Genomic DNA, 57,100 nt, shown 5'->3' with positions numbered 1-57,100 from the left:
CCGCGTCGTCCCAGCGGCCGTAGAAGAAGGGGGCGAACACGGGGTCGAAGTCGCCCGCGCCCGCCAGCCAGGCCTCGAACGCCGGGAACGCCTCAGCGAACCACGGCTCGCCCTTCCGCAGCCGCGCCGCGGTCAGCCGGTCCTCCGCCGACACCGGCTTGCCCAGTGCCCAGGGGATGGCGGTGATCAGAGCCAGCCGGGTCACCCGATCGGGGTACCGGGCGGCGTACAGCATCGCAAGACTGCCGCCCGCCGAGTGCGCGATCATGTCCATCCTCTCCAGCCCCAGGTGGACACGCAGCGCCTCCACGTCGTCGGTCAGCCGGTCGCAGCGGTACGACGCCGGGTCTGCCGGAACCTCGGAGTCCCCCGTGCCGCGCAGGTCGAGCAGGATCAACCGACGGTGAGCGTCGAGCCCGCCCAGGCCGCCCAGGTAGGCGGAGGCCCGCATGGGTCCCCCGGGCAGCACCACGAGCGGGTCGCCCGCGCCCCGGACGTGATAGGTGAGCCCGGTCCCGTCGGGCGCGGTGAAAGTCGGCATGGTCCGATTCTCGCGGTCGAGCGCTCGAAGCCGCCACGGGGTTCTCGCGGCGGGCGAGGGACCGGTGAGCCGTTCCGCGTGACGGCGTCGGCGGAGAAAGTGGGCCGGACCTCTTGCCTGAGGCCGGTCGGCCTGGATTACTGATCCCGTGCACCTCGACCGAATGATCGGTCGCCAGGATTGTCATGGTTGGTGAGGGAGTAGTCCCCATGGCGGATGCGACGGAACTGCTGGACCCGGGGGAACGGCTCGACGCGGAGGCGTTGCGGGCGTTGCAGTTGGAGCGGTTGCGCGCGTCGCTGCGGCATGCGTACGATCACGTGCCCTTCTACCGGGAGTCCTTCGACAAGGCCGGGATACGGCCCGACGACTGCCGGTCACTCGCCGACCTGGCCCGCTTTCCCTTCACCACCAAGGCGGACCTGCGGGAGAACTACCCGTACGGCATGTTCGCCGTACCGCAGGACCGCATCCGCCGTATCCACGCGTCCAGCGGCACCACCGGGCGCCCCACGGTGGTCGGCTACACGGATGCCGACCTCTCCCTGTGGGCCGACCTGGTGGCCCGTGCGATCAGGGCGGCGGGCGGACGGCCCGGGGACAAGGTGCATGTGGCGTACGGATATGGGCTGTTCACCGGGGGCCTGGGCGCCCACTACGGTGCCGAACGCCTCGGCTGTACGGTCATCCCCGCGTCGGGCGGAATGACGGCCCGCCAGGTCCAGCTGATCCAGGACCTCGAGCCCGGGATCATCATGGTGACGCCGTCGTACATGCTGACGATCCTCGACGAGTTCGAGCGGCAGGGCATCGATCCGCGCGCCACCTCCCTGCGCGTGGGCGTCTTCGGCGCCGAGCCCTGGACCGAGGGGATGCGCCAGGAGATCGAGGAACGGTTCGCGATCGACGCCGTCGACATATACGGCCTGTCGGAGGTGATCGGCCCGGGTGTCGCGCAGGAGTGCGTGGAGACGAAGGACGGCCTGCACATCTGGGAGGACCACTTCTTCCCGGAGGTCGTCGACCCGGTCACCGGCGAGGTGCTGCCGGACGGCGAGAAGGGCGAGCTGGTCTTCACCTCGCTCACCAAGGAGGCCATGCCTGTCGTCCGCTACCGGACGCGCGACCTGACGAGGCTGCTGCCGGGCACGGCACGCGTGTTCCGGCGGATGGAGAAGGTCACCGGCCGCAGCGACGACATGGTGATCCTGCGCGGGGTGAACCTCTTCCCCACCCAGATCGAGGAGATCGTGCTCCGCACGCCGGGCGTCGCCCCCCACTTCCAGCTCCGGCTCACCCGTGAGGGCCGCCTCGACGCCCTGACCGTACGCGCGGAGGCCCGGCCCGACGCCGCCCCGGGGGTGCGGGACGCGGCCGCCCGGACGATCGAGGCGGCCGTGAAGGACGGCATCGGTGTGTCGGTGACGGCGGAGATCGTCGAACCGGAGTCGCTGGAACGGTCGGTGGGCAAGATCCGGCGCATCGTGGACCTGCGGCCGCGCCAGGAGCGTGCCGGGCATCGCGACGGGGCGAACCTTGGCTGACGCGGCACCAGGTCCTGTGTGATGCGGTGATCGATCTTGCCGGACCCGGATCCGTTCGGAGAGTGGGCCCGGCAAGACGAACGTGACGCGCAGCGAACTGAGCTGGGGCCAGTGGAAGTTGATCGCGTCGTACCTGTCGGTAGGCGAGTACGGCCCGTACACCGACGGCCGCGGGATCAGTTCGAAGGGGTGCTCTGGCGGGCTGTGTCAGGCGCGCGTGGCGTGAGATGCCGGGTGAGTTAGGGCAGTTGACCTGCCGTCAACGGACGCTTTCCGGCCTGGCGGAACGCCGGTGTCCCTCACGGCCCTTCTGGAGGGTCTGATCGCCGAGGCCGCCCGCCAGGGCACTACGGACCCGGCCGCCGCTCCAGCTCCGCCACCGCGCGGCCAACCGCTGGTTCACCACCCTGGGCTGCCGTTCTGCGCGCACGCCCGACGGCCAGAAGGGCATCGCGGGGCTGTCATACCCGTGTTCTATGGTCGCCCACATGACCAACAACGCCGCACCCGAACGCCTCTCCTTCGCCGAGGCCGACACTCGCCTTGCGCAGGCACTCTCCGCCTGTTTCGAGGGCGACTACGACGACGTCCTGCTCTTCGACGGCGATCTGGTACTGGAGGGGGACTTCCTCGACGCCGTCGCCAAGATCGGGAGTCTGGACGACGTGGCCCTGGTGGTGATCACCGGCGATCTGACGGTGTCCGGACCGATAGAGCTCTACGAGTCTCTGCCGGGGCTCTACGTCGGCGGCACCACCCGGGCCGAGACCCTGGAGGGCGGCGACTGCGAAATCTACATCGGTGACGGCACCTTCACCCATCTGGTCTACGGCTACTACAACGACGGCATCCTGGAGACCGGCACCGTTGAGACCCCATGGGTCATCAACTCCGACCACGATCTCCGCGTCTCCGCCCCCGGCGCTCGCCTGGTGGACAACTTCGGCGACGATGACGACGCGGACTTCGGCAGCGGGAACATCGTGGAGTCGTTCGTCGCCGAGGTCGTCGACCCGGAATACGAAAGCATCAAGGTGGCGGAGTTCCTGGAACGACTGCGGGCCGGACTGCCGGTGCTGCGCCCGGGTGCGCGGACGGCGAGCGAGGCGGCGCTGGCGGAGGTCGCACGCGCCCAGGCCGACCGGGTGCTCCATCTCGATCTGTCGGGACGCAAGCTCACGGAGTTCCCGGCGGAGGTGCTGCGGATGCCATGGCTCCGCACCCTGGTCCTGGACGGCAACCAGATCGGACGCCTCCCCGATGAGATCGGCACCCTGACCGACCTTGAACACCTGTCGGTCCGAGACTGCGGCCTGGCCGAACTGCCCGCCTCCATCGGCCGGCTGTCCAGGCTGCGTGCGCTGCGGATAGCCGGCAACAGGACCTTCGACTCCTCCGCCGAGTCCGACCTCCAGCCGATCAGGCTGCCGGACACCCTTGGCCGGCTCACCGCGTTGGAGGAACTCGACGTCTCGAAGCTGTCCACCCGACCCTCCGGCACTCGCGAGGCACTGCCCGACACCACACCCTTCGCGCTCCCGGAGACAGCCGGCAACCTGATACGCCTGCGCCGACTGGTGGCGGACCAGACCAACCTGCTGTTCCCGGCATCGATGCAGGGCCTGGCCGGCCTGGAAGAAATCTCCATGGCGGGAAACACCTGGAGCTACCTCAGACGGTTCCCCGAAGCCGTCACCAGCTTCCCGAACCTGCGCAGCCTCGACCTCCGCGACAATTTCTTCCCAGAGGTCCCCGACACATTGCTGCGCCTGACCAACCTTGAGGAACTGGGCCTCAACGACGGCCTCGGACTGGTGAAGACCCCGCTGCCCGACCTGTCCCGGCTGCCCAGGCTGCGGGTGCTGAAGCTGAGGGGACGCACATCCCACACAGGTGTGCCGAAACCGGCGCACGAGCTGCTGCGGTCCGTGCTCACGAATCCGCTGCCCGCGCTGGAGGAGCTGGAGATCGGCTTCTGGGGCGCGGACGACCGGGACGGGCGTGGTCCACTGACCGCCGACGTCATCGCCGGAATCGGCGCCTTTAAGGGCCTGAAGAGGATCGAGCTGTCCTTCAACGGGCTGACCGGTCTGCCCGACGGATTCTTCACCCTGCCCGCCATCGACCAGATCGACCTTCGCTGCAACGCCCTCCCCGGGGAGGTCCGCCGACGCGTAGCCGCCGCCTACCCGCGGGCGCGCATCGACTTCCGCGACCAGCGCGGCGCCGACAGCGACTCCGAGCGCAGGCAGGCCGAGGCGGCCAGTGGCCTGGTCACACAGGCCAACGCGCACCGCGACCGGCGGGAATGGTCCGCGGCGCTCGCCGAGTACGACAAGGCCATCGCGCAATACACCGAGGGCGACGCCGACGACTCCTACGGCCTGTTGTACGCCTACTACGGCAAGATGTGGATCCACGGCGAGGTCGGCTACGGCGACGAGGGCACCGGGCAGCACCGGGCCCAGCACCGCCGCGACGGCGTTGCGGCGGCCGAGACCTGTATGCGGCTGGTGCCGCCGGTCTGGCAGATCTTCCACTTCACCGACGAGGGGCAGTTCCAGCGCGAGGTCGTCCGGTACGCGACCAACTTCCTCGCCTGGGAAGTCATCCATGCCGATGACCCCGCACCCACCCCGGAGGACCTCGCCGACGCCCTCCGGCTGATCGAACAGGGCGTGGCGTGCGCCGACGGCGGCGACCACATGTATCTGCACGACACCCACGCCCGGGTTCTGCTCTCCCTCGGCCGCGAGTCCGACGCATGGCGGGTGGTCCAGCGGGCGCTGGCCATCGACCGTGCGTTCGCACCGCTCCAGGACCTCAGCGTGGACCACCGGTACCAGGCGTGGGTCGACAGGAACGCCGGAACCGGGGACTGACCCGGGAATTCGACACCTGGCCGTTGACAGGGTGCGCGGGGCGTCGGGGGCTACCAGGGTCCAGGTTCCCGGGAGGGGCGTGGCTCAGCGTTCGCCGTCGGCCTCGTCGCCCGCGATCAGCGCGGTCCGCGGCGGACTGCCGTCCGCCGGGACGAGCTTGGGCGTCAGGGTGACGGTGATGCGCTGCGTCTGCGCGTGCGCGTACCTTCCGTCCGCCCCCGCGTCCACGACCCACAGCCGGACCTTGGCGTTGGCGCCGGCCTCGCGGCTGACGGCGACGGTCGCCTCGATCTCCACGGGGCCCAGCTCGAACCGGACGGTCTCGCCGGCTCCGTCAGCGAGCGAGTCGGTCAGCTGCTGCCTCAACTCACGGATCATGTCGGACAGTTCAATCACGCGTTCCTCCCGAACCGGTCCCTGAGCTCCCGCTTGAGGATCTTTCCGCTGGCGTTGCGCGGCAGCTCGTCCACGAACTCGACCCGTTTCGGCGCCTTGAAGCGGGCGAGCTTCTCGCGGGCGTACGCGACGAGTTCGTCCTCCGTGATTTCACCACGTGGGACGACGACCGCGGTGACGGCCTCGATCCACCGCTCGTCCGGCAGGCCGATCACGGCCACCTCGGCGACGGCCTCGTGCGTGTACAGCACGTCCTCGACCTGCCGGGAAGCGACCAGTACGCCACCGGAGTTGATGACGTCCTTCACCCGGTCGACGATCGTGAAGTAGCCGTGCGCGTCACGGACCGCGAGATCGCCGGAGTGGAACCAGCCGTCGCGGAAGGCCTCGGCCGTCTCCTCGGGCTTGTCCCAGTAGCCTTCGCAGAGCTGCGGGGAACGGTAGACGATCTCGCCGGGTGTGCCGTCGGGCACGTCCTTGCCGTCCTCGTCGACCACACGCGCGTCCACGAACAGGACGGTCCGGCCGCAGGAGTCCATCCGGCCTGTGTGTTCGTCGGGCGCCAGGACGGTGGCCAGGGGTCCGACCTCGCTCTGGCCGAAGCAGTTGTAGAAGGCCAGTTCGGGCAGCCGCTCGCGCAGCCGCTCGAGGACCGGCACCGGCATGATCGACGCCCCGTAGTACGCCTTGCGCAGTCCGTCGAGGCGGCGGGAGGGGAAGTCGGGGCGGTTGGACAGGCCGATCCAGACGGTGGGCGGGGCGAAGACGCTGTCCACCCGGTCGGCCTCGATCAGGTCGAAGAGCAGGTCGCCGTCCGGGGCGTCGAGGATGATGTTCGTGGCCCCGACCGCGAGGTACGGCAGCAGGAACACGTGCATCTGCGCGGAGTGGTAGAGCGGCAGCGCGTGCACCGGCCGGTCGCCCGCACTGAGGTCGAGGGCGGTGATCGCGCTCAGGTACTCGTGGACCAGGGCGCGATGGGACATCATCGCGCCCTTCGGCAGTGCTGTCGTGCCGGAGGTGTACAGCAGCTGCACCAGGTCCTCGCTGCGCGGTTCGGGACCGTCGTAGACGGGGGCGGCGGCCTGCAGCGCCAGGAGGGAGCCGTCGGCGTCGCGCAGCGGCACCGTGCGGACTCCGTCGGGAAGGTGCCCGGCCAGGGCCGGGTCGGTGAGGACCAGGGAGCTGCCCGACTGGCCGACGATGTACGCGAGGTCGTCGCCGGTGAGGTGGTGGTTCACCGGCACGTGCACCAGGCCGGCGCGGGCGCAGGCGAGGAAGCCGATGAGGTACGCGTCCGAGTTGTGGCCGTAGGCGCCGACCCGGTCTCCGGGGGCGAGGCCGTGGCCGAGCAGCGCGCTCGCCGCGCGGGAGACGGCCTCGTCGAGTTCGGCGTACGTCCATGAGCGGTCGCCGTATTCGACGGCGACGCGCGCCGGGGTCCGTCGGGCGGTGCGGCGCAGCACCCCGTCAACCGTGCTGCCGTGTCCGGGCGTCATGACACATGATCCTTCATCCGCCGCCGAAGGAGGTCAAGACACGTGGCCGCAGGAGACAAGGTGGCCGATCGCCGGTGTCTGCGTTGTGGTGACGGCATTGTGGTTCCGCCCCATGTGTGGAACCCACATGAGGCGGAACCACACTCCGCTTAGGCCGGAATGTGGCCCAGCTTGTCCGGGTTGAGCACCGTGTAGATGCCGACGACTTGACCGTCGTACACGTCGACGGTGATGAGCTGGTCGATGCCGTCGACTGTGGCGGCGAGGGCCGGGCGGCCGTTGACGTCCACGAGGCGCGGCGCGCCGAACCGGTGGCGGGCGGCCATGCTCCTGACGAACGCGACGACGTGCTCCCAGCCCTCGATCGGCCGCAGCGCCGCCCCGACCTTGCCGCCCCCGTCGTTCCAGGCGACGACGTCCTCCGACAGCAACTCGGCGAGTCCTGCCAGGTCACCGCTCTGCGCGGCCTCCAGGAACCGCGTCAGCAGCCTGGCGTGCGCGTCCTCGGTGAGGGTGAACCGGTCGCGCCCGGCGGCTACCCGACGCGCGGCGCGGAGGTGCATCTGGCGGCAGCTCGTCTCGGTTGTCTCCAGGATGCGGGCGACCTCCCCGTACGGCACGTCGAAGCCCTCCCGCAGCACGAACACCACGCGCTCCGGCGGCGACAGACGCTCCATCAGGTGCAGGGTCGGGTAAGCGGCGGTGGCGCGCAGCCCGGCCGTGTCGAGCGGGCCGAGCGCGTCCGTGGCCACCGGCTCGGGCAGCCAGGGCCCGGTGTACGCCTCGCGGGTCACCCGTGCCGACCGCAGCCGGCCGAGGGCGAGCCGCGAGGCGACCGTGACGAGGAAGGCGCGGGGTTCGCGGATCTCGGCGCGATCGGCGGCCGACCACCGTTCACCGGCCTCCTGGACGACGTCCTCGGCGTCCCACAGGCTGCCGAGCAGCCGATAGACGAGCCCGAGCAGTAAAGGACGGTACATATCGAACGGTTCGGTCTCCAACTTGCCTGTCCTCCCGGCGTGTTCGGCATGCGGTGCGGACACCAGTCAACTCGGCCGGGAACCCGTCGCGCCAGGAGGCATATCGAGGCATCCGGTCCGATGTGAGCCGGGCACGCGTCGTCCGCGCCGTGGCGCGCTCACACGGGCCGGGTGCGGCCCGCCCAGTACGGATCCCGCAACCGCCGCTTGTACAGCTTGCCGTTGGGGTCGCGCGGCATCTCGGCGATGAAGTCGACGCTCTTGGGCCGCTTGTATCCGGCGAGTTGAGCGGAGCAGCGGTCGAGGATGGCGGCGGCGAGGGCGGGGCCGGGCTCGTGGCCGGGCGCGGCCTCGACGACGGCTTTGACCTCCTCGCCCCAGTCGTCGTGCGGGATGCCGAAGACGGCCGCGTCGGCGACGGCGCTTGCGCGCATGCCGGGCGCTGCCGGCGAGCGCGGCGACCAGTACGTCCCGGTCGTGGGCGCGGGCGACGACGTCGGCCGGCGGGGAGCCCAGCGCGTTGGCGAGCAGCCTGATCGGATAGCCGAAGGCGACGTCGAGCTGGGTGCGGGCGACCTGCTCCATCCACCCGGTGACGCGCCAGCCGGACGCCTCGCCCTCGGCGAGCTCGGGGACGCTGTACTTGGCGAGGGTGTCCGCGACGAACTGCCGTTGCCCCTCGGGGATCATCGCCTCGGCGTCGGCCTCGGTGACGCCGTCGACCTTCTTCGCGGGCATGACGACGTCCAGTCCGTAGGGCCGGCCGCCGACGTGCGCCTCGATCCAGTCCAGGTCGCGCTTGAGGTCGTCGGGGGCGGTGTAGCGGACCGCGCCGAGCACTCCGAAACCGCCGGCCCGGCTGATGGCCGCGGCGACGGCGGGGAACGGCGTGAAGCCGAAGACGGCGTGCTCGACTCCCAGTTGCTTGCTCAGCTCCGTCTGCATGGGCGCAGAATGCCGCAGTCCTCCGGACGACGGAAGACCTTTTCTGATGCCCCATCAGATTCTCCTGACGGAATCGAGGCGACGGGCTGGACGGAGTCGGCCGACCAGCGACCTCTTACCGGCCCGTCTCCTCCAGCACCGCCATCGCGGCGTTGTGCCCCGGCACCCCGCTCACCCCTCCGCCGCGCACCGCGCCCGCACCGCACAGCAGCACGTTCGCGTGCCGGGTCTCCACACCCCAGCGGCCGGTGTCCTGCTGGGCGTACGGCCAGGCCAGTTCGCGGTGGAAGATGTTGCCGCCCGGAAGGCGCAGATCGCGTTCCAGGTCGAGGGGGGTCTTCGCCTCGATGCACGGGCGGCCGTCCTCATCGGTCGCCAGGCAGTCGGCGAGCGGCTCCGCGAGGTGGGCGTCCAGTTGCGCCAGCGTCAGCTTCAGGAGTGCGTCGCGGACGGCGTCGTTGTCCCGGTCGAAGAGGCGCGCGGGGGTGTGCAGGCCGAAGAGGGTGAGGGTCTGGTAGCCCTGTTCGACGAGGGCCGGGCCGAGGATCGTCGGGTCCGTGAGCGAGTGGCAGTAGATCTCGGACGGCGGGGCGGTGGGCGGTTGGCCGGCCGCGGCCTGGGCGTGGGCGGTGGCCAGCTGCTCGTAGCCCTCGGCGATGTGGAAGGTGCCGGCGAAGGCCTCGCGCGGGTCGACGGCGCTGTCGCGCAGCCTCGGCAGCCGCTTGAGCAGCATGTTCACCTTGAGCTGGGCGCCCTCGGCGGGAGCAGGAGGTTCGTCCCCGGTCAGGGTCGACAGCTCGTGTGGCGAGGCGTTGACCAGGACGTGCCGGGCGCCGGCCACGCCTTCCCCGTCCGCGGTGCGATAGGCGACCTCGGCGGTTCGGCCGTCCGTGTCGATCCGGACCGCCTCGTGTCCGGTGGCGATGACGGCGCCCGCCGCCCGGGCCGCCCCGGCCATGGCGTCGGTCAGGGCGCCCATGCCGCCGACGGGGACGTCCCAGGCGCCCGTACCGCCCCCGATCACGTGGTACAGGAAGCAGCGGTTCTGCGGCAGCGCGGGATCGTGTGCGTCCGCGAAGGTCCCGATGAGGGCGTCGGTGAGGACCACGCCCCGCACCAGGTCGTCGGTGAAGGTGCGCTCGACGGCGACGCCGATCGGTTCCTCGAAGAGGGTCCGCCAGGCCTCCTCGTCGTCGACGCGGCGGCGCAGTTCGTCACGGCTGGGCAGCGGTTCGGTCAGGGTCGGGAAGACCCGCTGGGCGACGCGGCCGGTCATGCCGTAGAAGCGCTGCCAGGCCGCGTACTCGCGCTCGCCGCCGGTGAGCCGCGCGAACGCCTCGCGGGTGCGTCGTTCGCCGCCACCCACCAGGAGTCCGGTCGGCCGGCCGTCCCGCTCCACAGGGGTGTACGACGAGACGGTGCGCGTACGGACGCGGAAGTCCAGCCCGAGGTCCCGCACGATCTTCTTCGGCAGCAGGCTGACCAGGTACGAGTAGCGGGACAGCCGTGCGTCGACGCCCGCGAAGGGGCGGGTGGAGACGGCGGCGCCGCCGGTGTGGTCCAGCCGCTCCAGAACCAGGACGGACCGGCCGGCCCGGGCCAGGTAGGCGGCGGCGACGAGGCCGTTGTGGCCTCCGCCGACGATGACGGCGTCGTACGTGCGGTGTCCCTGGGGTCCCTCGGGTGCAGGCATGGTTCTTCGTAACACGGGTGGTCCTGGTCGGCCAGACGTGGGCCGGACAGCGGTCGGCGCCCGCCCGGGCGCCCGCTCCTGGCGCAGCACCGCGACCCTCCGGTACAGCTCGGCCGCCTCCGCTCCGCGTCCGAGCTGTTCCAGGCAGTGGGCCTCGTCGTTGTGGCCGGCGAGGGTGTCGGGGTGGCGCGGGCCGAGGACGCGTTCGCGGGCGGCGGCCACCCGCCGGTACTCGGTCAGCGCGTCCGCCCAGCGGCCCAGCCAGCCCCTGTCGAAGACTCGCCCCGCCCGCCCTTGGCTCGTCCAGTATGGCGAGTTATCGCCCCACTTTGTACGGTGCCGGACGGGAGCCGGGACCGAGGCGTGCCATGGCCCGGATGATGTGCTTGGGCGGGAGTTGCCACCGCAGACGCGCGGGAACACAGCGCAACAGGGTGCCCGTGGCACGCAACTGACGGGTGACGGTGGCGGGTTCGGGGGCCGGTCTGCCGTACAGCTCGTGGGCGTACGGCGGCAGAGCGGCGTACGCCAGTTGTGCCAGGCGCCGCCACAGCACCTCCCGCGCCGGGATGAGCAGGGGGTGCGTCGGCGGACGGAGAAGGAAGTCGTCCACTTCGCGTGCTTCGGGTCCGGCAACGAGCAGCGGCCGTACCTTCTCGAAGTAGGCGGCCATCTCGGCCTGGTCGGCGGGTACGGCGTCGGAGTCGATACCCGCCAGGCGGGCGCTGACCCGGTTTTCGCGGATGTAGCGGTCGGCCTGCGCGTCGGTGAGCCGGAAGCCGGAGCGGCGCAGGACGTGCAGGTAGGAGTCGATCTCGGCGCAATGCACCCACAGCAGCAGCTCGGGTTCGTCGACGCCATAGCGCTCGCCGGTGTCCGGGTCGGTGGCCCGGAGCATGCTGTGGAGCTTCCGCACCCGTGCGCCGGCCCTCTCGGCGGCCTCGATCGTGCCGTACGTCGTGGTGCCGACGAAGTCGGCGGTGCGCATCAGCCGGCCCCAGGCGTCGCGGCGGAAGTCGGAGTTCTGCATGACTCCGCGCACGACGCGCGGGTTCAGTGCCTGGAGATAGAGCGCGCGGACGCCGGCCACCCACATCATCGGGTCGCTGTGCAGTTGCCAGGTGACCGAGTGGGGGCCGAACGGTCCCGGGTCGCCTGCCTGGGAGGCCGTCATGGCAGCAGTGTGACCGAGCCTTCCAAATGGCACCAGTAGACGTCGATGACCTGCGGCGATGGCATCAAGAGTCAGCAGCTTCCAGCGCCGATCAGGCTCCAGCCGGCACATCGGTAGAGCGGGCAGGCAGGCGGACTCACATCACGCGCAGCCCGTCCACATCCGGTCTGGATCTTGAGCCTCGGCCGGATCCCGAGCGGGAGGCGGCGCGCGGTCATGATGTACCTCCTACTTGTTCCCGATGGGCCGTGCCGAGGATGTGCGTGGCGGCGGGCGAGGGCAATCGGGTGTCGGGGAAGGCGAACTTCTCCACTTCGGTGAGGCGGAACCCGGCCGCGGCGATCGCAGCCTGCGTGTCGCGGCCGACGTGGCAGCCGCCCATGAGCAGGGGCCAGACGGTAGCGTCGAGTACCCGCTGCACGCGCCGCATCGCGGGCGTGTCGGCGCGTACGTGCTCGAAGAAGCGGAGTTCTCCACCCGGCCGCAGCACCCGGTGGAGTTCTGCGAGCGCGGCGTGCGGGTCGGCGACCGAGCACAATGTCAGGCAGACGACGGCCGCGTCGAACGAGGCATCCTCGGCCGGAAGTTGCTCGGCCCGGCCATCCACCACCTCCACGGGAACGCCAACGGAGCGGGCGCTCTGGACGGCCGACTCACGCAGGTGGGGCTCGGGTTCCAGCGCAAGGAGCCGGGTCACTGTGCCCGGATAGTGGGGGAAGTTCATCCCGTTGCCCGCGCCTATCTCGATGACCTCGCCGGACAGGTCCGCCAGCAGGCTCCTGCGGTGTTCCGTGACACCAGCCTTCTCCAGGGCTGGACCGGCGACCTTGCTGTAGAAGCGGGCGAAGACCGGGCGCGAGGGGATGGGCGGCCTCGTCTGCTGGGGCACGGCTGGTCACCAACTCTTCTCTGCGGGGCTCACAGCGTCGTGGGGCATGGACTGCGCTCACCGTGTGGGCTCGCTGCCGGGGTGTCGGCCCAGCCCATGGTGAGGGCGCCCTTCATGCTCGGGTGGATGGTGCAGATGCAGGAATAGCTGCCGGGTGCGGGGAAGGTGGCGGTTGCGTCGCCTGCGATGCTGTTGGAGTCGAACTTCTTGTCCCGGTCACGGGGTGCGGAGCGGAGTCAAGGACCGAAACCGGCTGCGGGTGGTTCAGGGTTTGGTGAGAGGCCCGGCGTGCAGGGCGTTCAGGCGGCGCCGGTACTCCTCTTCGTCGATCTCCCCGCGCGCGAACCGCATGCCGAGGACCTGCTCGGGTGTCTGCGGCGCGGCGGGGGTAGGGGCGTGCTCGTGAGGACGGTTCACAGCGCGGAAGAGCAGCACCCCCACTGTGATGATCAGCGCCCAGAACACGACCATGCTGGCGGACATCGCGAACCAGCCCCATCCGCTGGGGTCGTGGCCGTACCAGAACATCGCCATTCACCTGCTTCCCGGGTCGTTCGGCGATCGGGGCCGGCCCGGAGGCCCGGCGCCTGGAAGGAGCCTGTGTCCTCGTATGCATCGTGCGTCTCCCGGGGAGCGGCGCGCTGGGGCCGGATGGTCCCGACCGGGTGGGCCGTTCAGCCCCTACCAGGTAGGGGTAGCCGGGCGGAGGCCTGAGGGAGCGAGCTGGAAGAGGGCGCGCTGCCATGGGCGCCGTCGATGTCGTCGTTGTCCTGGCCGCCGCAGGACTGATCGCCGGGCTGGGCAGGTTCAGGCGGTGCCCTGTGCTGGTCGCGCGCCTGAACCGAGGTCGTACGCAGGCGGGTGCCCGGGATGCGGCCTCGTCCCGCTGCCTCCACGATGAAGACATGGTTCCCGTCGGTCCCGCCGACCGTTTCGACGCGTTCCGTGCCCTGGCCGACCGCCGCGGGCGGCCCGGAGGCAGGTTGATCGAATCGCTGGCCGGGGCCAGGGCGGGAACAGCGAACGGTCCCGAGGTCTGGGCTCCGGCTGTCGCCGCCCAAGTCGGACTGCCTGCTGCCGCCGCGCTCGGACCCGCGAGTTACTACGCGGACCTCGCCACCCCGCACAGCCGACGTCATGTCCGGGTGTGCGCCGCTACTGCCTGCTTCGCGGCACAGGCCGGACGGCATCTCACCGACGTCGAGGACGCACTCGGCGTCATCCCTGGCACTGCTTTGCCGGAAGGTGACGTGTCGGTGCAGGCCGTCCGTTGTCTGGGCTACTGCTACGCGGGGCCCGCCGCGCTCGACGGCGACACGCCATGTACGGGTCCGACGCTCGCCGGTCAGCTCACCGGACGGGAGCCACCGTCAGCGCCGGGGATCCCGGCGGTCGACGACACCGGTGACCCGGTTCTGCTGGGTGGCGTGCTCTCCGCTGAGCCCGCGTGGCAGGTGTGGCCGGCGGCGGTGACGACGGGCATCCCGGACGAGGTTCTCAGCGAGGTCGCGGCGTCCGAACTCCGAGGGCGCGGGGGCGCCGGTTTCCGGGTGGCGGCGAAGTGGGAGGCGGCCGGCCGCGCCCCCGGCACGGTGGTGGTGGCCAACGGCGACGAGGGGGACCCTGGCTCGTACGCCGATCGGCTGTTGATGGAGGCCGACCCGGCGCGGGTGCTGGAGGGGCTGGCCCTGGCCTGTTTCGCGTGCGGGGCCAGTCAGGGCGTGGTGCTGGTGCGCTCCGAATACCCGGCGGCTCTCGCACGGATGCGGGAAGCGGTGGGGCACGCGTATGCCGACGGCCATCTCGGCCCGTCCGTGCACGGGACGGCCACCGCGCTCGACATCCGGCTCGTCGAAGGCGCCGGGTCCTACGTCGCCGGTGAGGAGACCGCGCTCATCGCGGGGCTGGAGGGCAGCCGGGGATGTGCCCGGCCGCGCCCGCCGTACCCGACCGAGCGTGGCCTGTGGGACGCGCCGACCGTGGTCAACAACGTGGAGACCCTGGCGGCCGTGCCATGGATCGTCCGGCGTGGCGGAGAGGCGTACGCCCGACGCGGCACACACGCCGAGACGGGGACCAAGCTCGTGTGCCTCTCGGAGCGGTTCGCCCGGCCGGGATGTTACGAGGTCGAGCTCGGCACGTCCGTGCGTCGGATCGTCACGGAGCTGGGCGGCGGCCTGAAGGACGGCGCCCGGCTGGCCGCTCTCCAGGTCGGCGGACCACTGGGGGGCTTCCTCGCCGCCGACGCGCTGGACGTACCTCTGTCGGAGGCCGGGCTGTCGGCTCGGGGCGCCGCCCTGGGCCATGCCGGGATGGTCGCCTTCGACGAGCGCGTGGCACCGGAGGACGTGTTGCGGCATGTGTGGGAGTTCGCCGCGGCGGAGAGCTGTGGGGCGTGCTCGCCCTGCCGGGTCGGCTCGCACCGCGGCCTGGAGATGGCATCCGCCGGGACGCCGCCGGGTCAGGAGTGGGAGCGGCTGTCGAGGGTTCTGGCAGAGGCCAGCCTGTGTGCCTTCGGACGGCGAATCCCGCCTGCCGTGCACAGCCTTTCCCGCGCCTACGAAGATCGACTGGCGGGATGGGGCCGATGACCGCAATCGCGATCCAGGTCGACGGCACCAGAGTCGAGGTGCCCGAGGGTTCGTCGCTGCTCACGGCCGTGCGGGCGGCCGGGGTCGAGCTGCCCGCGCTCTGCTCCGACGACCGGCTCAGCCCTGCCGGGTCCTGCCGTTCGTGTCTGGTACGGGCCGACGGGCGTATCGCTGCGGCCTGCGCCGCCCCGGTGTCCCCTGGTGCCCGGATCGAAACTGCGACTGATGATCTCGTGGGGCTGCGCAGGGACGTGGTGGAGGTCATCGTCTCCGCTCTGCCGCCCCGGGCGCTCGCCGACGGGAATCTCAGTGAGCTGGCCTACGTCTGCCGGTCGATGGGCGTCGGCCCCGAGTCGGCGCAGGGCGCCGGCGGCCGGGGCGGGGACGAGTCCCACCCGTACGTCCATCTCGACCGGGACCTGTGCATCGCCTGCGGCCGGTGTGTGCGGATGTGCTCCGAGGTGCAGGGCACGTTCGCCCTCACGCTGGTCGGCAGGGGCGGCGACACGGTCGTGGCCCCGGGCACCGGCGGGCCTTGGGCCGAGTCGGACTGCGTGGCCTGCGGCGGCTGCGTCGACACCTGCCCCACAGGCGCGATCACCCAGCCCGGACCGGCGCGCGGGATCACTTCGGCGTTCCGGTCCGCGGCGGCCCGGACGCGCACCACCTGCGGCTACTGCGGCGTGGGCTGCACCCTCGATGTGGTCGCCCAGGACGGCGACGTCGCGGCGGTACTGCCCGCCCGGGACGGCCCGGTCAACCACGGGCACGCGTGCGTGAAGGGCCGCTTCGCCCACGGATTCCGCACGTCCCCCGAGCGGCTCACCCGGCCCCTGCTCCGGCGCGGCGGCACGCTGGAGCCGGTCGGCTGGGACGAGGCGCTCGCCCACGTCGCCCGGGGACTGCGGGCGGCCGTCGACGCCGGCGGCCCGGATACCGTGGCGGCGATCTCCTCGGCCCGCGCCACCAACGAGGACAACTACCTCGTCCAGAAGTTCATGCGGGTCGTCATCGGCACCAACAACGTCGACAACTGCTCCCGGCTCTGCCACTCCCCCTCGGCCGCCGGCCTCACGGCATCCTTCGGACTCTCCGGCGGCACCGACACCTTCGACGACGTCGAACGAGCCGACTGCCTGCTGGTGGTCGGCGCCAACCCCGTCGAAGCCCACCCCGTGGTCGGAGCTCGCCTGCTGCGGCGCGTGCTGCACGGAGCCAAGCTGGTCGTCGCCGACCCCCGCGCGATCGGGCTCGCCCTGCACGCCGATGTCCACCTGCGTCCCCGCCCTGGCACCAATGTCGCGCTCTTCCACGGGCTCGCCCACATCCTGGTCGCCGAGGGGATGGCCGACGAGGAGTTCCTTCGCGAGCGGGCGACCGGTCTGCCCGAGCTCACCGAGCTGCTGGCCGACTACCCGCCCGACCGGGTCGCGGGCATCACCGGCGTGCCTGCCGCGGACCTGGTCACCGCCGCCCGCCTCTACGGCAGCGCCGAGCATCCGGCCATCGTCTACGGCCTGGGCGTCACCGAGCACCTCCACGGCACCGACGGCGTACGGTCCCTGGCCAACCTTGCGATCCTGCGCGGCGCCGTGGGGACCGACCGGGGCTACGGTGTCAACCCGCTGCGGGGCCAGAACAACGTCCAGGGCGCCTCCGACATGGGCGCCCTGCCGGACCTCCTGCCCGGGTACGGAAAGGTGACCGACCCGGCCGTCCGCTCGCGGGCGGAGGACGTCTGGGGCGTACCGGTCCCCGCACGGCCAGGGCTTCGGATCCCGGACATGTTCGCCGCCGCACGAGCCGGAGACCTGCGGGCCCTGTGGGTCATCGGCGAGGACGTCTGCGCCACCGACCCCGACGCCAACCGAGTGGCCCAAGCCCTGGACGCCTGCCCGCTCGTCGTATGCAACGAACTGTTCCTGTCCGAGACCGCCCGGCACGCCGACATGGTCCTGCCGGTCGCCTCCTGGCTGGAGAAGGACGGCACCTTCGTCAACTTCGACCGCCGGTTCCAGCGGGTCCGCCCCGCCGTGCCGCCGCCGGGCGAGGCCCGAACCGACTTCGACATCGTTCGGGCCCTCGCCACAACGATGGGAGTCGACCTGGGCTGCGCGACTCCCGCCGACGCCCTCGCCGAGTGCGCTCTGCTCGCGCCCGTCTTCGCGGGTCTCTCCCACGACCGGCTGGACCACGAGGGCGCCGTGCCCTGGCCCTGCCGCGCCCCCGACCAGCCGGGAGAGGCCAAGCTGTACACGGAGCGGTTCGCCACACCGGACGGCCGGGCCCACCTCGCCGCCGCCCCCTACCTCCCGCCCGGCGAGCAGCCCGACGACGGATATCCGCTGGTCCTGGTCACCGGGCGGCGCTGGGCACACTACAACTCCGGGAGCATGACCCGGCGCGGCGACAACCTCGCCCTCGACCCGGTCGACTTCCTCGACCTCCACCCCGACGACGCCGCCCGGTACGAGCTGCGGGGCGGCGAGCAGGTCACGGTGGAGAGCCGGCACGGGCGAGCCCGGCTCATCGCCCGCGTCAGTGAACAGACCGCTCCCGGACAGGTCTTCTGTTCCTTCCACTTTCCCGCGAGCGGCGTGAACCGCCTCACGTCCGACCATGCGGACACCGTCACGTCCTGTCCCGAGTACAAGGTCACGGCGGTCCGCGTGGCCGCGCCGTGACGGCGATGGTCCGAGGTACTAGGCGATGGGTACCGGAACTCCCGTACTGACGCCCGGAGACGGGAGCCGCGGGCCGGAAGCTCCGAGCGGGACCCGCGGCCCCGCGGTGCTGACGTTCGCGACCGCGGAGGTTTTCGCCACGCTGGGCACCTCGCAGCGGGGAATGGCGTCGGCGGAGGCGGCAGCGCGGCACGACCGGTACGGACCCAACCAACTCCCGCCCGCCGGGCGAAGGGGGCTGTGGCGAAACCTGGTCGGCCAGTTCACCGACCTCTTCGCCGTCGTGCTGCTCGTCGCGTCGGCCATCACGTTCCTGGCGTACGAACTTCAGGAGCCCCGGGACCTGGGAACCCTGCAACTGGCCGTGGCGATTCTCGGTGTGGTGGTGCTGAACGCGGCCATCGGCTTCGCGCAGGAGTACTCCGCCGAGCGAACGGCGGAGTCGCTGCAGGCCATGGTGCCGCACGCCTGCCGGGTGCTCCGCGACGGGGAGCGGCGGGAGTTGCCCGCGCGTGACCTGGTGCCCGGAGACGTCGTCGTTCTGGAGGCCGGGGACGCGGTACCGGCGGACTGCCGCCTCGTGGAAGCACACGAGGTCACCGTCAACAACGCGGCTCTGACCGGGGAGAGCGACGCCGTCAGGCGTACGGCCGACCCGGTGGCGGCCGGACCGGTGCTCCAGGCCCGCAACTGCGTGTTCATGGGCACCGATGTCGTGGCGGGCTCCGCGAAGGCGGTGGTGTTCGCCACCGGCGCGGCGACCGAGTTCGGAGGGATCTTCCGGCTCGCCGCCGCGGCGCCGCGGCAGAAGACTCCGCTGCAGCACCAGGTGGCCTTGATGGCCCGCAAAAACAGGAGATCCACACCGCGTTCCAGTGGCGGCCGTCGTCTCGGTCGAGGGCACGGCCACGGGGTCAGGGGGACCCGCAGACCACCTCGACGACGTGGCCCGCCTTCTCCTCGCGGGTTCCCGTCACGGACCACCGCCGTCGGCTGGTGGGTGCGGTCAATCGCACCGACCTACTCCGGTCGCTCATCCGCAACGACGACGAGATCCGCGAGAAGTCGAATCGAGGATCCTCCGGCGCGAATTCCGCCTAGACGGCGGCTTATTCGAGGTGACACTGGAGAACGGCGTCGTGACCGTGGCCGGGGAGCTGAAAACAGCGCTCGTCCCAAAGCCGCTTGAGACGATCCGGGAGATCGACTACGTAGTCGACGTGGTCGACGACCTCAGCCAGACCGGGGCTCAGCACACCGTGCTCCGCCCGGGCAGAGCAGGTACATCAGCCCCCCGGAGCGCTTGGTTCCACCGAGGCGACGCGCCGTTGTCGCTCCGGCCACAGCCGTGTCTGCACACGCATGACCACGTGGCCGAGGCCGGACAACGCGCAGGCGATCGCAAGGTCGCTGAGCGACAGCGGTTCCGTACCCAGCAAGTCGCGCAGGGCAGGCAGGTAGACGCCGGCCGCCTGTAGGGCCAGGGCCGCGCCCACGGCGACCAGCAGGAACGGGTTAGCCAGACTCCCCGGACGGGCCCGGGAACCGAGCGCCACTCCCAGCTGGGTCGCGCCGAGAACCAGGAAGATCATGGACTGCCAGGGGCGGCCCGTCTCCCGGGCCCACACGCCGGCCACCAGGGTCACCGTGGCGACGAAGGCCCCCATGAACAGGATCCGCGGCCACAGCCCGGCGCCCAGCACGCTCTCCTCGGGGGGCCGGGGCGGGTGACACATCGCGTCCGGGGCGACGGGCTCCGCGCCGAGTGCGACACCGGGCAGGCCGTGCGTGAGCAGGTTGATCCACAGGATCTGCGCGGGGAGCAGCGGCAGCGGCATCCCCAGGAAGGGCCCGAGGAGCATGACCACGATCTCCGCGGTGCCCCCGGCCAGCGCGTAGAGCAGGAACCTGCGGACGTTCGCGTAGACCCGGCGCCCCTCCTCCACAGCCGACACAATCGTGGCCGGGTTGTCGTCGGCAAGCACGAGATCGGCCGCCTGGCGCGCCACCTCGGTGCCTCGACGGCCCATGGCGACGCCGATGTCGGCCTGGCGCAGCGCCGGGCCGTCGTTGACGCCGTCCCCGGTCATCGCCACCACATGCCCCGCAGCGCGCCACGCCTGGACGATGTCCAGCTTCTGCTCGGGCGTGGTGCGGGCGTAGACGCGTACGCCGGTCAGTTCGCCCGCCGTGCCTTCCCGGATCCGCTCGCCGGTGGTGACCTCCTCGTCCCGGGAGGCGATGCCGAGGCGCCCGGCCACGGCACGTGCGGTCAGCGGGTGGTCACCGGTGATGAGCACCGGGACGATGCCGGCCCGTTTACAGGCCGCGATGGTCGTCTCGGAGGCGCTGCGGGGCGGGTCGAGGATGCCGACGAGGCCCAGGAGCGACAGGCCCGACTCCCATGTCCCCGGCAAGTTTGCCGGCTCCTCATGGTCGGCCGATGCGACGGCGAGCACCCTGTACCCGCCTCGTGCCAGCGCCTGTGCGTGAGCCGCCGCTCGGGCGAGTACGTCCGGACCGTCGGCCAGCACCTGCGGCCGGAGCAACGCTTCCGGTGCCCCTTTGCAGGCGACCCGCACACCGCCCTCCGGTCGGCGATGCACGGTCGTCATGCGCTTGCGGCCGCTGTCGAACGGAATCTCCTCCTCCCGCGGCAGTTCGCGATCCAGCGCCGTCCGGTCCAGTCCGAGGCGGACCCCGGCCGCGAGCAGGGCGGCCTCCGTGGGATCGCCCAGTGCTCGCCACTCCGTGGAACCGTCCGACGGGGGCTCCAGCGCCGCGTCGTTGCACAGCATCGCGACACGCAGCAGCGCCGCCAGATCGGGCGCATCGCCTTCGGTGACCGTCTCGCCGCCTCGGACGACCCGGCCCTCGGGTTCGTAGCCCGTACCCACGACGGTGGCCTCCCCGCGCGGCGTCCACAGCCGTTCGGCGGCCATCCGGCCCTCGGTGAGGGTGCCGGTCTTGTCGGTGGCGATCACGGTGACCGAGCCAAGAGTCTCCACCGCGGGCAGCCTGCGGACGATCGCGTGCCGGTCCGCCATCCGCCGGGCTCCCAACGCGAGGGCAAGCGTCACCACAGCAGGCAGGGACTCCGGTACGGCAGCGACGGCGAGGCTGATCGCCGCCACGATCATCAGCTCCACGGGCTGACCGCGCACCAGCCCTAGAGCGAGGACGACGGCACACCACACCACGATGGCGGCCGCCAGAACCCGGCCGAACCTCGCCAGCCGCCGCTGCAACGGCGTCAGGCCGGGCGCGGCACCCATCAGGGACGCGATTTGCCCGAGCGCGCTGCCGGCTCCCGTGGCAGTGACCACGACGCGGCCCCGGCCACGGACGACGACCGTGCCCGCCGACACCGTGCCACGCGACGCGTCAGGGTCAGGAGCCTTCTCCACGGGAATGGACTCGCCCGTCAGCGAGGACTCGTCCGCCAGCAGCAAAGCGGCTGCCATGACGTCTCCGTCCGCGGGCACGATGTCCCCCTCGGCCAACAGGACCAGGTCACCGGGCACCACATCAGCAGCCGGGATGGAGCGTTCCTCGCCTCCCCGCACCACCCTTGCGGCGGGGGCACTCATCGCGGACAGGGCCGTGACCGCCTGCTCTGCCCGCACCTCCTGCACCACGCCGACCACGGTGTTCACCGTGATCACGAGCAGGATCACGGCGGCATCGGAGAGATCACCGGTGGCGATCGTCAGAGCGGCGGCCACCAGCAGCACCAGGATCAGCGGGTCGCGCAACTGCTGCAGGACCCGCCGCCACACCGGGGTCCGCGGTTCCGTCGGGACCTCGTTGGGCCCGTAGCGCGTCAGGCGACGCGCGGCTTCGGCCTGCGACAGCCCAGCCGCAGAACGTGTCGTGCCCCGGGCTTCGCCCGCCATCGACCACTCCCGTCGTGCAGAGAACGACCGTTCCGGGGAGGACTGGTCTCCACCCGCCAGATTGCCACCGCCAAGGCCGGCCATCGATGACGCGCGCACCGGAGCGGACGGAGGAGCGTCGCACCGTTACGGGCGAGTGATCAGGACTGTGTGAGACTGCGCCCGTGGTCGACGGCGTACGCGGCGAAGACTTCCGTCGGGCTTCCACCGGTGTGCAGAAAACGCTGATCGAGGATGGAGGCAAGGTCGCCGAGCGCACCGGCGAGCACGTCGCCCGTCAGACGCACGTCCGGTCGGCGGGCGGCCTGCCCGCGCCGGGCAAGGTCAGAGGCATAGCCGACCATGGCCGCCAGGGACGCGTGGTCCTCACCGTCATGGAAGTAGTAGGCCTCGGCGTACTGGGTGAAGTCGATACGGACCCGCACCACTTCGGTGGCGAGGCTGTCCAGCATCAGAGCCCCTACAGCGCAGTCGAGTTGCCCTGTGGTCGGGTCCGACCGGCGGAGGAGAGCCAGCCGGACCGCCAGGACCCTTCTGCGTGCCAGGGCCGGGTAGATTTCGAGGACCCAGGAGACGGTGGCGGTCAGGAGGGCGAATCCGACGAGGGCTTCCAACGGCGCCGCGACGCGGAGCCAGCCCTCGGCAGGCACGACGTCCCCCAGTCCGAGAGTGGCGACGGTGACGAGCGACAGGTAGAGGGCGTCGAGCAGGTCCAGCTGCTGCGACGGGCGCGAGCCGCCGGTGAAGGCGAACGCCTCGGGCATGTGGGGCCAGTACACGATGGCCCAGCCCAGGATGATCGTGGCGGCCCACATACCCACCACCGTCACCATGGCGAGCGGCCCGACGAGCCCGGCCACGCGCCCGCGCGCCCGCACATGATGGGACAGTCTCCACAGTGCGGTCATGACGAGTCGGCTCAGACCGCCGTGGCGGGTGGGGTGCCAGAGGGTATGGAACAGGTCTCGCAGAGCGGCCATGACCAGCCCGGCTCCCGCCAGTGAGACCAACCACTCCATGCACGTCTCCCACGGCCTGTTGCGTGGAGCGGCCTGCGCGGCGCCGGCAGCGAAGGCCGCCGCCCTGCCGCCCGAGTCGGCCCTTCTCCATGAGCCTTTACTTCGTGCGATGAGAGCGCTCCGGTGTTCGCCGGCTCACTCGGACTGCAACTCGCGAACTCGGGCACGGAACATGCGCCAGCGCCTCTCGTTCTCATGCACGAGCGTCGCCGACTCCGCCATCAGGTCGGCAGCCCGGTCGAACAGCTCAGAAGCCGAATAGAGGTAGGCAGGGGCGTTCCGCATGCTTCGCAGGTCGGCGCGAAGCGCCACCGGAGAGAAGTCGACCTGGGCCAACAGGTCAAGTGCGCGGCGCAGCAGCCGCGCCACCAGAGCCTGCATTCCGGCCGACTGCCAGTCATTGGCGATGATCCGGTGCCGCTCCCCCAACATGTCGGCAAGCGCCGGGTAAGCAGCCAAGCTCCCAGCGATCTCCCACGCCTGCTCCATCGCCTGGGCCAGCCAGGCACCGCCCTCCTCGGTGTCATCGGCAAGCAAGCCGACTTCATGCTTCAGCCTCCGGAGCTCGGCTGGCTCGTTCTCCCCTTCCATGAAGAGAATCCCCGACTCCGCCACGAGTCCTGGGGCATTCAGATCCTCCGCCCCGGCGAACGCGATCGCCGACGTCTGCTCACCGGCCTCCACCGCGCTCCACCGGTCGGCCAGTGCCTTCAGCGCCCGAGATCGCGCTTGGAGCTCGCCAGCCTGCCGCAATGGGGCCTGTGAGTAGTACTGCTCATGCTCTCGATGGAACCGTGAGAGGTTGTCGATCACTTGCAGCAGTGACTCGGGAGGAGTCGGCTGCGCGTGTTCCTCGGGCATGCCGAGAGTGTGCAACACGTCTCACGCCCACGGCATCAAGACACACCCACCAGGGCAAACACCTGCTCTTTCGGCCGGATGGACTCGCGTTCCCGCCCCGCCCCCGTCCTCGCCGGTGGAAGGACCGCCGATGGCCGCGTCACTCACTCAGAAGATACCGGGGAATAGCCCTTGCGACCGAAGGCGACACCGGGAAGCCGACTCGCCCGACCCCGGGTACGTCTCATCCAAGTCATGAGATCAGTCGCCGTGTCTGACACTCTGTCGTGCCGGACGGATCAGTTCTCCGGCAGCAGGAGCGTGCAGGTCTCTCCGGGTGCGACGGTGACGGCCCGGTCGGGCAGGACCACACGGATCGGGGACTCCTCCGAGTCGGGCACGCCGATCCGCAACTGTCCGCGCAGCAGCCGGACGCTGACGCCCCAGTGGCCGCGGTAACGCAGTGAGAACCCGTACTCGGACAGCGCCGGGAGGGGCACCGGGTCCAGCCGGAGGGCGTCCTCGCGGGGCTCCAACCCGGTCAGGCCACGCTGCACCAGGTCCAGGGTGCCGGCCATGGCGCCGAGGTGGATGCCTTCGCCGGTCGTGCCGCCCTGGAGGTCGGCGACATCCTGTTCCAGGGCTTCCTGGCAGTACTTCCATGCCTCGGCCTGTCTGGCCCGCGCGAGGACCCAGGCGTGAACGAGGCCGCTGAGGGTGGAGCCGTGGCTGGTGCGCTTGAGGTAGTAGTCGACGGTCCTGCGCCAGATCTCGTCGTCCACGTCGTAGCCGAGGCGGCGGAAAAGGTCCCGCAGCTCGGCGGCCGAGAAGAGGTATCCGAGCATCAGCACATCGGCCTGCTTGGAGGCTTGGTAGCGGTTGACGGTGTCGCCTTCGGCCTCGAGGATCCGGTCCAGCCGCCGGATGCTGTCGTAGCGCGCTCGGTACGCTTCCCAGTCCAGCTCGACGAGATCGCCGTAGCCGTCGAACTGGCTGATGACGCCCTGGTGGAACGGCACCCGCAACCGCCGTGAGATCTCCTCCCATTCAGGGAGTTCGCCGCTGTCCAGCCGGATGCGCTCGAACAGTTCTTCCCGACGCCATGCGGGCAGGCGCCGTACGAGGTCCAGGGCGCGGCTGAGGACCCAGGCAGCGGTGACGTTGGTGTACGCGTTGTCGTCCAGGCCCGGCCGGGCGGCGTCCGGGTAGCGGTCGTGGTATTCGTCGGGGCCGACCACACCGCGGATGCGGTAGCGGCCGTGCTCGGGTGCGAACTCCGCGCTGTCCGCCCAGAAGCGGGCGATCTGCAACACCATCTCCGCGCCCTGGGCGTGCAGATACTCGGTGTCGCCGGTCGCTTCGCAGTACTGCCACACGTTGTAGGCGATGGCGGAGCCGACGTGGTGCTGGAGCCGGGAGTTGTCCGGCAGCCAACGGCCCGAACGGGGATTGAGGTGCATCTGCTGGGTCTCCTCACGCCCGTCGCTGCCGCTCTGCCACGGGTACATGGCACCGCTCCGGCCTGCCGCGCGAGCAGCACGGCATGCCTGGGGAAGGCGCCGGTGGCGGTAGTTGAGCAGCGCCCGCGCGACCTCCGGGAAGTGCAGGTTCAGATATGGCAGTACGAACAGCTCGTCCCAGAAGACATGGCCCCGGTACGCCTCGCCGTGCAGCCCCCGGGCCGGCACACCCACGTCCAGTTCAACGGTGTGCGGCGACAGCGTCTGCAAGACATGGAAGAGATGCAGACGCAGAACACGGCCCGCCTCCCCGGGTACCTGGACGTCCGCCTGCCGCCACAACCGCTCCCACGCCTCCACGTGGGAGTTCAGGAGCGCCGAGAAATCCCCGGCAGTGGTCACCCGGTCGAGCACCGCCCCGAGTGGGTCGCTGATCGCGAGGTCACGTCCGGTGTGCAGGGCCACGGTCTTCTCGACCACGGCCGGTCGACCCGGCGAGACCGGGATCACCAGCCGGTGTACGGCACGGTGGTGAGACGGGCGGAGCTCGGACGCCGCGGGTCGTTGTCCCGTGACCACCGTACGCGCCGCCATGCTGACACCGATGTCGGAGCTGCTGGTCCGGCACCGCAGCCACGTCGTGTCGGTGCCCGCCTCCCCGGTCCGTATCCCGGTCAGGTGTTTGCGGTTGAGGGACCGGTAGCGGTGCACGTTGCTGTTGGTCACCTCGCCGTCCAGGACGGACTCGACCTCGACCTCTCCGGACCGCTCCTCGGCCGTGAAAACGGTTCGCAACGCGGCCAGATGAGGGTCCGCCATGTCCACCAGGCGACTCTGTTCCACGCCCAGCACGCCTGCCTCATCGTCCTGGTACCGAAAGGTACGCGTCAGCGTGGCGTGGCGCAGGTCCAGGGTGTGGCGGTAGTCGAACAGTTGCCGCCTGGCGGGAGAGAACCAGGGGCCCGCCGATCCGTCGGCGGAGCGGAGACGGAAACGCAGGAGCAGCCAGTTGGGCAGATTCACCAGGTCCTCGTTCACAACCCGCCGCCCTGCCACGGTCGACTCCAAGCGGTTGTAGACCCCGGCCGCGTAGGTGGCCGGGTAGTGCACCAGGCCCGCCCTGCTCTCGGGTACGGCGCCGCGGGTGGCGAAGTAGCCGTTGCCGAGCGTGCACAGCGACTCGCGCAACCGCTCGGCATCGGGGTCGTATCCGTCGTACTCCCAGGTCCACTCCGACATCCGTCGCCCTCACCTTCTCCCCTCCCGAGATGTGCGGGAGCGTGAGCCCGCGCCGGAGTTCAGGCTGGCTGCGGGACGACGGCCACCGGGCACTCCGCGTGATGCAGCAAGGTGTGGGCGACTCTGCCGAGTTGCAGACCGAAGTGACCGTGCCGCCTCAGCGCCCCCACGACGACCAGGTCGGCGTCGGCCGAGGCGTCGAGGAGGACCTTGTGGGCAGGGCCTTCGACCGCTTGGCGCCGCACGTCGACCTGAGGATGATTCCGTACGGCGTCGCGCAGTGCGTCGGTGAGGAGGGTGGAGGCCCGTTCCTCGTGGGAGCGGGCGGCATCGTCCGCGATCAGGGGGCTGTCCACATGTTCATGGGCGGGGCGACGCCAGGCCCGTACCGCACGCAGGGCGGAGCCGCGCGCCTCGGCCTCGCGGAAGGCGAACCGCACGGCGGCCGAGCCGTCGGTGGAGTCGCCCACACCGACCGCCACCCGGTCGAAGGAGCCCCGCCGGTTCCGCTCCCCGCCGCGGACCACGATGACCGGGCACACGGCCCGGGCGGCCACGGCGAGGCTGACCGATCCCAGCAGCAGTCCGGCGACCTCGCCACGACCGCGGGATCCCATGATCAGGGCCGAGGACTCATGCGCCGCGTGCAGCAGCACGGACACCGCGTCGTCGGGCAGCACCTCGCTCGACACCTTCACCTTCGGGTCGCGCAGCCGGGCGCGTTCCGCGCAGGACGCGGTGATGTGCTCGGCCATGACCTCTTCGGCCGGACGGTCGGTGCCGAAGGAGGGGCGGACTCCCTCGTAGCGCTTCCACAGGGAGGCGTAGACGAGCCGCAGAGACAGCCCGAGGCGCGTCGCCTCGTCCACCGCCCAGTCCACGGCCTCCAGACTGGAATCCGATCCGTCGACGCCCACGACCAGCGGGAGCCCCATGATCCCTACCGCCTTCCTGCATGGCCACTGCGAGATCCCCCTGTAAATACCGTCGCACCGCCCCCGGTCCATCGCGACACGTGGACGGGCTCTCGGAGGCAGACCTCGGCCCGGGGTTGCACCGTGACGAATTGCGGCGATGGTGGAGTCATGCGGCCATGGCACAGCGCCGGGTGCCACTCGGCATCACCGCCACGGTCGTCGCATCGGCCCGGTCCGTCGTCCTGCCGACCGGACGCGGCTCGGGGCCCGTCGACGAGATCAGGCACGCCGTGGTGGGACGTCGTCCGTGACCGATACGAGCCCGCCTCCGCTTCGAACTCTCGAGAAGGGAAGGCCACTGTGGTTGCGAGACCCGGCGTCTTCGGCGCCCTGAGCAAGGAGCACCGCGAGCAGCTGATGTCGCTCGCTCGCGAGGTGTCGTTCGCGACGGGCGAGCGCATCTTCGACGAGGGCGGCAAGGCCGACCGCTTCTGGATCATCCACACGGGCACGGTCGCCCTGGACCTTCACGTGCCAGGTCGGCGGGCGGCGGTCATCGAGACCCTCGGCGCCGGACGGCTGCTCGGCTGGTCCTGGCTGGTCCCTCCCGAGCACTGGCATCTGGGGGCAGAGGCCAGCAGCCCGGTGCGCGCCTACGAGTTCGACGCGGCGGCGGTCCGTGAGATGTGCGCCCATGACCCGGAGCTGGATCACGAACTGTGCACCTATGTCCTCGGCGTCCTGGCGCGCCGACTCAGGTCCGCCCGGGTGCGACTGCTCGACCTGTACGCGCCCTACGGCGCGGGCGAAGTGCCCTGACGAGGCGAGACGAGGAGACCCGAGTGCCTGAGACCCCGCACATCGTGAGCGATGTGATGACGCAGACGGTCGTGGCCGTCGGACGCGACGCACCTTTCAAGGAGATCGTCCGGACCATGGAGCAGTGGAAGGTCAGTGCCATGCCGGTCCTGGAAGGCGAAGGCCGCGTCATTGGCGTCGTCTCCGAGGCCGACCTGCTGCCCAAGGAGGAGTTCCGCGACAGCGACCCGAGCCTCCTCGAGCAGCGCCGGCGCCTGTCCGACGTTGCCAAGGCAGGGGGCGTGACGGCTGAGGAGCTCATGAGTACGCCCGCGATCACGGTCCACCCCGACGCCACCTTGGCCCAGGCGGCGAGGATCATGGCCGTCAGGCACGTCAAACGGCTGCCCGTGGTCGACGCCCTGGACATGCTTCAAGGCATCGTCAGCCGTGCCGATCTGCTGAAGGTCTTCCTGCGGTCGGACGAGGACATCGAGGAGGAGGTACGGCGCACGGTGGTGTCCTACCTCTTTCCGGCCTTCAGCCACGCCATCCACGTGAACGTGCACGAGGGAGTCGTCACCCTCCGCGGACACATCCGCGACACCTCGCTGATCTCGGTTGCCGTGCGCCTCATCCGCGCGGTGGAGGGCGTCGTCGACGTCGAGCCCCATCTCACCGGCGAGTCCACGGCGGGTCTCAGGCGCGAGCAGTGAACGGTCGGGCCCAACGGGTACGCGGAAGGTGCGGAGCCGGCCGGCGCTCCTCCCTCACTGCTCGGCCGACGTGATACGGCGCCCTGTGATGCGCGTGGGCTGGATCGACACCCACATCTCGCGTTCACCCCCTGGCCACGGCTCGGTGTGGGCGCGATCGACCAGGCTCCGCGCCGCGTCGGGGTCGGTGACCTCGCGCGCGGGTCCGACCACGAGCACACTCCAGCCCTGGCTCCTGGCCTCGTCGACATGGTCGACCTCGAAGGCGACGTCCGATCCCACAGCCGCCGCCGGGACCGAGTCCGGCGCGGTCCGGAACGCGATCGCATCGTCGACCACCTGGTAGTTCACCGGAACCACCGCCGGGCCGTGCGCTGTCGACACCGCGACGCGCCCCACGCCGTGCGTGGACAGCAGGGCGCGGCATTCGTCGGCGCCGAGGTCCAGCAGCTGAGGGTGCAGAAGCCCCTGCCCCAGGCCGGGTGGCAGATCGAGGCCGCCGCCACGCAGAGCGACGATGGTGGTGCCCAGCGCGTCGGCCAGGCTGACGAGGGTCGCCAGGGACGGGTCGGCCGGCTGTTCCTCGAGGTATGCCAGGTACTCCGGCGCCATTCTGGCGCGGCGGGCCGTCTCCTCCCGGGTCAGTCCTCGGCGTGTGCGTTCGGTGGCAACGCGGCGGCCGATGTCACCCGGATTGGGGGGCCTGCCCGGCGGGGTTCCGCGGGGCTCGGCGCTGCTTTGCCCGCCTGCCTGGCTCGTCCGTGGCCGGGAAGGCTCGTGGGTGCTCCCGGGTCGGTGTTCGATGTGATGGATGTGTGCGTCGGGGCCCGGAAAGACGAGGGTCACCTCGTCCGTGTCCGACCAGCGCACGTCGTAGGGTGGGGTGCCATCCTCGTGGTGGAGTCCGACAATCTCACCGTCCCGCCGGGTGGCGCCGGTGGTAGGGCTCTCGACCACGAGTTGATCGCCGAGTTGAGCTCGCATGATCGCCGCCGTTTCCTCAGAATGCTGCTGTGACCCAACGTCCCACGCGCGGCGTGCCGCCGCATGGGCGGAAGGGAGAGGCCACATGCACCACCGCACGGTCGAAGAGCTCATGACCCGAGGCGTCGTACGAGCACGGCGCGACATGCCGTTCAAGGAGATCGTCAAACTCCTCGCGGAGAACGACGTCACCGCCGCGCCCGTCGTCGACGAACTCGACCGCCCCATCGGTGTGGTGTCCGAGGCCGACCTGCTGCGCAAGTCCGCCGCCCAGGCCGACCCGTCCGGCTTGACACCGGTCCCGCATCTGGAGGCGTGGGAACGCGCCAAGGCCGAAGCCGCCAGGGCCGAGGAGCTGATGTCGGCTCCTGCCGTGTGCGCGCGTCCGGAGTGGACCGTGGTCGAGGCGGCTCGCCTCATGGCGGTTCACAACCTCAAGCGGCTGCCCGTCGTGGACGAGGCGGACCGACTGCAGGGCATCGTCAGCCGCAGTGACCTGCTGAGGATCTTCCTGCGCCGTGACGACGCCATCCGCGACGAGATCACGGGGGACGTGCTGCGGGGAACGCTGGGGCCCGTCGCTTCTGATGTGACGGTCGAGGTTCGCGAAGGGCGCGTGAGCCTCGGTGGATCCGTCGAGGTCGAGACCCTGATCCCTGTGATCGAGCGGCTGTGCCAAAGCGTTGACGGCGTGGTCTCTGTAGCCGGGCACATCGCGCACCGGGCGGCCGGCTCCGGGAGTTCCGCAACCGACGGATGAGGGCAGGCAGTCTCTGCATCCGCACAGCCGCTGCCTGCCCCCGTCCCTGGTTCAGCCGACGATCTCGATGCGATGCGCTTTGCCCTTCTCGGCTTTCGGGACACGCACGGTGAGAACCCCGTTGGTCAGCTCGGCGCTGATGTGTTCGGTGTCCGAGTTCGGCGGCAGACTCGTGCGGTAGTCGAACTCCCCGACGTGACGGGTGCGCCGCCGGACCACGCCGCTGCGTTCCTTCTCCTTGATCTCGCCGTGGACATCGATCTCGGAGTCGGTGACCTCCACGGTGATGTCGTCCTTCTCCACACCGGGAAGCTCCAGTTCCACCAGGTACGCGTCCTCGGTGTCCTCGATGTCCGCCAGCGGCGCCCATGCCCCGGCGGTGCCGAGTTCGGCGCGACCCGGGAAGGCGGACTGCATGAGCCGGTCCATGCGAGTGTGCAGGTCCTCAAGTTCGCGGAAAGGGTCCCATGCCGGAAGGGAACCCCGGCCACGACGGACAGGTTGCGTCATCGGTCATCCTCCTTGCATCTGATCCGGCGACGGCCAGCCGGCTTCCGGGCGAGCCCCCCGCTCGGCCGCTGCCGCGCCCATGCCCTCGATGTCACGCTCGGCAACGTCCACCAGCTGTCGGCCGAGGTCGTGCAGGGCCCTGCCCGCCGCCAGCTCGTCACCGATCTCCGGCACGTCCATGTCCATGGGGTTCCGGTGCGCGTCCCCGTGCCCGGTGAGCTCCGTTGTTCCGGTGTCCAGCACCACACGTGCCTTGGTCGTTCCCTCGTCCTCGAAGAGGTAGAGGCGAACCTTCCATTCCACGGTATGCGGCATCACTGTCCTCCTCATCTCGGTGCGGTGCGTCGGGACCCCGTTGTGCTCCGCTCGTGGTCACGCAGATCCACGGATGAGGCCGGGACCGCGTCTTCGATACGACGCCTGACCTGGTCGGAGAGGGCGGTCAGCTGTTCCGAGGTCCTCGCCCGCGGCGTGACTGGGGCCTGGATGCGGCGTGCCTCGGGCGGGAGCCCGGCCAGGTCGGCGGCGAACTTCTCCCCGCCCTCGTCCAAAGTGGCCCGCTCGACGACGCGCCTCCCGTTCCGCATCACCGTCTCCAGCATCGGTACGCCCTCCCCCGGCGGCTGCTCGTCACGGAGTCCGATCACGTCCGCGTATCCGGGGCGGCGGAACACCTGCTTCTGCCCGGGGGCGGTCACCTTGGCCGAGGAGAGCTTCATCACCGGCCGGTCGTCGTACTCGACCATCTTGTAGGCCGAGTCCAGGAACGGGGCGTCGGCCGACACCCCGACGCGGGTGCCGACGGCGTAGACGTCGATCGGCGCTCCGGAGCGGACCAGTTCGTCCACGCCGTACTCGTCGAGACCGCCGCTGGCGATGATCCGTACGTGCGGCAGTCCCGCCGCGTCGAGGATGTCGCGCGCCCGCAGTGCCAGGGCTCCCAGGTTCCCGCTGTCCAGCCGTACGGCCGAGCCGGGCCCACGGTCCAGGTCCCGCAACACGCGGGCCGCGACGCGGACCCCCTCCTCGGTGTCGTAGGTGTCCACCAGGAGCGTCACCGGGCCGGGGTGGCTCCGGGCGAAGGCCCGGAAGGCCGCCTCCTCCGTGCCGAACGCCTCGATGTACGAGTGGGCCATCGTGCCGACGGCGGGCAGCCCTTCGGCGGTGGCCGCGGCGACGTTGCTCGTTCCCGCGAATCCGACCATGGCGCTCAGCCGGGCGGCCTGGTAGCCGGCTTGGAGGCCGTGGGTGCGGCGGAGGGAGAAGTCCACGACCGGGTGTCCCGCCGCGGCCAGGACGCACCGTGCGGCCTTCGAGGCGATCGTCGTCTGATGGTTGACCTGGTTGAGGACGTACGTCTCGACCAGCTGGGCCTGCGGGAGCGGAGCGGTCACCTCCAGCAGCGGCTCGCCTGCCAGGACGATCCGCCCCTCCGGCACCGCCCGCACCCGGCCGGTGAATTCCATACCGAGCAACGGCTCCAGATCACGCGCCGACCGATGCAGGACCGAGGCAAAGGCGTCGACGTCCTTCGGGCCGACCCGGAAGCGGGACAGGAAGTCCAGCGACGACTCCAGCCCGGCGGCCACAAGAAATCCCCGTTCGGGCGGCATGTCGCGGACGAACAGGCTGAATGTCGCCGGGCGGTTCATCCCCTCCCGTAGGTACGAAAGCGCCATCGTGACCTCGTACAGGTCCGTGGTCGTGGCATCGGACATCTGCGTCACCTCCTGGACGACGCCCCAGGACCCCGGCCTGTCACCTGTGGAACCGCGCGGACCAGAGAGGTTCCACCCGGTCCCATTCGGCGTCCCACTGCGCGTACCTTCCGCGGTCCAGCGCCAGGCGCACGCCCTTGCGCGCCACGGCGAAACCGGCGTACACGCCGACCGCTGTCATGCCGCCCACCAGCCAACCGGTGGCCTGCGCGTTGCGCGCGGACATCGGCGGGCCCTGAACGGTTCCTTCCCGGTCCACCCAGATCCGCACGGTCGAGCCCGCGTTCTGGTCCACGGGTACGCGGGCGGTTCCCGTCCGCTGCCGACCGTCTTCACCGGTCCAGCTGAGCTGGACCTTCTGTCTCTCGTCCGCGGCACGGCCCGATGCTGCTCCCGGGGCGGAGGTCACCCGAGCGGTGACCTGGAACCGATCTGCGGACTGGGCTTGGACGATGCGCATCGTCGACTCGTGAAGCGCCAGCCCCGCGCTCACCGGAGCCGCGGGCATTCCGAGGACAAGGACCGCCAGCAGGAAACCGGAGCACCAGGTCTCGACCCGATCAGACGTACGCCTGAGTGGGTTCGCGCCCTTGGACGTGTGCTGCTCCCGGTGCGGTCGGTGGGAACCCGACGCGTGCGGCGGATCCTGTGTGCTCATGGCCTGGCCTCCAGCCGTTGCTGGCGCTTCCCCCCACCACGTCTGTCTCGCTCACCACCCTCCAACGGCGGCAGTGCCAGATCACGGGGCCAAAGGTCCCTGCCCACCAGACACTCGACCCCCCGTGCTCGTCGCCGTCACCGGTTCATATCTGCGGAACGACCGCGATCGGACACGGCGAGTGATGCAGTACCGCATGGTTGACCAGGCCCAACTGCAGGCCCACGTGCCCGTGACGCCTGCGGGCCCCGACGACGAGCAGATCAGCAGCGGACGCGGCCTTCAACAGCGCCCGTCGTGCCGAGCCCTCGACCACCTCGCTGCTCACTGGCACGTCCTGATACCGCTCCGCAGGGCCGCGCAGCACGTCGGCGAGCACCTGTGCCGGCGGGCGCCGCTGGGCCTGGAGGGCGTAGCCGGACAGACCCGGAGGCCCCGGGTTCCCGACCGGGACGATCCAGGCGTGCACCGCCACCAGCCGGCAGCGCCGCACACGGGCCTCGCGGAACGCGAACTCCACGGCCGTACCGCTGCCCTCTCCGTCCTCGACACCGACGACGACACTCCCGAACCGGCCGACGCGGTGCTCCGCCCCACCGCGCACGACGACGACCGGGCAGTCGGCGTGAGCGGCCACGGCCAGGCTGACCGAGCCCAGGAGCAGCCCGGCGAGATCTCCGAGACCTCTCGACCCGACTGCCAGCGCGAAGGCGTTGCGCCCCTTGTCGACCAGGGCGGACGCCGCGTCCTCGTGCAGCACCTCGCTGGACAGCCACACCGCGGGGGCGCTCTTCCTGGCTCGCTCCGAGGCGACAGCGACCAGGTCCGGCGCCTCGTGTTCATTCACGGCCGCGTGCACGAGATGGAGCGGCACCTCGTGCCGGACTGCCTCGTCCGCGGCCCAGTCCACCGCCTCCAGGCTCGCCTCGGACCCGTCGATGCCGACCACCAGGGGAACCGCCACGGCTCCCACCTCCTTTGTTCCGGAGTTCGCGCCTGCGAGCGCCCGCCTTGCCGGGGACCACATGCGCCGCGAGGAGATCTGCGGTAGTCCTCGATGTAGAAGGGCCGTGTTCTGCGGGGCGGCGCCGAGGCTCGTGCGTCGCATCGAACACGCCCCCGGCCGGACTGCACGGCCACCGGTTCACGGGAGCGGCAGCAGTCCGGACGGTGACCGCGCTCACCGTCCTTCCAGCTTCGTACGAGACGGAGGCAGTCGCCATGGAACGAGTCCTCACCGTCGGCCTCGACGGCTCACCCGAGAGCCTCGCCGCCGCCCACTGGGCCGCCGACGAGGCGGAGCAGCGCAATCTCACTCTGCGCCTGCTGCACGCGTGGCCCCTGCTGGCACCGGAGCCGGCCAGCCTCCCCGCGGAAGTCGATCAGAACTACTGGGCAAGGCGGCTCGTGCACAACGCCCAGGCGGAACTCGAGGCGCGCCACCCGGGCCTCACCGTCGTCGGCAACCTGGTCGCCGACGACGCCCAGGACGCGCTGCTCCAAGCGGCGTCGGAGTCCGAGATGCTCGTCCTCGGCTCGCGGGGTCTGACTCCCGCGGAGAGCTACTTCCTCGGCGACATCGGCATGTCCGTCGTGGCTCGCGCCGAGCGGCCCGTGGTCCTGGTGCGCGCCGAACGCCGGGATGCGGGGCGCGCGCCCGAAGCAGGTTCGGAAGGCGGCGTGGTCGTGGCCCTGAAGCTTCACGGTCCGTCCGACGACCTGCTCGAATTCGCCTTCGCCACGGCCGCGGCGCGGGGCGTTCCCCTTCGCGCGGTCCACGGCCGCAGGGTGCCACTCCACGCGTACGCCCCCTGGGGCGTGGACCACACGGTGACCGAAGAGGTCAGGCTGGACGCGCAGATGGGCCTGAACCAGGCCCTCCGCCCCTGGCGCGAGAAGTTCCCGGGCGTGGTCGTGGCTGACGCCGTCCGCCTTGACAGCCCCGCCAAGGCCGTCGTAGGAGCTGCCGAAGGCGCCGAGTTGCTGGTCGTCGGCCGACGCAAGCACCACCCCACCCTGGCCCCACGCCTGGGCCCCGTCGTCCAGGCCGCGGCTCACCACGCGCGTTGTCCTGTCGCCGTAGTCCCCCATGACTGAGCCAGGCCGCCACGGGGAGCCGATGGCGTGGGTGGGGCGGGCCGACGCCCCCGGGACTCCGTCCCTCCCGCGCGCCGAGGTGCGCGAGACCCACACCGCGGTGGTGCTGTTCCTCGGGGACCGTGCCTACAAGGTGAAGAAGCCGGTCGACCTGACGTTCCTGGACTACACCACGGTGGCCGCCCGACGGGCTGCATGCGAGAGGGAAGTCGTCCTCAACCGGCGTTTCGCCCCCGACGTCTACCTCGGCGTGGGCGAATTCCGCAGTCCGGAAGCCGACGTGTCCGAGCCCGTCGTGGTGATGCGCCGCATGCCCACCGAGCGACGTCTCTCCCGGCTCGTACGGGAAGGCGCGGCCGTCGACGACGCCCTTCGGGCCGTCGCCCGGCTGCTCGCCGCCCATCACGCGGGCGCACCTCGCAGCCGGGAGGTGGACGAGCAGGGGACGCGGGACGCGCTGTCGTCGCGCTGGGAAGCGAGCTTCGCCCAGGTCCGTGCCTTGTCCGACGACGGCACCGCGCCCGATGGGGTGGAGGAGATCGAGCGCTTGGTTCGCCGCTACCTCGCCGGCCGCGAGCCCCTGTTCGACAGGCGGATCACGCACAGGCGGGTGGTCGACGGCCACGGAGATCTGCTCGCCGAGGACATCTTCTGCCTCGACGACGGCCCGCGCGTCCTGGACTGCCTGGAGTTCGACGACCACCTTCGATACGTCGACGGCCTCGACGACGCAGCCTTCCTCGCCATGGACCTGGAACAGCTCGGCGCCCCTGAAGCCGCGGCGTTCTTCCTCGCCGAGTACGGCGAGTACTCCGGCGACCCGGCTCCCCCCTCCCTGCGCCACCACTACGTCGCGTATCGCGCGTTCGTCCGGGCCAAGGTCTCCCTGATCCAGGCACGCCAGGGCACGCCCGGTGCGAAGGCGGGAGCACGCCGACTGATCACCACCGCCCTGCGCCATCTGCGCGCCTCCGCCGTCGGGCTGACCCTCGTCGGCGGGCTTCCCGGCAGCGGCAAGTCCACGCTCTCCGGCGCGCTCGCCGACCGCCTCGGCGTCACACTGCTCAGCAGCGACCGGCTCCGCAAGGAACTGGCGGGCATCCCCGCGGAGCAGCCGGCGGGCGCCGCCTACGGCGAGGGCCTGTACTCCCCCGAATGGACCAACAAGACGTACGCGGCCCTCCTCGACCGCGCATCGACCCTGCTTTCCATGGGTGAGTCCGTCGTCCTGGACGCCACCTGGCGCGACACGGAACAGCGGGAAGCCGCCCTGCGCATGGCCGAACGCACCCGCGCCGATCTCGTTGCCCTGCACTGCCAGGTTCCGGGCGAGCTGACTGCGACCCGTCTCGCCACGCGCGCGCCCGGTGCGTCAGACGCCGCCCTCGACGTGGCCACATCCATGGCTGCCACGGAACCGCCATGGCCCGATGCCGTCAGGGTCGACACGAGCGGCTCCCTGGCGGCCGCGGTGGTCCAGGCAATGGCAGCGATCCGCCCGCACGCCGACAGCCAGGCCCCGGTCTTCCGCCGCCCCTACATGGAGCCGGACTAGACGAGTTGGTACGCCCGCACGTGCCCGGGGGGTGACCGAATACCGGCCCGCGGCACCACGTTTCGCGGGACGCGGCACATTCCCGCATGGTGGTTGGTACGGGGAATTCCGGTCCCGCGGGAGGCCTGGCAGGGCCGCGCACCGTACGCCCGTCAGGCTCTTCGGGAGGAGGCCATCATGGGTGAACAAGGTCCCCTCGCCCCTGGCGAGGCATGGCGGTCCGTGGCCGCTTGCTTCCTCTCCACCTTCGGGCTGCTCGCGGGGCGCCAAGTCCGTCTGCCGAAGGACCGGCGAGGGTCGTGGCTCCGCTTCGCCGACGGCACCTCGGCCCGGGTGTACCGGGAGACCCGCCTCGGCAGCGGCTTGGCGAAGGACCCGTGCACGCTGGTGGTCGCGTTCCGGCTGCGCCTGGTCCGCGGGCCCGCGCATGCCCTGTTCCGCGCGGAGAGCCTGCTGAACACCCCGCTGTTCGTCGGTTTCCCCGGCTTCACCTCGAAGCTGTGGCTGGCCCACGACGAGCGCGACCGCTACCGAGGGGTGTACGAGTGGGACGGCCCGGAGCGGGCCGAACACTACGCGCGCTCCCTGTGGCGGGTACTGGCGCTGGTCAGCGTGCCGGGTTCGATCCGCTACACCGTCCTGCCCGGCCTGCGCCGCGACGCGGTCCTCGCCGAGCCGGGACTGGCCGACGGCCTGGCACCGGACGACGACTCCGCGGCAGGGTGCCGCATACAGGGCACGGCATGACGACAGCGGCCGACGTCCTCGTGGTCGGGGCCGGGCCGACCGGCCTCACCCTGGCCCTCCAGGCGCACGACCACGGAGCGCGCATCCGGGTCGTCGAGCGGCGCCCCGGAGCGTTCCGGCCCTCCCGGGCACTCATCCTGCACCCACGCACTCTCGAAGTCCTGCGCCCCCTCGGCGTCACGGACGCCCTGCTGGAGCGGGCGGACACCGCCCCGACCGCCACCCTTCACCTCGGCTCCCGCACCGTCGAAGCGAGCCTCGCGGACCTCGCGCTGCCCGACACGGCGTTCCCGCACCTGTCGTTGGTACGGCAGATGGACGTCGAGAGGGTGCTGACGGGGGCGCTCGCCGACCGCGGGGTGACGGTGGAACGGGGCACGGAACTCGTCGCCGCCCGTGATGACGGGCACAGCGCATGGGCCGTTCTGCGATCGCCGAAGGGCACGGAGGAGATCCGTTGCCTCTTCGCCGGCGGCTGCGACGGCCCGGCCAGTACCGTGCGGACCTGTGCCGGCATCCGGTGGCACGGCAGGCCCTACACGGAAGAGGTGGTGCTCGCCGACCTCGACTTCGGCGGCAACCCCGGCCGTTCCGGTGCCCAGTTGTTCGCCAGGCGTCAAGGACTGCTGTTCCTCTTCCCGCTGGGCGAGCAGGCCACCTGGCGGCTGCTGGCTACGCGGGCGTCTCACAGCGGGTCCGGGCTGGACTTCGGTCAGCCCGGACCCGCCGTCCCGAGAGCCGAGCTCCAGCGACTCCTGAGCGACGCCGGACTGGACGCACGGATCGAGCGTCTCGCGTGGTCCGCGCGGGTGCCGCTGCAATACCGCCTCGCGGGGCGGTTCCGCCGGGGGCGGCTCTTCCTCGCGGGGGACGCGGCGCACAACTACTCACCGGCCACCGGCCAGGGCATGAACGCCGGCATCCAGGACGCGGTGAATCTCGGCTGGAAGCTCGGCTTCGCGGTGAGCTGCTCCGGCACTTCCACGGGCGGTCGGCGTGCCGAAGTGCTGCTCGACTCCTACGACAGGGAGCGCAGGCCGGCCGCCTGCCAACGGCTGATCCTCACACATACGGCGTTCTGGGCGGAGGCATCGACCGGCCGGATCCCCTCGTGGCTGCGCGCGGTTGCCGCTGCGCGCGCCGCCCCGGCCGTGCCGGTCCTCCTGGAGCGGCGGCGGCTGGTCGCCGAGGGCATCCGTCTCATCTCGCAGCTACGGGTGAACTACCGGCACAGCCCTCTGTCAGTGGAGGGAACGCCGCACCTCCGTGGCGCTCCCCGCCCGGGAGAACGCCTGCCGGACGCGGCCGTCAGCCTCAACGGGGCTCCACAACGGTTGCATGCACTCCTGGCCCGCCCGGGTGTGCACCTGCTGCTGCAGCGCGACGCCGACCTGCCATCGAACGCGGTCCTCGGTCCCCACGTCACCGTCCTCCGGCTGACCAACAGCCCAGGCCGTGGTCTGGTGGCCGTCCGCCCGGACGGGCATGTCGGCTTCCGGTGCGGGAGCGTCGACGCGGCCGGGCTGAGCGGCTGGCTGTCACTGATCTGCGCCGCGGCATAGCCACCAGGTCGGCCACGGCCGCCGACGGCGACCTCAGAGGAATCCAACCGTCCGACGGTGCCAGGGAGCCCGACAGTCCCAGTTGCCCGCACATGCAGTGAGAGCGACGGTGGAGGGGAGGCAGCCGAGGTAGTCAAGGAGTGGGGTGGCCATGCGAGCACTCGTCTACCACGGCCCCGAACAGGCCTCCTGGGACACGGTCACTGATCCGGCGATCGAGGACCCCACCGACGCGGTCGTACGCGTCGACGCCACCACCATCTGCGGCACAGACCTGCACATCCGGCGCGGGCACCTGCCCGACGTGAAGCCAGGAACGGTCCTCGGCCACGAGGCCGTCGGCGAGGTGATGGAAACCGGCCGCGAGGTTCACTCCATCGCCCCCGGAGATCAGGTGATCGTGTCGTCCGTCTCGGCCTGCGGCCACTGTCAGTTCTGCCGGAACGGCACGTTCGGACAGTGCCGAGGCGGGGGCGGGTGGATCATCGGGAATCTGATCAACGGGACACAGGCCGAGCTCGTACGTGTTCCCTTCGCCGACTACTCGACACGGCGGCGGCCCGGCACCCTGGCCCTCGATGACGCCGTACTGCTCGCCGAAGTCCTCCCCACCGCCTACGAGGTCGGCGTGCGCAACGGACACGTGGTCCCCGGTGACACCGTGGTCGTAGTGGGCGCCGGACCCGTGGGGCTTGCCGCGGTCATCACGGCGCGGATCTACTCGCCACGCAGAATCATCGCCGTGGACTTGTCCCGGTCCCGCTTGGAAGCCGCCATCCGCCTGGGGGCCGACGCCGCCGAGGTGCCCGGACGGCTGATCGCCGACCTGGCCGAGGGGCCCGGCGCAGACGTGGCCATCGAGGCCGCCGGAGACCCGGAGAGTTTCGTCCTGTGCACCCGGGTCGTACGCCCGGGCGGGCACATCGCCAACATCGGCACGCACGGCAAGCCGGCCACACTGCATCTCGAGGCGCTGTGGCACAAGAACATGACGATCAGCACCGGCCAGGTCGACACCTCCTCCACACCCTGGTTGCTCGACCTGGTGACATCTGGACGCCTGCACATCTCGCAGCTCGTCACCCACACGTTCGGCCTCGGCCGGATCGAGGACGCCTACGACGTGTTCTCCCACGGCACCGACACCGGCGCCCTCAAGGTCGTACTCCACCGCGAATAGAGCGCTCGAACAGGCAGCGACGCCTTCGGCTGAGGCCTGATGTACAGGTATCGCGGTCGCCGGGCGTAGCGGCGGGCACGGTGAGCCCGCCCCAGTGGGCCATCCACCTCCTTCGAGGCGCCCCCGCCGCCCTCGCTCCCAATCTGATGGGACCCTGGGCGGCCGCCTCCTCACCTGCTGTCACTTGTCTTCGTGTCCGTGAGCGCCGCGCGCCCCGCCTCCAAACGAGCCGCCGGAACACGGAAGGGCGAGCAGGAGACGTAGTCCAGACCCGCCCGGTGGAAGAAGTGAATGGACTCCGGGTCACCACCGTGCTCTCCGCACACGCCGGTCTCCAGCCGGGCGTTGACGGCCCGGCCCGCCTCGACGGCGAGTTCCACCAGCCGGCCGACGCCCTCCTGATCGAGGGTTTCGAAGGGTGAAGCGGCGAAGACACCCTTCTTGAGGTACAGCGGGAAGAAGGAGGCCTCCGCGTCGTCGCGGGACAGGCCCCAGGTCGTCTGGGTCAGGTCGTTGGTGCCGAACGAGAAGAAGTCGGCGGCTTCTGCGATGCGGCCGGCGGTGAGCGCGGCCCGGGGCAGCTCGATCATGGTGCCGATCGGGCAGTCCGGGTTCCGTCCCGTCTCCTCCGCGACCTCGGCGAGGACCCGTTCGGCCTCGGCCCGCGCCAAGCGCAGTTCCTCCACCGCCCCGACGAGCGGGATCATTATCTCTGCCCGCGGCCGACCGCCGTCACGCAGCCGCTGGGCCACGGCCTCGGCGATCGCCCGCACCTGCATCGCCACCAGGCCCGGCACGGCCAGGCCGAGGCGGACGCCGCGCAGCCCGAGCATCGGGTTCTCCTCATGCATGCGCTCGACGGCGTCAAGCAGGTCTCGGTCGTGCGCGTCGGGCCGCGCCGCGCGGGCGATGCGGACGGCCAGTTCCGTGCGGTCGGGCAGGAACTCGTGCAGCGGCGGGTCGAGCAGCCGGATCGTCACCGGCAGTCCGTCCATCGCCGTCAGGATGCCGGTGAAGTCCTCCCGCTGGAGCGGCAGCAGGGCCGCCAGCGCCTGTTCACGCTCACCGTCGTCGCGAGCGAGGATCATCGCCTCGACCAGCGACCTGCGTTCGCCGAGGAACATGTGCTCGGTGCGGCACAGGCCGATGCCCTGGGCTCCGAGCCTGCGGGCGCGCGCGGCGTCCTCGGGCGTGTCGGCGTTGGCTCGGACTTCGAGGCGGCGTACGGAGTCGGCGTGGGCAAGGGCGCTCAGCACGGCTTCCGTCAGTGGCCCGGTGTCCTCGCCGGTCTCCAGGCACCGGCCCACTTCCGAGGGGGTCAGCGGCAGGGTGCCCGGATACACGGTGCCTGAGGTGCCGTCGACGGAGACGGTGTCGCCTTCGCGGACCACCACGCCGGCAGGTGTGGTGAACTGGCGACCGCCGGGATCGATGGCCAGCGCGTCGGCGCCGCATACGCAGACCCTGCCCATCCCGCGAGCGACGACGGCGGCGTGGCTGGTTTTGCCACCGCGGCTGGTCAGGACCGCCTGTGCGGCGATCATGCCCGGCAGGTCGTCGGGGGTGGTCTCGCGTCGTACGAGGACGGTGTGCTGTCCGTCGGCCGCGCGGCGGACGGCGGCGTCCGAGTCGAAGACGACGACGCCGACAGCGGCGCCCGGCGACGCGGGCACGCCATGCGCGAGGGGCACGTCGGTGGGGCGGGTGGCGAAGGTGGGGAACATCAGCCGGGACAGTTCGGTGCCGTCGACGCGGGCCAGGCTCTCGTCCGCGGTGATGGTGCCTTCATCGCGCAGGTCGTGGGCGATCCGGAAGGCTGCCTCGGCGGTGCGCTTGCCGACTCGGGTCTGCAGGATCCACAGCTTGCCGCGCTCGACGGTGAACTCGACGTCGCACAGGTCACGGTAGTGGGCTTCCAGAGTGCGCAGGTGGTCGGCGAGTTCGCCGTACGCGCGGGGGTCGAGGTTCCTCAGTTCGGCGAGCGGTACGGCGTCCCGCACGCCGGCGACGACGTCCTCGCCCTGCGCGTCGGGCAGGTAGTCGCCGTACATTCCGCGCTCCCCGGTGGCGGGGTCGCGGGTGAAGGCGACGCCGGTGCCGGAGTCGGAGCCGAGGTTGCCGAAGACCATCGCCTGGACGTTCACTGCGGTGCCGAGATCGTCAGGGATGTGCTCGCGGCGCCGGTAGACGCGGGCGCGCTCGCTGTTCCACGAGGCGAACACCGCACGGACGGCACGGTAGAGCTGTTCGAAGGGGTCCTGCGGGAAGTCCTCGCCCGTCTCGCGGCGGATGATGGTCTGGAACTCTTCGACGATGGTGGCCAGTTCACCCGCGTCCAGGGCGTGGTCGTCGGTCACCGACAGCACGGCCTTGTGCGCGCTGATGGCCCGTTCGAACAGGGCGCCGTCGACACCCATGACGGTGTGGCCGAACATCTGCAGCAGCCGCCGGTAGGAGTCCCAGGCAAACCTCTCCTGCCCTGAGGCCTTGGCGAGTCCCGCGACGGACGCGTCGTTGAGACCGATGTCGAGAATGGTCTCCATCATTCCGGGCATCGAGAACCGGGCGCCGGAGCGGACGGACACCAGCAGAGGGTCGTCGGGGCGGCCGAGATCACGCCCCATGGTCCGCTCCAGGTGGGCCAGTGCACGGGCCACTTCGATGCCGAGCTCCGGCGGCTCCTGACCGGTTTCCAAGTAGATCCGGCAGGCCTCGGTGGTGACGGTGAAGCCGGGCGGCACCGGCAGGCCCAGCCGGGTCATCTCGGCCAGCCCCGCGCCCTTCCCGCCGAGCAGACCGGTCATCTCGCGGCTGCCGTCGGCAAACTCGTACACGTACGCCGTCGGGGTGCTCATCTCGACTCCGACCTCTCACTTGTTGGGGGAACTACGGAAACGGGGAAACCGACGGAGGCCTGCTCCCGCCCGGACCGGCGTGGACGTGGCCTTTTCCTCAGCCCGCGCGAGCCCGGCACCAGCACCGCGACCTGCTCGGCGACCTTCAGCAGGGCCACGGCCACCGGGCCCTCAACCTGCTCGTCAGACAGGCGTACGCCAAGGCCGACGCCGCGGGTGCGATTCCCCGCCTGGCGAAGATCACGCCGCGTCTGATGCCGTGGGGCAGCGTTCGAGGGATCGCCGTCCTGGCGGGGGTGCCAGTGCCAGGTGTGCATCAGCCTGATGGCGCTCTCTCGGCGTACGGCTTCGCGGGTCGCCTCACCCGGCCCGGCCAGGCTCTCCGCGGCCCCAGCGACGACAGGAAGCAACATGACGCGCACCCTCTGTGCTGCGCTCGGCGTGTTTCTCCCTACCAGCGTCGCGCGTCGGCACCCCCGGCGCGCAGGGGGCCACCGGCCCTCATCCGGGCCCATCCGGCCCATAATCGAGTGGGAAGGCGCAGGGCCGTATCGGGCACAGGCGATTCGGCCCACCGGGAGGGACCTCCAGCCCGAGGACACCGGCCTCGCCAAGATCGTGGACAGCCCACGCGAACCCGGGAAGCCCCGGGACCATCCGGCCCTACTGCGTGCCCGCCCGGCCCATCGGATCACCGGCTTCCGCGGCGGACGCTGAAGGTGTCAACCTGACGACGAAAGGCACGCGATGATCGCCAACGCAGCTTCCGGCGAGCAGGTGCACGCCCTTCTCACCGACGGCACGACCGTGTGCGTACGGCCGGCGGGTCCGGACGACCACGATGCCGTACTCCGGCTCTATGCAGAGATGTCGGAGGCGAACCTGCGTCTCCGGTTCTTCGCCGTCAGCCGGAACTCCGCCGAGCAAGCTGCCGCCCGGCTCGCCAAGCCCGCTGACTCGGGCTACCGGGCGCTCCTCGCCGAGCACGGCGGCCGGATCATCGGTATCGCGGAGTACGAGACATCCGCAGGGAGCGCCGATACCGCCGAGGTCGCCCTCGCGGTCGACGACGGCTGGCACCACCGGGGGGTGGGCACTCTGCTGCTGGAACATCTGGTCTCCGCCGCCCGCACCCACGGCATCAAGGCCTTCACCGCCGACGCGCTCGCTGACAACCACGAGATGCTCAAGGTCTTCGCCGATCTCGGCCTGCGGACGTCGCGCCACTTCGAGGGGCCGGAGATCCACTGCACGATTCCGCTCGACGAAACCGAGTATTACAAGACGTCCGTCGACGCCCGCGGGCAGGCCGCCGACGTGGCGAGTCTGACGCCGCTGCTGCGACCGAAGTCCGTAGTGGTCGTCGGGGCGGGCCGCCGGCCCGGCTCGGTGGGCCGGGCGGTGCTGCACAACCTGACCGGCGGAAGGTTCACGGGGCGGCTGTTCGCGGTCAACCCGACAGCCTCCTCGATCCTGGGGGTGCACGCCTACCCGTCCCTCCGCGCGCTGCCCGTGGTACCCGACCTCGCGGTGATCGCCGTGCCCGCCGCCGGCGTCGCACAGGTCACCGAGGAGTGCGGAGAACTGGGGGTGAGGGCGCTGCTGGTGATCTCCTCCGGGTTCGACGCCGAGCAGGCCAGGGCTCTCCTGGCGGCCTGCCGTGACCACGACATGCGGCTGGTCGGGCCCAACTGCCTGGGCGAGGCGAACACCGAGGAGACCGTGCGCCTCGACGCCACCTTCGCCGCCGCCCACCCCGAACCCGGTACCGCCGGTGTCGCCGTGCAGTCCGGCGGTGTAGGCATCGCCCTGCTCGGTGGCCTGGAACGGCTCGGCATAGGCGTGTCCAGTTTCGTCTCGCTCGGCGACAAGTACGACGTCAGCGGCAACGACCTGCTGCAGTGGTGGGAGTCCGACGGGCGCACCGAGCTGGCGCTGCTGCACCTGGAGTCCTTCGGCAACCCGCGCGCCTTCTCCCGTACGGCGCGCCGCGTCACCCGGCGCATGCCGATACTGACCGTCGACGCCGGTCGCACCGAGGCGGGCCGGCGCGCCGCCGCCTCGCACACCGCGGCCGCCGCCAGCACGACCATGACCCGGCGGGCTCTTTTCACCCAGGCCGGGATCACCGCCGCCCGCACCATCCCCGAACTCCTGGAGACCGCGGCCCTGCTGCACTCCCAGCCGCTGCCCACGGGCAGCCGGGTCGCCGTGGTGACCAACGCCGGCGGAGCCGGCGTACTCGTGGCCGACGCATGCGCGGAGGCCGGGTTGAGCCTGCCCGCGCCGACTCCCGGTCTGGTCGACGACCTGCTCGCCGTACTTCCCGAAGGCGCCGCCGTCGGCAACCCTGTCGATGCCACTGCCGCCGTCTCCGAGGAACAGCTGCGCGCCTGCGTGGACCGGCTCGCCGCCCACGACAGCGTCGACGCCGTGCTGGTCGCACTGGTACCGACCGCGGTGGCCGCGGCGACCGGCGACATCCTGATCCGGTCCCTCACCCAGGCTCCCGGGCGTCGTGCCCGCACGGTCGCAGCGGTCCTCCTCGACCAGGAGAGGCCCGTGCAACTGCTGCCGGCGGACGCGGGCCGTGTGCCCGCCTACGCCGATCCGCAGGCCGCCGCCCGTGCCCTCGCCCACGCCGTCGAGCGCGCCCGTTGGCTGGCCCGGCCGCTCGGCACAGTTCCCGACCTCGAGGGCGTCGACACCGAGCGCGCCCACGCGGTCGCCACCCGCTACCTGGAACGCAACCCCGAGGGCGGCTGGCTCGATCCGCGCACCTGTGCGGAGCTCCTCGACTGCTACGGCATCCGGCAGTCGCCGTGGTCCTGGGCGCAGTCCGAGGACGAGGCGGTGCGGGCCGCCGAGCGTCTCAGGGGGCCTGACGGGCTGGTCGTCCTCAAGGCGTACTGGCCGGGGCTGCTCCACAAGACGGCCGAGCACGCCGTCCACCTCGACCTGCGCGGCGACGCCCAGGTGCGCGCCGCCTTCCGGGACTTCGACGTCCGGTTCGGCCACCTGATGACCGGTGCGGTGGTGCAGCCGCTGGCGCCTCGCGGCATCGAACTGTTCGCGGGCGTGGTACAGGACGAGGTGTTCGGGCCCCTGGTCCTGTTCGGACTGGGCGGCACGGCCACCGAGGTGCTCGCCGACCACGCCGCACGGCTTGCCCCGCTCACCGATCTCGACGTACACGACCTGATCACCGCGCCGCGCTGCGCGCCGCTGCTCTTCGGGGGCGACGGCAACCGCCCGGTGGACCTGGAAGGGCTGGAGCAGCTGCTGCTGCGCCTGTCCCGGATGGCAGGCGACCTGCCGCAGCTCGCAGATGTCGACCTCAACCCAGTGCTCGCCCGGCCCGGCCTCGTCACCGCGCTCGACGCCCGGATCCGGCTGCTGCCGCGCCGAGCCCACGACCCCTATCTGCGCAGGCTCCGCTGAGCCGGCACAGACCCGTGTGCTCCTGAGGAAGGCGGAGGACGATGAAACACAGCAAGGTCGGTGTGCTGATGACGAGCGACGTCGTCAGCGCCGAATACGACACGCCGTTCAAGGAAGTCGCCCGGCTGCTCGCCGAGCACGGGATCAGCGGACTGCCTGTGGTGGATGACGACGAGAGGGTCATCGGAGTGATCTCCGAGACCGATCTGATGGTCCGCCAAGCCGAGACACCCGACCCGTTTGAGCGGGAACGCCGCTTCAGGTGGCGACGTTTGACCCCGAGCGCCCGCACCCGCCGCGCCAGGGCGCACGCCAGGACGGCCGGACAGTTGATGTCCCGTCCGGCCGTCACCATCCACAGCGACGCGACCATCGTCGAGGCGGCCCGCGTCATGGCACGTCACCGGGTGGAACGGCTGCCCGTCGTGGACGAGGAGGAGCGGCTCGTCGGCATCGTCACCCGCCGCGACCTCCTGCAGGTCTTCCTGCGCCCCGACGCCGAGATCCGCACCGCCATAGTGGACGAGGTGCTGGTGCGGGCCATGTGGCTGGCGCCTCAGGCCGTCGACGTGGACGTCCACGAGGGCGTGGTGACCCTGACCGGTCAGCTGGAGCGGCGCAGCGAGGTCACCTCAGCAGTGCACATGTGCCGTGAGATGGACGGCGTGGTCGCGGTCGTCGACAAACTCACCCATCAGTTCGACGATTCCCGTCTGCGGCCTGAGGAGGAGGCTCCGCACGGGGTTGCCGACGACTGGCTGCGCGGGCTGTGAGGAGCTGTACCGATCATGACGGAGACCGTGCTGGTCGCCTACGGATCGACCAACGGCTCGACGGCCGAGATCGCCGAGCGCGTCGGTGAAGTCCTGACCAAGGAGGGGCTGACGGTGGACGTGCGTTCCGCCGCTTGCGTCCCGGATGTCGCGCCGTACGAGGCTGTCGTACTCGGCGGCGGACTGTACGCGGGCCGCTGGCAGAGCGACGCCCGCCGCTTCGCCCGGCGTCATCGCAGGGCCCTGGCGGAGCGTCCGGTGTGGCTGTTCAGCAGCGGACCTCTGGACCCCTCCGCGTCAGAGCGGGACATCCCGCCGGCGCCCGGCGTGCGGCGAGTCGCGGACCGTGTCGATGCTCGCGGTCACATCACCTTCGGCGGGCGCCTGGAGGGAGACGTCAAGGGCCGCATTGCCCGGATGATCGTCAACTCCGGGAAGGGCGGCGACTTCCGCGACTTCGAGCAGATCGCCGCCTGGGCGACGAGGGTGGCGCGGGATCTCGCGAGCGAACTGCACCAGCTCTAGACTCCGCAACCCCGTAACACCGGCCGTGTGCCGGAGGCAGCGGAATGTCGACGGTTCGGCGCGCCTCTCGCCAGCAGCGGAGTGGCATGGCGGAGAAGGAATGTGAGGTGACGTCATGGACGTCCTGGTGGGATACGCGACCGCGCACGGTTCGACGCGCGAGATCGCCGAGCGACTGGCCGCCAAGCTGAGGGAGGCGGGGCTGAAGACGGAGGCGAGGGCTGTCGAGACGGTGGACGACGCCGACGCGTACCGCGCGTTCGTCCTCGGCAGCGCTGTGCACGGGCAGACGTGGCTGGCTCCGGCCAAAGACTTCCTGCGCGCCAACCTCGACGTGCTGGGTCCCCGACCCGTGTGGATCTTCAGCGTCGGGATGCCGGATGCACTGCGCGGACCGTGGAAGCGCCTGGCGCCCAAGGAAGCCCCGGCAATCACCGAGAGCCTGCCTGGTGACGTCTCGTACCGGGATCACCGGCTCTTCTCCGGTGTCGTTGGGCGGTCCCAGCTGCCCCGCTCGGGGCGGATCCTGTTTCGCCTGGTGGGCGGGCGGTTCGGTGACTTCCGCGATTGGGACGCCATCGACCACTGGGCGTCCGGGATCGCTGCCGAGCTGACTCGTACGTGACGGAGGCCAGGGACGGCAGCTCACTCCTGGAGTGGTTGGGCGTCGCCGCAGCGATGAGTGGCAGACGGTGCACTGGGTCGCAGGCTGGGGTCAGCACCGGCAGCTGCATCGTCGGTCCGCTCTTCTTTCCCGGCACGGACATCGCAGCGGAGGCGAGCTCAGGGCCGCGCTCTCGTGCTTGAGGTTGCAGCCGACCGTACGTCCAGTCGAACGCCAGCAGACGGGCCAGTGCCGCCGGCGAGGTGATGTCCCAGGACGTATCCGGAAGCAGCTGCAATGATCGAGTCATCCGCATCCGCCCTGACCTGGTGACCGGCGTGCTGCTCACCCGCGGCAGGCGAGGAGGCGGAAAACCCGAGTGGTGGTCGGGGACGGCGGCGTAGAAGACGTGATAGTCGGCGAACTGGTCCGTCGACCTCTTCGGCGAGTTCGGAGAGGTGCTCGGCGGGCGGCCACCCTCTGGGGGAGTCATCACCCCTTCGAAACCGCGGCCACAACAGGAGTGCCCAGCGATCATCATTTCGCACGCTGCACCCAGTGCCAGCTATCAAGCCCAAGTGCCCACTGAAGAGCCCAGTCACAAGCAGGCTTATCGCCGTACCCGCGCCATCCCCAGACCGATCCAGGAGATGATCTCCCGCTGGATCTCGTTGTTGCCGCCGCCGAAGGTGAAGAGCACCGCCGAGCGGTAGCCGCGTTCCAGCTCGCCGTGCAGCACCGCGCCCGCAGAGCCCTCCTTCAGGGCACCGGCGGCCCCGACGACCTCCATGAGCCACGCGTACGCGTCCCGGCGCGCCTCGGAGCCGTACACCTTGACGGCGGAGGCGTCCTGCGGGGTGAGGGTGCCGTCCTGGACGGCGCTCACCATCTGCCAGTTGAGGAGCTTCAGCGCGTCGAGCCTGGTGTGGGTGCGGGCGAGCAGGCGCCGCACCCAGGGGAGGTCGACGACCCGGCGCCCGTCGGCGAGTTTGGTCTCCCTCGCCCAGCGCTGGACGTCGTGCAGGGCACGGATCGCCATGGTGCCGTGCGCGGCGAGGATGGCGCGTTCGTGGTTGAGCTGGTTGGTGATCAGCCGCCAGCCCTGGTTCTCCTCGCCGACCCGGCGGGTGACGGGAACGCGGATGTTCTCGTAGTAGCCGGCCGTGGTGTCGTGCGAGGCGAGGGTGTTGATGACGGTGCAGGAGTAGCCGGGGTCGGTGGTCGGCACGAGGAGCATGGTGATGCCCTTGTGCGGCGGGGCGTCCGGGTCGGTACGGACGGCGAGCCACACCCACTCGGCGGTGTCGCCGTTGGTCGTCCAGATCTTCTGGCCGTTGACGACGTACTCGTCGCCCTCCCGCACCGCGCGCGTCTTCAGGGAAGCCAGGTCGGTGCCCGCGTCCGGCTCGCTGTAGCCGATCGCGAAGTCGATCTCACCGGAGAGGATCTTCGGCAGGAAGTACGCCTTCTGCTCGTCCGTGCCGAACTGCATGATCGTCGGGCCCACGGTGTTGAGCGCCATCAGCGGTAGCGGGACGCCCGCCTGCGCGGCCTCGTCGAAGAAGACGAACTGCTCCATCGCCGTCAGGCCGCGCCCGCCGTACTCCTTCAGCCAGCCGACACCCAGCCAGCCGTCGGCGCCGAGCCGTCGGATCGTCTCGCGGTAGAAGCGCTTCTGGGCGGCGGGGTCCGCGTAGCGGGCGGAGTACCGGGTCGAGGAGTGGTCCGGCACCAGGTCGGCGAAGTAGGCGCGCAGTTGGGTGCGCAGGCGTTGCTGCTCGGGCGTGTGGTCGAGATGCACGGCGCCTCCAGGCTCCCAAGGCCGGTCCTGACGGCGCACACCGTAGAACGTGTTCCAGAAATAGGAATGCCGAGGAAGCACTCGGCTCTGCGCGGCCGTCACTCAGCACTCAGCACTCAGCAGAGCGTGGCGATGAAGTCCGTGCACGCCTGGGCGCACTCCCGGCACGCCTTCGCGCTGTCCTCCGCGCCCGGCTGCCCGTCGAAGACGTGCGCGCACTCCAGGCACACCGTCCGGCACCACTCCAGCTGGACCCGGATGCCGGCTTCGTCCTGGCGGTTCTCCTCGGACAGCACCCGGCAGGTCGCGTCACACACCTCCGCGCACATGATGCCCTTGCGTCGTACGAGTTCCTGCCGCTCGGTAGCGTCCGGGTCCACGAGGCTCGCGCGAAGCGCGCACGCCCGCGCGCACTCGGTACACGCTTGCGCGCACGCGAATCGGTCCTCCAGGAAGCGGAAGAGCTCCTGCTGGGATGTCGTGGATGCCACACTCCGCGGGTAGCCGCCGCCGAAGTCGTCAAACCCCGTGTCGTGCGGGGTTCGGGGTCCGCGGCAAGCCTGCCGGTTCGGCCGGTTCATGGAGAGGACCACGGGTACCCGCGCGCCATGAGTACCGCATGGATGGACATGGCATCGATCGACACGGCCTCGGTGGACACTGCCGCGAGCCGGGGTGCACTCGGCGTCGGGCTGGTCGTGGTGGGTGTGGTGGTAGTGGCACTGCTGATCGGCGCCTTCTGGATGGGCGCCCGCGTCAGGCGGCGCGAACCGCCGCCGCCGAGCCCCGAGGAGCAGCCGCGGCTGCCGGAGGGCGGCCCGGTCCGTGAGGTCCGGGAGAACCGGGAGCCCGACGAGGTTCCCAGGAGCGATCACCGCCTCACGCCGCACCAGCTGCCCGGGCACGGAAACACCGGGACCCGGACGAGCCCGTCGCAGGGGCGGTCCCGCTGGACCGAGGGCAGCAGTGGCTCGTTCGGCAGCGGCGGACCGGGCGGCCGCTGAACACGTGGATGCCGCAGCGCGGGCTCCCCTGTGTCACCGGCGACCTCGCCGCAGCCCTTCGGACCGCCGCCGCACGGTACCCCGACCAGCGGGGCGAGCCGAGGGGCTGACCGCACGCAGGGGGCGCCGCATGTCGTCAGGGTACGGTCGCGAGGTCCCGAGGCGCGCAGCATCACGGGGTGCGGTCGCGAGGTCCCGCGGCGCGCCGCGTCACGGGGTGCGGCCACGTCCGGGTCGGCGCCGCCTCGTCCTTGGGGCGACCCATCTCCAGATGTGCTGCCCGGGGAGTCGTACTCGACGGCCCCTGAAGGCCTGACGAGGTCGGCAGTTTCTGCGCCGGCCTCGTCCCGCGGATGGTGGGGGCGCCGGCAACGGCCGCCGACATCTCCTTCCCGGACGGCGGCGGGCCCGAGCCGCTCGACGCGCCGACCGCCCGGCTGGCGGCGAGCCCGCCCGGCGGCCGGGGTCGCATCCTGACGCGGGTGCCGCCGCGCCCGGTGCACCCCGCCTCTGCGGGGGCACCCGCGCGGTGGCATCGTCGGTTACGGCCGCGTCACCGCACACGCACAGCCACACAGGGAAGCCGACGTCATGACCGACAAGCTCACCGTGGGTGTCCTGGGCACGGGGATCATGGGGGCCGCGATGGCCCGCAACCTCGTCCGCGCCGGGCACACCGTCCGCGCCTGGAACCGCACCCGCGCCAAGGCCGAACTGCTCGCCGCCGACGGCGCCCTCATCGCCGGCACCCCCGCCGAGGCGGTCCAGGACGCCGATGTCGTCCTGACGATGCTGTACGACGGCGCCGTCGCCCTCGACGTCCTGCGCGAGGCGGCGCCCGCCCTGCGCCCCGGTACCGCCTGGGTGCAGTCGACCACCGTGGGCATCGACGCCAACGGCGACCTGGCCGCCTTCGCCGGTGAGCACGGTCTGGTGTTCTACGACGCCCCCGTGCTCGGCACCCGCCGGCCGGCCGAGGCCGGACAGCTCACCGTGCTCGCCGCCGGTCCGGTCTTCGGCCGGGAGAAGGTGACGCCGGTCTTCGACGCCGTCGGCGCCCGGACCATGTGGATGGGAGAGGACGGATCGTCGGGCAGCGCCACCCGGCTGAAGCTGGTGACCAACAGCTGGGTGATCGCCGCCACCAGCGCGGCCGGCGAGGTCCTCGCCCTGGCGAAGGCCCTCGGCGTGGACCCGCAGAGTTTCTTCGACCTCATCGCGGACGGGCCGCTCGACATGGGCTACCTGCGCGCCAAGGCCGGACTCGTCCTCAACGACCAGCTCTCCCCTGCCCAGTTCGCGATCACCACCGCCGCCAAGGACGCCCGTCTCATCGTCGAGGCGGGCGAACGCAACGGCGTCCGTCTGGACGTGGCGGCCGCGAGCGTGGCGCGGCTGGAGCGCGCCGCCGCCCAGGGTCACGCCGACGAGGACATGGCCGCCGCCTACTTCGCCAGCTTCGACGAGAAGCCCTCAACCTCCACCTGACGCCTGACGCCTGACGTCTCACGTCTCACGTCTCACGTCTCCCCCCTCACGTCTCACGCCTCACGCCTCACGCCTCACGCCTCACGCCTCACGCCTCACGCCTCACGCCTCACGCCTCACGATCCCAGCCGGACGCGCCGAAACCACCGCCTGACCGACCCAGCCTTCGCTTCCCGGCCCTCACGCACGCGAGGGGCCCGGGGCCGGGACACGCCCATGCCGAAGGCGCTGGTCGACCGCCGGGGGCCCGCCAGTCGCCGGAGGCACTACATGTTGATCATGTGGCCGGCCAGGCCGTGCACCGCCTCCTTGACCGCCTCGCCCAGGGTCGGGTGGGCGTGGACGTTGCGTGCCACCTCATGGACGGTCAGGTCCCACTGCTGGGCCAGCGTCAGCTCCGGCAGCAGTTCGGTGACGTCCGGGCCGATCAGGTGCCCGCCGACCAGCTCGCCGTACTTCGTATCGCTGATCAGCTTCACGAAGCCGGTCGTGTCGCCCAGGCCGTGCGACTTGCCGTTCGCGGTGAACGGGAACTTCGTCACCTTCACGTCGAAGCCGTTCTCGCGGGCCTGCGCCTCCGTGTAGCCGAAGCTGGCGATCTGCGGCTGGCAGTAGGTGGCCCGCGGGATCATCACGTAGTCGAGCTCCATGGTCTCCGCGTCCGCGATCGTCTCGGCGGCGATCACGCCCATCGCCTCGGCGGCGTGCGCGAGCATGAGCTTGGCGGTGACGTCGCCGATGGCGTAGATGTGCGGGACGGAGGTGCGGCAGCGGCCGTCGATGTCGATCGCGCCCCGCTCGGAGACCGTCACGCCGGTGGTCTCCAGGCCGTATCCGGTGACGTTCGGGGCGAAGCCGATCGCCTGGAGCACCTTGTCGGCCTCCAGGACCTGCTGGGAGCCGTCCTTGCCGGTGACCGTGACGCGGACTTGAGAGCCGGTCTCGTCGACGGCGTCGACCCGGGTGGAGGTGAGCACGTCGATGCCCAGCCTGCGGTACTGCTTGGCCAGCTCGGCGGAGACCTCGGCATCCTCCAGCGGGGCCATCCGGTCCAGGAACTCGACGATCGTGACCTTCACACCGTAGTTGTGCAGCACGTAGGCGAACTCCACGCCGATGGCGCCTGCGCCCGCGATCACGATGGACTGCGGCAGGTCCTCGGCGAGGATCTGTTCCTCGAAGGTCACCACCCGCGACGTACGGCGGGTGCCGGGCAGCAGCTTGGGTGTGGCGCCGGTGGCGACGATGCAGTGGTCGAAGCCGATGGTGCGGGTGTCGCCCTCGTAACCGGCCACCTGGATGGTGTGCGGGTCGAGGAAGGTGCCCCGGCCGTCGATCTCCGTGATCTTGTTCTTCTTCATCAGGTAGTGGACGCCTTTGACCCGCCCGTCGGCTACCTTGCGGCTGCGGCGGAAGGCCTCGCCGTAGTCGAAGGAGACCTGCCCGTCGACCTTGATGCCGAAGGTCTTCGCCTCGCGGGTGATGATGTGCGCCAGCTCGGCGTTGCGCAGCAGCGCCTTGCTGGGGATGCAGCCCACGTTCAGGCAGACGCCGCCCCAGTACTTCTCTTCCACGACGGCGACCTGTTTGCCCAGCTGGGCGGCGCGGATCGCGGCCACGTACCCACCCGGGCCCGCACCCAGTACGACGACATCGAAACGTTCGTCCTGCTCGACCATCGGGACTTCCTTTCTCACGGAGCCGCCCGACTGCACGCCCCGCCCGGTTCGGGGCCGGTACGACCATGTTCCGGCCGCGGGGTGCTGCCTCGCCAACGCGCCGCATGATCCAGCTCCTTGCCGAGCGCTTCGCCCGACCGTGCACACGCCCGTTGGCACCCGTGCACGTGACCTGCGCTCCCCTCAGCACCGATACTGCTGAGAGCGGGCCCGCAAACCCGCCGACCCGCTTCCGACCACCATGGACCGCCAAGATCGAGAACCAGCAAAACCACTCTGACCTGCAAAAACACAGGTAAGAGGCCCACCTGTCTCAGCCGGAGGTAGCCATGAGGATGCTCATCAACGTCCCGGAGACCGTGGTCGCGGACGCACTGCGTGGCCTGGCGGCCGCTCACCCCGAGCTGACCGTCGACGTCGAGAACCGGGTGATCGTACGACGGGACGCCCCCGTTGCCGGAAAGGTCGGTCTGATCTCCGGCGGTGGCTCGGGGCACGAGCCGCTGCACGGCGGATTCGTGGGTCCCGGGATGCTCTCGGCGGCCTGCCCCGGCGAGGTGTTCACATCGCCGGTGCCCGACCAGATGGCACGGGCGGCGGCCGCGGTGGACAGCGGGGCCGGGGTGCTCTTCATCGTGAAGAACTACACCGGAGACGTGCTCAACTTCGACATGGCGGCCGAGCTCGCCGAGGACGAGGGCATCCAGGTCGCGAAGGTGCTCGTCAACGACGACGTCGCGGTCACCGACAGTCTCTACACGGCCGGGCGGCGCGGCACGGGCGCGACGCTCTTCGTGGAGAAGATCGCCGGGGCCGCCGCCGACGAGGGGCAGCCGCTGGAGCGGGTGCAGGCGGTCGCCCGGCAGGTCAACGAGAACTCCCGCAGCTTCGGTGTCGCGCTCAGCGCGTGCACCACCCCGGCCAAGGGCAGCCCCACCTTCGACCTGCCACCCGGCGAACTGGAGCTGGGCATCGGCATCCACGGTGAGCCGGGGCGGGAGCGCAGGGCGATGATGACCTCGCGCGAGATCGCCGACTTCGCGGTCAACGCGATCCTGGAGGACATGCCCCCGCGCGACCCCGTACTCGTCCTGGTCAACGGCATGGGCGCGACCCCGCTCCTGGAGCTGTACGGCTTCAACGCGGAGGTGCAGGGGGTGCTCACCGAGCGCGGTGTCGCCGTCGCCCGCACCCTCGTCGGCAACTACGTCACGTCGCTCGACATGGCCGGTGCCTCGGTCACGCTGTGCCAGATCGACGAGGAGCTGCTGCGGCTGTACGACGCGCCGGTCAGGACGCCCGGGCTGCGGTGGGGTATGTGATCCGGCGGAGAAGGCGATCACCACGTACCTACCAGGCAAGGAGATCCAGTGCTCGACGCCGATTTCTTCCGCCGTTGGATGACGGCGACGGCCGCGTCGGTCGACCGTGAGGCGGAACGGCTCACGGCCCTCGACTCCCCCATCGGGGACGCCGACCACGGCACCAATCTCCATCGCGGCTTCACCGCCGTGACCTCCGCGCTGGAGAAGGAGACTCCGCAGACGCCGGGAGCCGTCCTCATGCTCGCCGGGCGGCAGCTCATCTCGACGGTCGGGGGTGCCTCGGGTCCGCTGTACGGGACGTTGCTGCGCCGTACCGGCAAGGCCCTCGGGGAGGCCGACGAGGTCAGCGCGGAGCAGTTCGCCGAGGCCCTGCGGGCCGGGGTGGACGCCGTCATGGCGCTCGGCGGTGCGGCGCCGGGCGACAAGACGATGATCGACGCACTGGTGCCGGCCGTGGACGCGCTCGGCGAGGGCTTCGCCGCGGCGCGGGCCGCGGCCGAGGAAGGTGCCCTGGCGACCACACCGTTGCAGGCCCGCAAGGGCCGGGCCAGCTACCTCGGGGAGCGCAGCATCGGGCACCAGGACCCGGGTGCCACCTCGTCGGCGCTGCTCGTCGCGGGACTCTGCGAGGCCGCGGAGGCCGACGGTGAGTGACGAGAAGCTGGTCGGGATCGTGCTGGTGTCGCACAGCGCGCAGGTCGCCGCGTCCGTGGCCGAGCTGGCGAAGGGACTGGCGGGCGGGGGCACGGAGGTGCCCGTCGCTCCCGCGGGCGGCACCGCGGGCGGCGGCCTCGGTACGAGCGCCGAGCTGATCGCCGCGGCGGCCGCCTCCGTGGACCGGGGGGCCGGCGTCGCCGTCCTCACCGACCTCGGCAGCGCCGTCCTCACGGTGAAGGCACTGCTCGCCGAGGGCGACGAACTCCCGGACCGCACCCACCTGGTGGACGCCCCGTTCGTCGAGGGGGCGGTGGCGGCGGTCGTCACGGCGTCGACGGGAGCCGGCCTGGCGGCGGTGGAGGCGGCGGCCGCGGAGGCGTACACCTACCGGAAGGTGTGAAGCCGCCAGCCGGCCGGGTGCCCTTCAGGCGATCTCCTGCGCCGCGACGGCGAGGGCCGAGCGGATGGTCTCGG

Annotated in this window: 47 protein-coding genes and 2 pseudogenes (2 of these 49 cut by a window edge); 23 read left to right on the top strand and 26 right to left on the bottom strand. The window is 71.0% G+C overall.

Annotated elements, in window-relative coordinates; all coding sequences use genetic code 11:
- Positions 1-541 carry the 5' portion of an alpha/beta fold hydrolase gene (locus ACZ562_RS26190; RefSeq protein WP_471183621.1) on the bottom strand. 323 nt of this gene lie to the left of the window's left edge, so only the first 541 of its 864 coding nucleotides appear in the window; it begins with the start codon at positions 539-541; the stop codon falls past the left edge of the window.
- A gap of 209 nt (positions 542-750) precedes the next feature.
- Here ACZ562_RS26190 and paaK point away from each other — a divergent pair, with 209 nt between their 5' ends.
- Entirely contained in the window at positions 751-2,085 is a 1,335-nt protein-coding gene (gene paaK / locus ACZ562_RS26185; protein ID WP_471183618.1) for a phenylacetate--CoA ligase PaaK, read from the top strand.
- A 488-nt stretch (positions 2,086-2,573) separates the two neighbouring features.
- Positions 2,574-4,967 carry a leucine-rich repeat domain-containing protein gene (locus ACZ562_RS26180; RefSeq protein ID WP_471183617.1) on the top strand — a complete coding sequence of 798 codons (2,394 nt, stop codon included), beginning with the start codon at positions 2,574-2,576 and terminating at the stop codon, positions 4,965-4,967.
- 84 nt (positions 4,968-5,051) lie between these two features.
- Here ACZ562_RS26180 and ACZ562_RS26175 read toward each other — a convergent pair whose 3' ends face one another.
- The 9 genes and pseudogenes from ACZ562_RS26175 to ACZ562_RS26135 all read right to left on the bottom strand — a co-directional run bounded on the left by ACZ562_RS26175 (position 5,052) and on the right by ACZ562_RS26135 (position 13,071).
- Complete coding sequence (locus tag ACZ562_RS26175; RefSeq protein ID WP_471183615.1) at positions 5,052-5,363, bottom strand: trypco2 family protein; 312 nt, start codon at positions 5,361-5,363, stop codon at positions 5,052-5,054.
- Positions 5,360-6,862, bottom strand: a complete 1,503-nt coding sequence (locus tag ACZ562_RS26170) for an acyl-CoA synthetase (protein WP_471183613.1) — start codon at positions 6,860-6,862, stop codon at positions 5,360-5,362. Before ACZ562_RS26170 ends, ACZ562_RS26175 begins: the two co-directional genes overlap by 4 nt.
- A gap of 149 nt (positions 6,863-7,011) precedes the next feature.
- The gene (sigJ, locus tag ACZ562_RS26165; protein ID WP_471183611.1) at positions 7,012-7,863 is read right to left on the bottom strand and encodes an RNA polymerase sigma factor SigJ; all 852 of its coding nucleotides are present in this window, start codon (positions 7,861-7,863) and stop codon (positions 7,012-7,014) included.
- A gap of 137 nt (positions 7,864-8,000) precedes the next feature.
- Positions 8,001-8,264, bottom strand: a pseudogene (locus ACZ562_RS26160) (AMP-binding enzyme); the annotation flags it as partial.
- A pseudogene (locus ACZ562_RS26155) lies at positions 8,254-8,787 on the bottom strand (nitronate monooxygenase); the annotation flags it as partial. The pseudogenes ACZ562_RS26160 and ACZ562_RS26155, both read right to left, overlap by 11 nt.
- Positions 8,788-8,902: 115 nt before the next feature.
- Positions 8,903-10,903, bottom strand: coding sequence for an FAD-dependent oxidoreductase (locus ACZ562_RS26150; protein WP_471183609.1), 2,001 nt, complete (start codon positions 10,901-10,903; stop codon positions 8,903-8,905).
- Positions 10,797-11,654, bottom strand: coding sequence for an oxygenase MpaB family protein (locus ACZ562_RS26145; RefSeq protein WP_471183606.1), 858 nt, complete (start codon positions 11,652-11,654; stop codon positions 10,797-10,799). Before ACZ562_RS26145 ends, ACZ562_RS26150 begins: the two co-directional genes overlap by 107 nt.
- Positions 11,655-11,868: 214 nt before the next feature.
- The gene (locus ACZ562_RS26140) at positions 11,869-12,543 is read right to left on the bottom strand and encodes a class I SAM-dependent methyltransferase (protein WP_471183604.1); all 675 of its coding nucleotides are present in this window, start codon (positions 12,541-12,543) and stop codon (positions 11,869-11,871) included.
- A gap of 264 nt (positions 12,544-12,807) precedes the next feature.
- Positions 12,808-13,071 (bottom strand): SHOCT domain-containing protein, encoded by a 264-nt coding sequence (locus ACZ562_RS26135; protein ID WP_471183906.1) that lies wholly within the window; start codon positions 13,069-13,071, stop codon positions 12,808-12,810.
- A gap of 377 nt (positions 13,072-13,448) precedes the next feature.
- Here ACZ562_RS26135 and ACZ562_RS26130 point away from each other — a divergent pair, with 377 nt between their 5' ends.
- From ACZ562_RS26130 to ACZ562_RS26120, 3 genes are read left to right on the top strand one after another with little or no spacing between them, the layout of a single operon-like run.
- Entirely contained in the window at positions 13,449-15,134 is a 1,686-nt protein-coding gene (locus ACZ562_RS26130) for an NAD(P)H-dependent oxidoreductase subunit E (RefSeq protein WP_471183601.1), read from the top strand.
- The gene (gene fdhF, locus ACZ562_RS26125) at positions 15,131-17,818 is read left to right on the top strand and encodes a formate dehydrogenase subunit alpha (protein ID WP_471183599.1); all 2,688 of its coding nucleotides are present in this window, start codon (positions 15,131-15,133) and stop codon (positions 17,816-17,818) included. Before ACZ562_RS26130 ends, fdhF begins: the two co-directional genes overlap by 4 nt.
- Before the next feature lie 25 nt (positions 17,819-17,843).
- On the top strand, positions 17,844-19,007 hold the full coding sequence (locus tag ACZ562_RS26120; RefSeq protein WP_471183596.1) for an HAD-IC family P-type ATPase: 1,164 nt from the start codon (positions 17,844-17,846) through the stop codon (positions 19,005-19,007).
- A gap of 97 nt (positions 19,008-19,104) precedes the next feature.
- Here ACZ562_RS26120 and ACZ562_RS26115 read toward each other — a convergent pair whose 3' ends face one another.
- The 5 genes from ACZ562_RS26115 to ACZ562_RS26095 form a co-directional block, all read right to left on the bottom strand.
- The gene (locus tag ACZ562_RS26115; RefSeq protein ID WP_471183593.1) at positions 19,105-21,714 is read right to left on the bottom strand and encodes a cation-translocating P-type ATPase; all 2,610 of its coding nucleotides are present in this window, start codon (positions 21,712-21,714) and stop codon (positions 19,105-19,107) included.
- A gap of 140 nt (positions 21,715-21,854) precedes the next feature.
- Complete coding sequence (locus ACZ562_RS26110; protein WP_471183591.1) at positions 21,855-22,733, bottom strand: potassium channel family protein; 879 nt, start codon at positions 22,731-22,733, stop codon at positions 21,855-21,857.
- A gap of 135 nt (positions 22,734-22,868) precedes the next feature.
- Positions 22,869-23,594: a hypothetical protein gene (locus ACZ562_RS26105; protein WP_471183588.1), complete on the bottom strand. Its 726-nt coding sequence runs from the start codon at positions 23,592-23,594 to the stop codon at positions 22,869-22,871.
- A gap of 278 nt (positions 23,595-23,872) precedes the next feature.
- A complete protein-coding gene (locus ACZ562_RS26100) occupies positions 23,873-26,272 on the bottom strand; it encodes a glycoside hydrolase family 65 protein (RefSeq protein ID WP_471183586.1) in 2,400 nt (799 codons plus the stop codon).
- Positions 26,273-26,331: 59 nt separating this feature from the next.
- A complete protein-coding gene (locus tag ACZ562_RS26095; protein ID WP_471183583.1) occupies positions 26,332-27,207 on the bottom strand; it encodes a universal stress protein in 876 nt (291 codons plus the stop codon).
- 158 nt (positions 27,208-27,365) lie between these two features.
- On the opposite strand from ACZ562_RS26095, the gene ACZ562_RS26090 reads away from it, so the two are divergent.
- The 3 genes from ACZ562_RS26090 (at position 27,366) to ACZ562_RS26080 (ending at position 28,703) form a co-directional block, all read left to right on the top strand.
- Complete coding sequence (locus ACZ562_RS26090) at positions 27,366-27,500, top strand: hypothetical protein (RefSeq protein WP_471183581.1); 135 nt, start codon at positions 27,366-27,368, stop codon at positions 27,498-27,500.
- A 106-nt stretch (positions 27,501-27,606) separates the two neighbouring features.
- Positions 27,607-28,008 (top strand): Crp/Fnr family transcriptional regulator, encoded by a 402-nt coding sequence (locus tag ACZ562_RS26085; protein ID WP_471183904.1) that lies wholly within the window; start codon positions 27,607-27,609, stop codon positions 28,006-28,008.
- A gap of 23 nt (positions 28,009-28,031) precedes the next feature.
- Entirely contained in the window at positions 28,032-28,703 is a 672-nt protein-coding gene (locus tag ACZ562_RS26080) for a CBS domain-containing protein (RefSeq protein WP_471183578.1), read from the top strand.
- Between the two features lie 54 nt (positions 28,704-28,757).
- On the opposite strand, the gene ACZ562_RS26075 is transcribed toward ACZ562_RS26080, so the two are convergent.
- Entirely contained in the window at positions 28,758-29,687 is a 930-nt protein-coding gene (locus ACZ562_RS26075) for a pyridoxamine 5'-phosphate oxidase family protein (protein WP_471183576.1), read from the bottom strand.
- A gap of 85 nt (positions 29,688-29,772) precedes the next feature.
- On the opposite strand from ACZ562_RS26075, the gene ACZ562_RS26070 reads away from it, so the two are divergent.
- Complete coding sequence (locus tag ACZ562_RS26070; protein WP_471183574.1) at positions 29,773-30,447, top strand: CBS domain-containing protein; 675 nt, start codon at positions 29,773-29,775, stop codon at positions 30,445-30,447.
- Positions 30,448-30,498: 51 nt separating this feature from the next.
- On the opposite strand, the gene ACZ562_RS26065 is transcribed toward ACZ562_RS26070, so the two are convergent.
- From ACZ562_RS26065 to ACZ562_RS26045, 5 genes are all read right to left on the bottom strand, one after another.
- On the bottom strand, positions 30,499-30,957 hold the full coding sequence (locus ACZ562_RS26065; RefSeq protein ID WP_471183571.1) for an Hsp20/alpha crystallin family protein: 459 nt from the start codon (positions 30,955-30,957) through the stop codon (positions 30,499-30,501).
- Positions 30,958-30,960: 3 nt separating this feature from the next.
- Positions 30,961-31,272, bottom strand: a complete 312-nt coding sequence (locus tag ACZ562_RS26060; RefSeq protein WP_471183568.1) for a DUF1876 domain-containing protein — start codon at positions 31,270-31,272, stop codon at positions 30,961-30,963.
- Between the two features lie 11 nt (positions 31,273-31,283).
- A complete protein-coding gene (locus ACZ562_RS26055) occupies positions 31,284-32,675 on the bottom strand; it encodes a nicotinate phosphoribosyltransferase (RefSeq protein WP_471183566.1) in 1,392 nt (463 codons plus the stop codon).
- Positions 32,676-32,715: 40 nt separating this feature from the next.
- Positions 32,716-33,333, bottom strand: a complete 618-nt coding sequence (locus tag ACZ562_RS26050) for an Rv1733c family protein (protein WP_471183563.1) — start codon at positions 33,331-33,333, stop codon at positions 32,716-32,718.
- A 145-nt stretch (positions 33,334-33,478) separates the two neighbouring features.
- The gene (locus ACZ562_RS26045; protein WP_471183561.1) at positions 33,479-34,297 is read right to left on the bottom strand and encodes a universal stress protein; all 819 of its coding nucleotides are present in this window, start codon (positions 34,295-34,297) and stop codon (positions 33,479-33,481) included.
- Positions 34,298-34,554: 257 nt separating this feature from the next.
- Between ACZ562_RS26045 and ACZ562_RS26040 the strand changes: the two genes are divergently transcribed.
- The 5 genes from ACZ562_RS26040 to ACZ562_RS26020 all read left to right on the top strand — a co-directional run bounded on the left by ACZ562_RS26040 (position 34,555) and on the right by ACZ562_RS26020 (position 40,474).
- Positions 34,555-35,430 carry a universal stress protein gene (locus ACZ562_RS26040; protein WP_471183558.1) on the top strand — a complete coding sequence of 292 codons (876 nt, stop codon included), beginning with the start codon at positions 34,555-34,557 and terminating at the stop codon, positions 35,428-35,430.
- On the top strand, positions 35,423-36,985 hold the full coding sequence (locus tag ACZ562_RS26035) for a bifunctional aminoglycoside phosphotransferase/ATP-binding protein (RefSeq protein ID WP_471183556.1): 1,563 nt from the start codon (positions 35,423-35,425) through the stop codon (positions 36,983-36,985). Before ACZ562_RS26040 ends, ACZ562_RS26035 begins: the two co-directional genes overlap by 8 nt.
- A gap of 177 nt (positions 36,986-37,162) precedes the next feature.
- Entirely contained in the window at positions 37,163-37,732 is a 570-nt protein-coding gene (locus tag ACZ562_RS26030) for a hypothetical protein (RefSeq protein WP_471183554.1), read from the top strand.
- Positions 37,729-39,294, top strand: a complete 1,566-nt coding sequence (locus tag ACZ562_RS26025; RefSeq protein WP_471183551.1) for an FAD-dependent monooxygenase — start codon at positions 37,729-37,731, stop codon at positions 39,292-39,294. The genes ACZ562_RS26030 and ACZ562_RS26025 overlap by 4 nt, the downstream gene beginning before the upstream one ends.
- A gap of 151 nt (positions 39,295-39,445) precedes the next feature.
- Positions 39,446-40,474, top strand: a complete 1,029-nt coding sequence (locus ACZ562_RS26020; protein ID WP_471183548.1) for an alcohol dehydrogenase catalytic domain-containing protein — start codon at positions 39,446-39,448, stop codon at positions 40,472-40,474.
- Positions 40,475-40,644: 170 nt separating this feature from the next.
- Here the strand turns inward: ACZ562_RS26020 and ppdK are convergent, their stop codons facing one another.
- Complete coding sequence (gene ppdK / locus ACZ562_RS26015) at positions 40,645-43,329, bottom strand: pyruvate, phosphate dikinase (RefSeq protein WP_471183546.1); 2,685 nt, start codon at positions 43,327-43,329, stop codon at positions 40,645-40,647.
- A 747-nt stretch (positions 43,330-44,076) separates the two neighbouring features.
- On the opposite strand from ppdK, the gene ACZ562_RS26010 reads away from it, so the two are divergent.
- The 4 genes from ACZ562_RS26010 to ACZ562_RS25995 all read left to right on the top strand — a co-directional run bounded on the left by ACZ562_RS26010 (position 44,077) and on the right by ACZ562_RS25995 (position 48,693).
- The gene (locus ACZ562_RS26010; protein WP_471183543.1) at positions 44,077-46,770 is read left to right on the top strand and encodes a bifunctional acetate--CoA ligase family protein/GNAT family N-acetyltransferase; all 2,694 of its coding nucleotides are present in this window, start codon (positions 44,077-44,079) and stop codon (positions 46,768-46,770) included.
- 41 nt (positions 46,771-46,811) lie between these two features.
- Positions 46,812-47,543, top strand: a complete 732-nt coding sequence (locus tag ACZ562_RS26005; RefSeq protein WP_471183541.1) for a CBS domain-containing protein — start codon at positions 46,812-46,814, stop codon at positions 47,541-47,543.
- A 15-nt stretch (positions 47,544-47,558) separates the two neighbouring features.
- Positions 47,559-48,068 carry a flavodoxin domain-containing protein gene (locus ACZ562_RS26000; protein WP_471183539.1) on the top strand — a complete coding sequence of 170 codons (510 nt, stop codon included), beginning with the start codon at positions 47,559-47,561 and terminating at the stop codon, positions 48,066-48,068.
- A 115-nt stretch (positions 48,069-48,183) separates the two neighbouring features.
- Entirely contained in the window at positions 48,184-48,693 is a 510-nt protein-coding gene (locus ACZ562_RS25995) for a flavodoxin domain-containing protein (RefSeq protein ID WP_471183536.1), read from the top strand.
- A 589-nt stretch (positions 48,694-49,282) separates the two neighbouring features.
- Here the strand turns inward: ACZ562_RS25995 and ACZ562_RS25990 are convergent.
- Positions 49,283-50,473 (bottom strand): acyl-CoA dehydrogenase family protein, encoded by a 1,191-nt coding sequence (locus ACZ562_RS25990; RefSeq protein WP_471183535.1) that lies wholly within the window; start codon positions 50,471-50,473, stop codon positions 49,283-49,285.
- Between the two features lie 116 nt (positions 50,474-50,589).
- A complete protein-coding gene (locus tag ACZ562_RS25985; protein WP_471183532.1) occupies positions 50,590-50,964 on the bottom strand; it encodes a four-helix bundle copper-binding protein in 375 nt (124 codons plus the stop codon).
- A gap of 117 nt (positions 50,965-51,081) precedes the next feature.
- On the opposite strand from ACZ562_RS25985, the gene ACZ562_RS25980 reads away from it, so the two are divergent.
- The gene (locus tag ACZ562_RS25980) at positions 51,082-51,477 is read left to right on the top strand and encodes a DUF6479 family protein (RefSeq protein ID WP_471183530.1); all 396 of its coding nucleotides are present in this window, start codon (positions 51,082-51,084) and stop codon (positions 51,475-51,477) included.
- A 591-nt stretch (positions 51,478-52,068) separates the two neighbouring features.
- Positions 52,069-52,965, top strand: coding sequence for an NAD(P)-dependent oxidoreductase (locus tag ACZ562_RS25975; RefSeq protein WP_471183528.1), 897 nt, complete (start codon positions 52,069-52,071; stop codon positions 52,963-52,965).
- A gap of 266 nt (positions 52,966-53,231) precedes the next feature.
- On the opposite strand, the gene lpdA is transcribed toward ACZ562_RS25975, so the two are convergent.
- On the bottom strand, positions 53,232-54,644 hold the full coding sequence (gene lpdA / locus ACZ562_RS25970) for a dihydrolipoyl dehydrogenase (protein ID WP_471183525.1): 1,413 nt from the start codon (positions 54,642-54,644) through the stop codon (positions 53,232-53,234).
- A 329-nt stretch (positions 54,645-54,973) separates the two neighbouring features.
- Between lpdA and dhaK the strand changes: the two genes are divergently transcribed.
- Genes dhaK through ACZ562_RS25955 form a run of 3 tightly spaced genes read left to right on the top strand, consistent with a single transcriptional unit; the run spans position 54,974 to position 57,026 of the window.
- Positions 54,974-55,966 (top strand): dihydroxyacetone kinase subunit DhaK, encoded by a 993-nt coding sequence (dhaK, locus tag ACZ562_RS25965; RefSeq protein WP_471183523.1) that lies wholly within the window; start codon positions 54,974-54,976, stop codon positions 55,964-55,966.
- Between the two features lie 48 nt (positions 55,967-56,014).
- A complete protein-coding gene (dhaL, locus tag ACZ562_RS25960) occupies positions 56,015-56,623 on the top strand; it encodes a dihydroxyacetone kinase subunit DhaL (RefSeq protein WP_471183521.1) in 609 nt (202 codons plus the stop codon).
- Positions 56,616-57,026, top strand: a complete 411-nt coding sequence (locus tag ACZ562_RS25955) for a PTS-dependent dihydroxyacetone kinase phosphotransferase subunit DhaM (RefSeq protein WP_471183518.1) — start codon at positions 56,616-56,618, stop codon at positions 57,024-57,026. The genes dhaL and ACZ562_RS25955 overlap by 8 nt, the downstream gene beginning before the upstream one ends.
- A 24-nt stretch (positions 57,027-57,050) precedes the next feature.
- Here ACZ562_RS25955 and ACZ562_RS25950 read toward each other — a convergent pair whose 3' ends face one another.
- Positions 57,051-57,100 carry the end of a hypothetical protein gene (locus tag ACZ562_RS25950; RefSeq protein ID WP_471183516.1) on the bottom strand. It continues 94 nt past the right edge of the window, so the window shows 50 of its 144 coding nt (coding positions 95-144); its start codon lies off the right edge, out of view; its stop codon occupies positions 57,051-57,053.

It is taken from the genome of Streptomyces sp. NPDC040410, from assembly GCF_055595715.1.
Note: the sequence above shows the minus strand (reverse complement) of the source record. Positions and strands in the feature narration are given on the sequence as shown.

Excerpts from the sequence above, each read along its gene's own strand:
- ACZ562_RS26075 (WP_471183576.1), bottom strand. The coding sequence starts at position 29,687 with ATGCGAGCTCAACTCGGCGATCAACTCGTGGTCGAGAGCCCTACCACC.
- ACZ562_RS26010 (WP_471183543.1), top strand. The coding sequence starts at position 44,077 with ATGATCGCCAACGCAGCTTCCGGCGAGCAGGTGCACGCCCTTCTCACC.
- ACZ562_RS26100 (WP_471183586.1), bottom strand. The coding sequence starts at position 26,272 with ATGTCGGAGTGGACCTGGGAGTACGACGGATACGACCCCGATGCCGAG.
- ACZ562_RS26035 (WP_471183556.1), top strand. The coding sequence starts at position 35,423 with ATGACTGAGCCAGGCCGCCACGGGGAGCCGATGGCGTGGGTGGGGCGG.
- ACZ562_RS26040 (WP_471183558.1), top strand. The coding sequence starts at position 34,555 with ATGGAACGAGTCCTCACCGTCGGCCTCGACGGCTCACCCGAGAGCCTC.
- ACZ562_RS26110 (WP_471183591.1), bottom strand. The coding sequence starts at position 22,733 with ATGGAGTGGTTGGTCTCACTGGCGGGAGCCGGGCTGGTCATGGCCGCT.
- ACZ562_RS26120 (WP_471183596.1), top strand. The coding sequence starts at position 17,844 with ATGGGTACCGGAACTCCCGTACTGACGCCCGGAGACGGGAGCCGCGGG.
- ACZ562_RS26025 (WP_471183551.1), top strand. The coding sequence starts at position 37,729 with ATGACGACAGCGGCCGACGTCCTCGTGGTCGGGGCCGGGCCGACCGGC.
- ACZ562_RS26090 (WP_471183581.1), top strand. The coding sequence starts at position 27,366 with ATGGCACAGCGCCGGGTGCCACTCGGCATCACCGCCACGGTCGTCGCA.
- ACZ562_RS26145 (WP_471183606.1), bottom strand. The coding sequence starts at position 11,654 with ATGACGGCCTCCCAGGCAGGCGACCCGGGACCGTTCGGCCCCCACTCG.
- dhaK (WP_471183523.1), top strand. The coding sequence starts at position 54,974 with ATGAGGATGCTCATCAACGTCCCGGAGACCGTGGTCGCGGACGCACTG.
- ACZ562_RS26085 (WP_471183904.1), top strand. The coding sequence starts at position 27,607 with ATGTCGCTCGCTCGCGAGGTGTCGTTCGCGACGGGCGAGCGCATCTTC.
- ACZ562_RS26180 (WP_471183617.1), top strand. The coding sequence starts at position 2,574 with ATGACCAACAACGCCGCACCCGAACGCCTCTCCTTCGCCGAGGCCGAC.
- ACZ562_RS25975 (WP_471183528.1), top strand. The coding sequence starts at position 52,069 with ATGACCGACAAGCTCACCGTGGGTGTCCTGGGCACGGGGATCATGGGG.
- ACZ562_RS26130 (WP_471183601.1), top strand. The coding sequence starts at position 13,449 with ATGGTTCCCGTCGGTCCCGCCGACCGTTTCGACGCGTTCCGTGCCCTG.
- ACZ562_RS26055 (WP_471183566.1), bottom strand. The coding sequence starts at position 32,675 with ATGTCCGATGCCACGACCACGGACCTGTACGAGGTCACGATGGCGCTT.
- fdhF (WP_471183599.1), top strand. The coding sequence starts at position 15,131 with ATGACCGCAATCGCGATCCAGGTCGACGGCACCAGAGTCGAGGTGCCC.
- ACZ562_RS26065 (WP_471183571.1), bottom strand. The coding sequence starts at position 30,957 with ATGACGCAACCTGTCCGTCGTGGCCGGGGTTCCCTTCCGGCATGGGAC.
- ACZ562_RS26030 (WP_471183554.1), top strand. The coding sequence starts at position 37,163 with ATGGGTGAACAAGGTCCCCTCGCCCCTGGCGAGGCATGGCGGTCCGTG.
- ACZ562_RS25980 (WP_471183530.1), top strand. The coding sequence starts at position 51,082 with ATGAGTACCGCATGGATGGACATGGCATCGATCGACACGGCCTCGGTG.
- ACZ562_RS26020 (WP_471183548.1), top strand. The coding sequence starts at position 39,446 with ATGCGAGCACTCGTCTACCACGGCCCCGAACAGGCCTCCTGGGACACG.
- ACZ562_RS26070 (WP_471183574.1), top strand. The coding sequence starts at position 29,773 with ATGCACCACCGCACGGTCGAAGAGCTCATGACCCGAGGCGTCGTACGA.
- ACZ562_RS26170 (WP_471183613.1), bottom strand. The coding sequence starts at position 6,862 with ATGACGCCCGGACACGGCAGCACGGTTGACGGGGTGCTGCGCCGCACC.
- ACZ562_RS26095 (WP_471183583.1), bottom strand. The coding sequence starts at position 27,207 with ATGGGGCTCCCGCTGGTCGTGGGCGTCGACGGATCGGATTCCAGTCTG.
- ppdK (WP_471183546.1), bottom strand. The coding sequence starts at position 43,329 with ATGAGCACCCCGACGGCGTACGTGTACGAGTTTGCCGACGGCAGCCGC.
- lpdA (WP_471183525.1), bottom strand. The coding sequence starts at position 54,644 with ATGGTCGAGCAGGACGAACGTTTCGATGTCGTCGTACTGGGTGCGGGC.
- ACZ562_RS26105 (WP_471183588.1), bottom strand. The coding sequence starts at position 23,594 with ATGCCCGAGGAACACGCGCAGCCGACTCCTCCCGAGTCACTGCTGCAA.
- paaK (WP_471183618.1), top strand. The coding sequence starts at position 751 with ATGGCGGATGCGACGGAACTGCTGGACCCGGGGGAACGGCTCGACGCG.
- ACZ562_RS25995 (WP_471183536.1), top strand. The coding sequence starts at position 48,184 with ATGGACGTCCTGGTGGGATACGCGACCGCGCACGGTTCGACGCGCGAG.
- ACZ562_RS26135 (WP_471183906.1), bottom strand. The coding sequence starts at position 13,071 with ATGTTCTGGTACGGCCACGACCCCAGCGGATGGGGCTGGTTCGCGATG.
- ACZ562_RS26005 (WP_471183541.1), top strand. The coding sequence starts at position 46,812 with ATGAAACACAGCAAGGTCGGTGTGCTGATGACGAGCGACGTCGTCAGC.
- ACZ562_RS26050 (WP_471183563.1), bottom strand. The coding sequence starts at position 33,333 with ATGAGCACACAGGATCCGCCGCACGCGTCGGGTTCCCACCGACCGCAC.
- ACZ562_RS26060 (WP_471183568.1), bottom strand. The coding sequence starts at position 31,272 with ATGCCGCATACCGTGGAATGGAAGGTTCGCCTCTACCTCTTCGAGGAC.
- ACZ562_RS26000 (WP_471183539.1), top strand. The coding sequence starts at position 47,559 with ATGACGGAGACCGTGCTGGTCGCCTACGGATCGACCAACGGCTCGACG.
- ACZ562_RS26115 (WP_471183593.1), bottom strand. The coding sequence starts at position 21,714 with ATGGCGGGCGAAGCCCGGGGCACGACACGTTCTGCGGCTGGGCTGTCG.